Origin of the sequence: Heliorestis acidaminivorans, from assembly GCF_008933955.1 — a bacterium.
Taxonomy (GTDB): Bacteria; Bacillota; Desulfitobacteriia; order Heliobacteriales; family Heliobacteriaceae; genus Heliorestis; species Heliorestis acidaminivorans.
Genome location: NZ_WBXO01000002.1, coordinates 288,358 through 346,028 on the forward strand (window position 1 = coordinate 288,358; position 57,671 = coordinate 346,028).

A 57,671-nucleotide genomic window follows, 5' to 3' on the forward strand; every position below is an offset into this window, starting at 1 on the left:
CTTCTGCGTTCATGGGAATCTTGATGACAATGTTGCGGTGTATGGCGGCAAGTTCCCGTGCTTCCTGAATCATGCCTTCAGCTTGGAGACTAATCACTTCGGCTGAGATAGGACCATCTACGATAGAGGTGATTTCCTCTACTACTTGGCGAAAGTTCCGGCCTTCTTTGGCGATTAGGGAAGGGTTGGTTGTTACTCCACTGATTACACCTAAGGCGTTGGCTTCTCTAACCTCGTTAATATTGGCGCTATCTAAAAAGAGTTTCATCTCTTACTGCCACCATAGCACCTCAGTTGGGGTTCTGTCTGAGGGTATGGCGACACTGCCCTCCTTTTGGCTCTGAATCGCTCACAAATCTTCTGCCTCTGTGGGTTTCCTAACTATTAAGCTTGGTTAGAAGATCCGAAGAGGCGGATCTTTTCACGGATGACTTCGCTCATTCTTTCTTTGGCAGGGCCTAAGATTTTGCGAGGGTCAATCTCGTTAGGCTTAGCGTTGATTACATCTCTTACACCTTCTGTGAAGGCTTCACGGAGGTTGGTGTCGATATTTACTTTGCGGACGCCGATCTCGATGGCGCGACGGATGTCTTCGTCAGGTACTCCTGAAGAGCCGTGCAAGACAAGTGGTACATCGACAAGTTTTTCGATTTGGCTAAGGCGTTCAAAGTCTAGTTCAGGACGTCCTTTGTATTGACCGTGTGCTGTTCCGATGGCTACAGCAAGGGCATCGACGCCTGTCTTTTCAACGAAGTAGCGAGCTTCCTCTGGGTCTGTGAAGAGGGCGTCTTTTTCATCTACGTGAATGTCATCTTCTGTGCCGCCGATTTTGCCTAGTTCTGCTTCTACAGAAACACCAACGGCGCGGGCTACGGAGAGAACTCGGTTAGTCAAGGCAATATTATCTTCTAAGGCATGCTTAGAGCCGTCAATCATGACAGAAGTAAAGCCACTGCTAATACATTGGACACATTGTTCAAAGCTCGTACCATGATCGAGGTGCAGAGCTACAGGAACGGAAGCTTTATCACCAGCTAAGCGCGCTAGCGCTACGATGTAATCAAGTCCGGCATACTTGATAGCACCCTGGGAAGCTTGAATGATGACGGGAGCTTTTTCTGCTTCGGCGGCCATGATGATAGCTTGGACAATCTCCATATTATTGCAATTAAAGGCACCTACGGCATACTTTCCTTCTTCTGCTTTGGCCATTAGTTCGGCCAGTGTAACCATTGGCATACTTTTAATTCCTCCTTAGTTTTATAGTGCCCCTTACGGGGATTGTTCTTTGTGAGTTAGTATTTGTAGTTTCTTCTATTTTACTTCAATGATTCCAACATATTCCTAGTCAGCGGGCCATAATAAAACCGCAGGCCATCTTGTGATGAGGTCCACCCGCGGTTTGGGTACACTTTTATGTGGATTTTTTGCTTCTACGTCTTCTCGTTCCTCGGTTGTTGCGGGGGTGCGAAAGAGAAGGTCCTTCTATTTGTACTTCTTTTACTCTCTTGATCATTTGTAGGTCATGGTCTGATTCGGCATAGCAGACGTGGTTGTTACTACAAACTTCACAGCGCAGTTCTACTCGATCGGGGTAAATGTCTACGTTGATCTGGTGACTGCTACAAGTGCAATAGAGTTTGCCATTCTCTGCGATAGTATGTAGGTATTCTAAGATGCCGTACATAACTTCAGGGTTCTCAAAATATTCGACGACACCTAAGTTTTCCGCCATTTCTCGCAAAGATTTGTCTTGTCTCATAATAGCTTCTTTCACTTTGTCTCGAGGGCCAACGAAGCCTATCTCAACAAGATTCTCTTCGCAATGTAGCACTGACAGTTGCTGTGACCATAACTTCTCTCGTAAGTACCAGAAAAGGTGTTGGCTTTCGCACATGATGCAATGGGCTTGTAGGTAAAAGCGCTTGCGGTCCTTAGTTCCCACCGTCATTAGTTTTGCTCCGCAGGTGCAGTTAATCTGCTGAGTCCTTTGTTTAGCAAAAGTAAACAGGGAAATCCCGTGAAAATCGATGGCTCCACAAGTCTGACAGCGCAAAGCGACGATGGTCATAGTGGACACGATCATGTGGATAACCCCCTTTCCTTACCCCTTTATTTCAACGTTCCAGTGCAAAATCCTGCTTTTGTAAACAAGTTGGTGAATCTTTTCGCTATCTTTAGAAAATAAGCTTAAGGAATAGAAAGAAGACCTACCATTTCTATGGTAGGTCTTCTCTAGGGCAGATCTTTTTGTTGTTACGAGGTTATAAAAGACCTGGCAGACTGCCTATGGCAGGGATGGTTAAGATGATCAAGATGACCAAGGTGATGATTATAAAAAGCATAAAGATAAAAGGAGCAAAAAAGGTCAGGACAGAGCGTGTTGTGGAAAGTTGTACTGATTGTTTGATAGCAAAAACTTGTAAGACTACTGTCCATAGGGAGATAGCTAGGAGGCCAAGCCACTCTAAGGTGTTGCCACCAGGTAGAATTTCGGCGATAAGGCGCAGGGGTGATGTGAAAATGGTAGGTAAAGAAGCTAGGCCAAGGGTAACTAGTAAGCCTTTGGCATTGCCTTTGCCACCAAGGAGTTCACCGATGAGATTGTAAATTCCAGCCATGAGCAACCACATGACCAGGCCAAAAAAAGCGCTGATTAAGGCAAAGACGGTCGCAAAAGCGCCAGCTAGGGCTACAGGTACGCCTTGTTGCTCTAAGGACGCCATATCACCAGGTCCCATGCTCAAATTGACGACGAGGGAAATTATAGTGCTGATAATGATGACAGCAAAGGCTAGGCCTAGTGGTTTTTCTCTTGAGGCGATGGCAAAAGCTTTGTTCGGTTCTGCTAGGACGTTATATATGTAGTCCCAGCTGGTCCACTTTGGTTCTGGCTTCGGTGCTTCGAATTGTGGTGTTTCTAGTTGTGGTTCTTCTGGTCCAACTGGAGTAGGGTTAGAAGAAGATTGATTTTCTTCTTCTGGCTTTCGGGGATCATCTACTGTGGGAGGTTTTTTTTCGTCCATGCTTTCCTCCTTCAGTCTTTAGGAAACTTTTTTCAACCATTTGCAAGATGCTGGCTTTTTAGCGAATCAGGGGTTCTGTAGTTTCCAATGTACGCAGGTAGCGGGCTAAATCCTCCATGGAAAGGTTTCCATTTCCAGAAAGACCACCTAAGGTAGATTGAAAAAGCATCCCCCAGGGGCTGACGCGTCCATATTCTCGAACATTGGGGCTATCAATACCAGCTAGGTCTGCGGCAATTTCTACAGCATCGTAAAAGTTGCCTAGCTCATCGACGAGGCCTACTTGCTGGGCTTGACGGCCTGTGAAAATACGTCCGTCAGCAAGTTTTCTAACTTCTTCTTCCGGAAGGTTTCTGCCTTCAGCGACGACATAGACAAATTGCTCGTAAATATCGTCTACCATTTCTTGTAGAAGTTGTCTCTCTTCTACTGTTCTTTCTCGACTAGGAGAAGTGATGTCTTTGTGAGGTCCGCTTTTGATTGTTTCGGAACGATAGCCGATTTTGTCATAGAGCTCTTCGAGGTTAACGAGATCGATGATTACACCGATTGAGCCTGTTGTGGTAGCTGGATTGGCTACAATTTTGTCTGTTCGAGCGGCTATCCAGTAGCCACCGGATGCGGCCGTATCTCCCATAGATGTTACGACAACTTTGCCTTTTTGGCGTAAGCGGTCTACTTCTTGGGCAATTTCTTGGGAAGCCGCCGCTGTTCCGCCTGGTGAGTTGATGCGCAATACGACTGCTTTAACAGTTGGATCTTCACTAATCTGGCGTAATGTATCGATGATTCTAGGACCACCTGTAGCTAAGATTCCTCCTGAACCACCAGAGCCAGAAATGAGGCCTTCGATGCGTACGACTACAACGTCGTTACTGCCACCGCCACGAGTAGCTGGTCCTTCTTGACGAGCACCTCGCTCGGGTCCCAAGCCTAGTGCGAGGGCTAGGATGGAAAAAAGGACTACCCCGATGATGGCGATGACGATTGGCTTTTTGTTACTTGTCATTTTTTGGGGGTTGAGGCCTCCTTTCGTCGTCCTTGACTTTGGTTAAGATGCCTTTAGTTATTTTGTGTTAGCTAATCTTTGCCGGGACAGTGTGAAGCCAGTTCCTACGAACGGACTGTTCCCACGCCGTTACCGCCAGCAAAGCTGGCGACGGCTGAGGTTGTTTTCTAGTTGGTAGCAACTTGTTTCTGTTTCTGTTTTTCTTCTTCTGTAGATTTATATACTCTTGGTAGGGTGGCGTTGATGATTGTTCTTCTTGCTGGGAGGTCTACGATGTCGCCTATTTTGACGTTGGGGATGTCGGTTATGTCTACCATGGTGAATTGCATGGCTACTTTGCCTACGACGGGGGCTTTTTTGCCGTGGATGTGGGCTACTCGGGCGTTGTTTCCTACTCTGAAGTAGGCGGCTGTTGCTTTGAGTAGGACTTTGGTGAGATCCCAGACGCCTACTGGTACTGATACTGGTTCGGTCTGGAAGCCGTCAACGTAGCCTACAGGGAGTAGGGCTATTTTGATGGGGCGCTTGGCGATAAAGGCTCTTCCGTAGCCCACACCGTGTCCTGCGGGGAGGTCGGCTAGGTGGGCTACTTTGGTTTTGAAGGACCAGACTTCTTTTAGCTTTATGTCTTCTTTAGTTCTGACGCCTGGGTTTTGTCCGTATAGCAATGTTCCTGCCCGTACGGCGTCAAAATGGTATTGGGGGTAGGCTAGTGTAGCGGCAGAGTTGGCGACGTGTTTGATAGGTACGTTGACGCCTTCATCTTCGATGTAGTGCATGGCTTCTCTAAAAGCGGCTACTTGGTGATGGACAAAGGTGCGATTTCCTGTGGCCGCTGTTGCGAGGTGTGTAAAAGCTCCTTCTAAATATATCTCAGGATGGGCCAAAATAGCCTCGATCATGGCTGTGACTTGTGAGGGAAATAAGCCCGTTCTTCCCAAACCTGTTTCGATTTTGACATGAATGGGATATTTTTGATAGCCCTGTTGGCGAACTTTTGCGGCAAGTGCTTGTAGGTTTTCTATGGTGGAAATGGTTGGTGTTAGTTCATGCTGAAGGAGAATTTCCATGTCACCTGGGGCTGTGGGCCCCATAACTAAAATGGGAGCTTCTATGCCCTCTTGACGCAGTTCTACGCCTTCATGAACGTGCGTTACGGCTAGTCGATCGATGCCGTTTTTTACAAGGCATTGGGCAATTTTAACACTGCCACAGCCGTAAGCGTTGGCTTTAACGACGCCGAAGATTATTTTGTTGCCTGCTAGTTTGCGCACTGTTCTGGCGTTGTGGGCTAGGGCGTCGAGGTCGATTTCTACCCATGTCGAGGTCATTGTTGATCACTGTCCTCTAGTTACTTTATAACGAGACAGTGTGAAGCCAGTTCCTACGAAGGGACTGTTCCCACTGTCTAGAGAATTTTTTTTACCGTCTGACGATGGAGAGTATCTTGCGAATCGTATTCTGATATAGTGGTTCGGCGAAGTTCCAGAAGTGGTAGAAGAAGGGTTGGTAGACGCGGTCGTATTCGCCTATGAAGCCTACGTGGTCGCCGCTGAAGCCTTTTTTGAAGCGCACGAGGCCGTAGAGATGGTGACTTTCGTCTACTTCGTGCCCGGGGACGCCGCGGAAGTCGTAGAGGGTACAACCTTGTGATTTGGCCCAGCAGATCATTTTCCATTGGATGAGGTAGTTAGGCATGACGTTGCGGTGTTCGTTAGAGGAAGCGCCGTAGATGTACCAGGCTTTGTCGCCCATGATGAAGGCTAAAGTTCCGGCGATGACTTTTCCTTCGTAGCGGGCGATGAATAGTTTAGCTTGTCCAGCTGGCACGAGGCTGTCCCAGATTTGTTCGAAGTATTCGTAGGAGCGAATGAGGAATTTGTCGCGAGTAGCTGTTACTTTGAGGACGTCGTAGAAGATAGGTAACATGTCACGACCACAGTTTTCTTCAATGGTAACACCTTTGCGTTCTGATAGTCTTATGTTGTACCGTGTTTTCGAGTGAAAACGGGCAAAAATTTTATCTAGATCGTCGGATATGTCAAGGCGAAAAACATAGCGTGGTTGAACGCCTTCAAAGCCTTCACCCTTGTCGAGGGACCGAAAGTGACGGCTTTGGAGGAATTTTTTCCAAGCTTCATTTTCATCTGGAATGTCGGGGTCGATTTTTAAGAAGATGGCGTCTTCTCTTTTGGCTAGATCTTCAATAGCTTTCAAGAGATGGTCTGCCGCCGCTGGTTGGGCTGGATCGATGACTGGGCCTCTCGGAGCGTAGAAAATATGCTTACCTAAGCCGGGGATGCGCCGTTTGAGGATGGAGGCGGCGGCTACTGCCTGTCCTTGATCTTCTACGAGCAATCGGTGAGGTTGCCAACCTGTTTTGGCTTTCACGTCTCCCCATTCCCAGCTTTGTAATACGTGGCCTTTGGGATGAGTGGACATGAAGCGATTAAATTTTTCTTTGTCTTGAATGGTCAGTTCGTAGGCCTGCAAGGCTACTCCTGCCTTTCTTTTATTATTTGTTATATTTTTACATTAACCATAAGAGGCCTTTTCGAAACCTTTATTTGTTCAGGCTATCGAAAAAGGCCTCTTTGCTTAGTCTTTCGTAATCCGCTCTACTGTAGCGCCGATAAAGTCTCTGAAGAGTGGATGAGGTCTGTTAGGACGAGACTTGAATTCGGGGTGGAATTGTGAGGCTACGAACCAGGGGTGGTCTTTGAGTTCGATAATTTCTACGAGGCGACCGTCGGGAGAAGTGCCGGAGATAATCAGGCCTGCTTCTTCCATGGCTTCTCTGTAGTGGTTGTTAAATTCGTAGCGATGGCGGTGTCTTTCGTAGATAACTTCTTCCTGATAAGCATCCCAGGTCTTGTTGTTCCGTCCAATGCGGCAAGCCCAGAGACCTAAGCGCATGGTACCGCCTTTTTCTTCTACGTCTTTTTGTTCTGGTAAGAGATCGATGACAGGTTTTTTTGTTTTTTCACAGAATTCGCTGGAGTGAGCGTCTTCCCAACCTAGTACGTTGCGGGCATATTCGATAACGGAAAGTTGCATGCCTAAGCAAATGCCTAGTAAGGGGATTTTGTTTTCTCTAGCATAGCGAATAGCGTTGATTTTTCCTTCGATACCGCGATCGCCAAAGCCACCAGGGATGAGAACAGCGTCTACGTCAGCGAGGAAGTCTTCGGCGGGAGCGCCTTCTAAGTCAGCTGAGTAGATCCATTTGATTTTGATGGCTGCGTCGTGGTAGAGGCCTGCGTGGCGCAATGATTCGGCGACGCTCATGTAAGCGTCTGGCAAGGAGACGTATTTGCCGACGAGACCAATGGTGATCTGATGTTTGGGGTTTTTGATTTTGTGCACTAGGTCTTCCCAGTCTTTCAAGTCTGGCTCTTGGCATTCTAGACCCAGTCTTTCGATGACGATGTCGTCAAGGCCTTCTTCTTTCAAATGTAGAGGCACTTCATAGATGGAGTCAGCATCAACTAGTTGGATAACTGCATCAGGTTCGATGTCACAGAAAAGTGCTAGCTTTTCTTCTACTTCTCTAGGGAAGGATTTCTCGGTACGGCAAACGATGACGTCCGGTTGAATGCCTATACTGCGAAGTTCTTTGACGGAGTGTTGGGTTGGCTTTGTTTTCAGTTCGCCTGCTGCACTGATGTATGGTACTAAGGTGACGTGGATGTAGATAACTCTATTTCTGCCTATGTCTGATTTGATCTGGCGGATGGCTTCGAGAAAGGGTAGGGATTCAATGTCGCCTACGGTGCCGCCCACTTCTGTAATGACGACGTCAGGATTGTTTTCTCTAGCCATACGGAAGACCCGTTCTTTGATTTCGTTGGTGATATGAGGAATAACTTGTACGGTGCCACCGAGGTATTCACCTTTCCGCTCTTTAGAGATGACGGACCAATAAATTTTGCCGGTCGTTACGTTGGCCGCCTTGGAAAGGTTGATGTCTACAAAGCGCTCGTAGTGACCTAAGTCGAGGTCCGTCTCGGCGCCGTCGTCAGTTACGAAGACTTCACCATGCTGGTATGGGCTCATGGTGCCAGGATCAATGTTGATGTAGGGGTCAAATTTTTGGATGGCTACTTTGAGGCCACGACTTTTCAACAATCGACCCAGGGAGGCGGCTGTGATTCCTTTGCCGAGAGATGATACGACGCCACCTGTGACGAAGATAAATTTTGTTTGATGCATTTCCATATGCCCTGCTTTCTTTACATACTGCATTTATTCTACCGAAAGTCGCTAAAAGGATCAAGAAAAAGCGAGCCTAATCGGCCCGCTCTAGTCTTCTTCGCGATTTCTCGAGTAATAACTGTCTTTTTCTCCGTACTCGTCATCGTCTCCGCCGTCACTATCATCATAATCTACCGATTTATTTAGTAAAGATATTGTCGGTATTTTTCTGACTGCTGTAGCAGGAGCCCAGTTTCTTAGTCCCCAGAGTCCATCTCCGAGGTAGACAAAGCGCATATCCAGATTCATCTGGGTGTAAAGCCTGGCCATGGCTTTGATGTCTGTGGGGTTTTCATAACCCTTTCTTTTCAGAACTTCTGCTATAAGATCGCGAAAGTGTAGAGCTTCACCTTTCTCTCGCAATACTTGAACAATTTGTTCTGCTTCGGAAAATCTCCGGCCAAAATCTTGATGTTCCATCAATTCGGCCACCAATCCAACACTCCCTCATTCTTCATGAAACAGAATATACTACATTCTTTCCGGCGCTGTCAAACCCATCCAGTTTAGCACGTTTCTTAAGACGATGCGTGAGTCGTCAACGAGTAGTAGTCGAGCTCGGCGCAGTTCTTCTTCGTCGTTGATCACACGACAGTTGGTGTAGAAACTGTGGAATAAGGAAGCTAGGTCTTGTGCATAGCGCGCCATACGATGGGGTTCCATCGCTGTAGCGGCTCGAGCCACTTCGTCTGGTAAGTCTACTATTTTACGCAACAAGGCCAGCTCTGCAGGATGAGTTAGTAGGTTGTACTTAGGTGCTTGTTCTGTTTTCGTTTCCGGTACTTTGTATCCGGCTTCTTGGGCTGTCCGCAAGATGGAGCAGATACGGGCATGGGCATACTGTACGTAATAGACAGGGTTCTCGGCTGACTGACTTTTGGCTAAGTCAAGGTCAAAGTCAAGGTGTGAGTCAGCACTGCGCATGACAAAGAAAAATCTTGCGGCGTCTTTGCCTACTTCTTCAACAAGTTCATCTAATGTTATATACTGTCCTGTACGCTTGGACATGCGTACAATTTCTCCACCTTTTAGCAAGCGAACTAGTTGCATTAAAATGATGTCCAATTTGTCTTGGTCATACCCTAAAGCTTTGACAGCATTTTTCATGCGCGATACGTGTCCGTGATGGTCCGCTCCCCAGATGTTGATGACCCAGTCAAATTGACGGTCAAATTTGTTTTTGTGGTAGGCTATGTCAGCGGCAAAGTAAGTTGGTATACCATTGGAGCGAACGAGTACTTCGTCTTTTTCTTCGCCTACGGCTGTAGCTTTAAACCAAAGAGCTCCTTCATTTTCATAAATATAACCATTTTGACGCAATTGTTCCAGCGTTTTTTCAATAGCTCCTTCGTCATGGAGGCTTTGTTCAGAAAACCAGATGTCGTATTGAACACCAAAGTTCTCAAGGCTTGTAGCAATACCTTTTAGTTTTTCTTGTAAGGCGTACTTAACGAGCAGTTCTCGGCGCAGTTCTCGATCCATTTGTAAGTATTTGTCGCCATCTTTTTCGATGAGGCGAGCCATGGTGTCGATGACGTCTTGTCCGTGGTAGCCTTCTTCAGGAAATAGAACTTCTTGCCCTAGGAGTTCTAGATAGCGGGCTTCTAGTGATTTGGCGAAGTTTTCGATTTGGTTGCCTGCATCGTTAATGTAAAACTCTTTTGTTACTTCATAGCCTGCCATGTTAAGCAGGTTAGCTAAGGTATCTCCTAGTGCAGCACCACGGGCGTTACCCATGTGAAGTAAGCCTGTGGGGTTAGCGCTGACGAATTCTACTTGTACTTTTTTACCTGCGCCAATGTCGGAGGCGCCGTATTTGGCGTCTTGTTCTTGTACTGCTGGCAATACCTCATAAAGCCAGCTATGGTCTAAGGTAAAGTTAATAAAGCCAGGCCCTGCTACTTGCAGGTCTTGGATAAGGCTTCCTTTGTCAAAGTGTTGGACAATTTTTTCTGCTACCATGCGGGGGTTCATACGCGCTGATTTGGCCATGATCATGGCGATATTAGTGGCAAAGTCACCATGTTGCTTTTCTCTTGGTACTTCTAAGTTTATGGGCGTCGGTATGTTTTCAAAGTTGAGGTCTCCTGCTTTTTGCGCTTTGTGCAGGGCCTCTTCAATAGATTTCTGGAGCTGTTTTCTTATTTTTTCAACGAAGTTCACCTTATTTTCGCGCCTCCTTCACCGTGATCTGTAAGGTTAAGGTGTTGTCACTTATTTTTCTCTGATCTACTTGTAGTTCATAAGCAAGGTCAATGATGCCGCCCTCGTCGCTAATGGAAACTTGTACTTTTGAGGGAATGACGGTGAGGTTCATGGAGCCATAGGGAGTAACGTAAAGGCTGGCATTAGGAACTTGTTCTTCAAAAGTTTGTTTGAGATCTTGTGTTCCCATGCGGTTAAGAGTCACTAGGTGAGGCTCTGCTTTTACCGTTGTAGTCGTGCCTTCCATGCCTGTGATTTCTGTTTCCTTATAGACGATGTAGTAGGAGCCATCTCTAATAAAAAAAGTTCCTGGCGTAAGTAGTTCAATGCGGTCTATTTCACCAAATTCGTTTTTTTGTGTGCCTAGCACGGAGACGAGCACCGATTTCTTCATTCTTCTGGCCTCTTTCTGTGGTTCTGTTACCATTCGTTAGAAGAGCTGTTTTTCCTGCCTCCGCTGGCTCGTTCTCGTAGTTCTTCTATATCTAGGACTACGATCTCATGACGATCTACTTGTAGAATTCCTGCCCTTTCGAATTCGGCAAGGACTCGTGAGACTGTTTCTCGTGATGTGCCTACGAATTGAGCCATTTCTTGTCTTGTAATGTTAAAGTCTATGCGAATACCCCTATCTTCCTTGACGCCATAATCTCTAGTCATTTTGAAAAGGTGAGCCGCTACGCGACCAAAAGTGTCTAGGAGAGCTAAGTTTTTCATATGGCGATAAGCTTTGCGCAAGCGCAAGGAACTTTCTTGCAAGCATGCCATGGTGACAGAAGCGTGGTTTATGACGATTTCATTGAAGTCTTTGATCGTTAAGAAGGCCGCTCGCACTTCTTCCATTGTTTCTGCTGTGTAAGGACAAGGTCCTCCGTCAAAAGCAACGATTTCCCCTAAGATTTCACCTTCGCGGACGACGGCGACGACTTTTTCTTGACCGTCTGGGTTCATTTTGGATAGTTTAACTTTACCTTTGATGATGAAGTAGATACCGTCTAAAGGCTCTCCTTCGTGCATCAGTTGACTTCTTCTCTTGTAGGTTCTTTCTCCGAACTTTGTAGCTATTTCTTTCAGTTTATCGTCAGGCAGGTCTGCTAATATTTTAATGGTTTTGAGAAAAATCCAGTTTTTTTCCACTTCAACGCTCCTTTTTTTGAAAGCTGTGGGCGCTTGTAGTATGCCACAATTTCCAGTATAGCAAGCTTTTTCATTGGTTTTAAAGCCAGCGCAGGCCTTTGGGGTAGTGGTTTTTCAGTTGCCCTTGCACGGCTTTGCCCCAGCCTAAAGGGTAGTTATCGACGGTGACGAGGTGCCATCCTTGTTGGTTAGCATCGATAAGCAAGCTTTCACCTTTTAGGTAGCGATAGATTTCTTCGCTTTGGGAAGAAAAGTTGATCTTCTTCTGGCATCCTTCGGCTGTTAAAGATAAAGCGAAGGCGTGGGCAGGCTCAAAGCGATCTCTTTTGATAGTGCCTAAGTGCCAGCCTAGACGGAGAAACTTTATCCCTTCTAGACGCTTTTGTAAACTTTTCAAGTCTTCGTGATCATGAGCATGAGCAGGTAGAGCATGATCTTTTTGATGAACTTCTTCTCGACAAATAGACTCTTTGCTACTGAGAACTTTTTCGACCTTTTCTTGAGGCCAGCCGTAAAGTTGTTCGCCTAATAAGGTCGCTTCGACAGGCACTGTATAGCCTAATGTAGCTATGCAAAATTCATCAAAAAAAGTAAGGGCTTCTGCTGTTGCCCGCTCCGATGCTTTTATTGCCTCTTTTTCTTCTTTCTTTTCTTTGGTTTTTCCTGTTTTTTTGCCTTTTTTCTCTTTTGTGCGAACCATTGTTGCAGTTTTGCTTTCTGCTATGGTGAAGCTATCTTCTTGGCAGTTACTATCTTTTCGGTGATAATCGAAATCTTTACCATTGTGAGACTTATCAATTTGGCACTCTTCTTCTCCTTTTGCTTTTTTTTGCAAAAGGGCGATGAAGTGTCCTTCGCCTTCGATTTCATGAGGCCACAGTCGCAGGGTACTGCTTGCTAGGCCTGCTTTCTTTTCAGTTAGAAAAAAAGCGGGACTACTAATGCTTTTACTTTCAAAGTCCTCGTGGTGGGCTAAGAAGCTTTCAATTTGCTCTTCGTTTTCTCTTCTGGAAAAAGTACATGTAGAGTAGACAATGATGCCGCCTGGTCGCAACATTAAGGCGGCTTGATGGAGGATATCTTTTTGCATAATAGCACATTGTTCTACCTTTTCTTCTGTCCAATCTTCTAGTGCTTCAGGTAGTTTTCGGAACATACCTTCTCCTGAACAAGGAGCGTCGATAACGATTTTGTCGAAAAAAGCAGGGAAGGCTTTTGTCAGTTTTTCGGGATTTTCGTTAGTAATAATGCAGTTGCGAGCACCCCAACGTTCGAGGTTTTCTGCAAGAATGCGGACTCGCTTGTTGTTGATTTCGTTGGCCACGAGGAGGCCTTGATTAGCCAGGTAGCCGGCAATGTGGGTAGATTTGCCGCCTGGGGCGGCGCAGAGGTCGAGGATGCGTTCACCAGGCTTAGGGGCTAAGACTTCTACAACCGTCATGGCGCTGGGCTCTTGTATGTAGTAGAGTCCGGCGGCGTGATAGGGGTGTTTTCCTGGTCTGTCTTGGCGACTGTAGTAATAGCCTGTAGGACACCAAGGGACGGGACGTAGTTGGAAAGGAAGGTGGGCAAGAAAGGAGGAGGTACTGTTGGAAGGCTTGAATTCATTAGATTTTTGCGATTCTAGGTAGTTTTTTAGTTCTGTAATTTTAAGAGGGTTAAGGCGCAGGCCTTGTGCAGGGGTGGTCTCAAAGCTTTGCAAAAAGGCCTGATAGTCTTGAGGGCTCAGTTGTTCTTGCATGCGTTTCTCAAAAGAGGTAGGAAGCTCTGTGACCTGTGGTCTTTGCTCAAAGGGCATTGAATTCATCCTTTATCAGACTTTTAGGCATGATTAGTCACTGCTGTTCTTAATATTTAGTTGCGCTACGAGTACATTTTTGTCATTGTATATAATTTTACCTTTTATGCCAAGTTACAACGATGAAAAAAGAAAAAAGCAGACCTTTTGGTTATTAGTCTGCTTATAACTATATTAACAATGTTTACACTTCTCTTTAATCTCTCTGTTCTCTGTGCTTATCCTATGGACTCTTATTACAAGCCTAAGGCTGTTCTGCGCTCTTCAATGATTGCATTGAGCTTAGCTCCCGCTGATTCGATATTGCCTTCCACGATTACATAACCGCCGGTTAGGCTTTTTAGGTCTTCTGTCAGTACTTTCGTAACGGTGTCGCTTCCGGTGATGAAGGGAGGCGAGGCTAGGTGTAGCGGTAAGCCTAGAGCTAGGCCGAAAGCACCATCGGCTAGGGCTTGTTCTTCCAGCCATTGAGGTGCTGATAGGACAAGCGGTAGTTGTGGTATGTCTATGTTCAGTGCTTCGGCTAGTTCAAGGGCGATCATTTCTAAGCGTCCAATTGCCAGACAGGGGCCGAAGTTCAAAACTGGCGGAATGCCTAGGCTTTCGCAAACTTCTCGTAGGTTAGCACCTGCTTTGGCGGCGGCAGAAGGTGACATGAGGCCTACGTTTTCTAAGCCACCGCTAGAGCAACCAGCTGATAAAACGAGGATGTCATTTTTGATTAGTTCTTCCGTCAAGCCTACGGTGAAGACGTCGTGGCCTAAGTTAGTTACGTTGGAGCATCCCACGACGGCCGCAAGGCCTTTTATTTTGCCAGCGGCAATTAGTTCAATAAGTGGTTGCCAACTGTTGCCGAGGAATTGACGTAATGATTTTTCGCTCAGACCAGTGACAACGTCGTCATAGCCATGATCTTTGGGGATGTCGATAGTGATCTGGCTTCTTCTTTCTTTATAGCTTTTTATGGCCTGTTCCATAATGTATTCTGATATAGTGGCCGCTTTTTCCATGGTAAAAGGGTTGTGAATTGCGTTAGCTGTTTTGGCTACATCGTCTAAGCAGATTTGCTTGACTTTGTATTTTTCGACTAGTGGTTCTAGGCCTGGTACGGTGCAGTTAAATTCAGATAAGAGCAGGTCAATTGCTCCAGTGGTGATGAGAGGTTCGCTGGTAAAGTTGTTGCCTGTATGACCAGCAAAGACTTCCTTACAGTGCTCACCCCGTACTTGTAAGTCTTGACCGACACAGGTAGAGCCAATGATTTTAAAACCTTGGGCGCCTACTTCTTGCGCTTGGGTAAGAGCTTCGGGAGAAGTAAGCCTATCTTGTAAGTCGGCCAGCATGCTGTGCTGGTGACCTGTGATCATGATGTTGATGTAGTTTTCGTCTACTACTTTAAAGCCTACGGAAGCTTGACGAATTACTGGTTCGCCCATGATGACGTCGTTAACTAAGTTGGTCAGGGTAAGGCCGTAAAGTCCTGTGGAAATGCCTAGGCTTAAGGCATGTAAAAGCATATCAATAGGATCACTGTTTAAGTTAGTTGATGTCTTGACAATAGCGTCAAAAACTTCCGCTTTAGCGCCGCCAGGAACTATGTTGAGTTCTTGCCATTTGTCGTAACGTTGGGGATGAGCTAAGGGGGCGACAAGTTCCATTTTTTCTTCTCTTGCTTTGTAAAGGTCAGCTAGAATTTTTTGTCCTACTTGGACTGCTATTTGATGGTTTGTTGTTTTTTCCGAGATATTTAGGTTTAACAGAGCGGCAAGCTCATGGAGTTTGCTAGCTCCTCGGAGTGTCTTTTCTTGTTCTCCCAGGGTGATTAAATTTTTGGCGGTTTTTTCAATAATATGGATATAACAAGCAGAACCCGCGGCCACAGAGCGCAGAAAGTTTCTGGCAACTATGGTGTCCGCAGTAGCTCCACAAACACCACGAGGTGAAGCTTTCGTAATTTTACAAGGTCCGTTAGAGCAGAGCTTACAACATACTCCTTGTAGACCATAGCTACATTTTGCTTTTTGTGCTTCTACTCTGTGAAAAGATGTTTCTTCTCCTTTAGTGGCAATGTATTGTTCTAGTTTTTGATCAGCCGATTTGCAGATTGTCATAAGTCTTCTTTCTCCTTTTTATCTTTTCTGAAACTGTACCTTTTTGGTATACTTTTAGGCCTAGCAAAAGGAGAACAATTGTTGTTCTCCTTAATTAAGATGCTTAAAAGCTAATTTCTTCTGTGTTGCCTTAGTTCTTCTGGCTTAACTTTATTTCTTCTTCTGTAAATCTTCAAAATTTACTTTTTCTAAATCATTGAGCAGACTTTCTTGAATTTTAGCAAGAGCTAAGTGGACCTGACAGTGCGTTCCTTCTGTGACTAAGTTGCAATAGGCAATGTCACAAAGGCAGTTGTTGACGTAAATAGGGCCTTCAATTGCTTCGATGACATCCTTTAATGAAATCTGTTGAGGTATGCGGTTGAGAGCATAGCCACCGTTAATTCCTCGATAAGAACGAATCAGTCCAGCTTGTTGTAGTTTTCTAAGCAGTTTTAAGGCAAAGCGAAGAGGTATGGCTTGCTTTTCGGCAATTTTTTTTGCTTCTATGATTTGCCCGTAGCCTTCTTCGGTTAGAAAAGCGATTACCCTCAGCGCATAATCTGCTTCTTGCGTGATTCTCATAAAAGTGCCTCGCAACTTAAAATAGTTCGTGGTAAAAGTATACTCAAATGGTGTAGTTTTATTTTACCCTTTTTGCTCTTACTGTCAAGGTTTTTTTAAGTGAAATTTGCTCGTCAATGCTACTACTTCCTGAGCAAGGCGATTCAAGGTATGGACTGATGTGGAAACATTCTGGGCAAGGGAAAGCTGTTCTTCTGTGATAGCCGCTACTTCCTGAGTGCTAGCTAGGGAGTCCTCGGCAATATAAGCTGTATCACGGACTGCGTTAGCTACTTCTTGCGATCTTGTAGCGATTTGCTCTGCCATTTTTTGAATTCCGCTGATTTGATTATTCATTTCTTCAATGGCCTGGGCGATGGTTACAAAATTGTTGCCCGCATTGTTGACTACTTCTAATCCAGCTTGAGCTTCTTGGGCGACTTTTTCCATAGCTTCGACGGAATGGTTAGTTTCTTTCTGTACTTCTCCGATTAAGTCGACAATCTGATCGGCCGATTGCCTCGATTGTTCTGCTAATTTCTTGACTTCATTAGCTACTACTGCAAAGCCTTTGCCGTGTTCTCCTGCTCGGGCCGCTTCTATGGCGGCGTTCAGGGCTAGTAGGTTGGTCTGTTCCGCAATGTTGGTAATTACCTGTACGATTTTCTCTATTTCTTGAGAACGACCTTGTAGTACTTTCGTTACGGTACGAGATTGGTTGACGGATTTGATGATGGAATCCATTTGTCGTTCTGCAGTTTCAATGATTTCTGTGCCTTTTTGGGCTGTTTGTCTTGTTTCTGCCGATGAATTGGTAACAGTCTTTGTTGTCTTTACGATATGGTCGACGTCTCTGGCCATGAATTCCATTGTTCTTACGCTTTCTTGGGCTGTTCCTGCCATCTTTTCCGCACCACTGGCTAGATCGTTGCTACTAGTGGTGACTTGATTGGCGCTATCGACTGTTTTTTCACTTGTTAGCGCAAGTTCTTGGGAAGCACTGTTGAGCTGTTCTGCCGTTTTGCTGATGCCTTGAATCATTGCTGTTAAGTCTTGCACCATTTGTTGAAAAACAGTAGCAAGAGCGCCGATTTCATCTTTTCTAGTTGTATCAAAATTTCTGCTTAACTGGCCTCTTCGTAACTGTTCTACTTCATGGCTAAGTTTTTTCAAGGGGTTGACGAGGTAACGAGCAAAAAGAATGATCATAAGGAGGCTTATAAGTAAGATGGCGGCAATCGTGATGACCATCTTAGTTTTAGCAGTATTAAACATTTGAAATATATGATCTACTTTTTGATCTGAACCAAGAATAGCTGTAACTTCGCCTTTTTCATTTTTTAAAGGATAGTAAAAAGAAACAAGTGTACCGTAATCATCGGTAACAGTTACTTCTGTTTGTTTTTCACCGCTTTCAAAAACTTTGACCATCAGCGGAAACTCATCGATGTTCTCTTCTACGTAGCCGATTTCAGAGGCTGAGTCGTCATCTAATGGTAAGCCATCAACGATGTAGTAATATTCGTATCCACCTGGTACTGCTTTTCTCGTCAATGTGTATAGATACTCAGCGCCTGCAGATTCTCTGATCTCATTCAGTAGGCTTCGAAGTTCTTTGTACTCTTCTGTTTCACTCATTGCTGTCATTACTTTTTGGTGCTTCTGTTGGTCTATTTTTTGGATCGCATATTCACCTGTGCTTTTGGCTTGTTCTGTAACGATATCTAGAACGAGGTTGGAAAAGCTTTGATATAGTAGGGTCGATAATAGTAGGCTTGATATTAAAATAAAGGCCGAGAACAGGAGCACAATTCTGGTCTGTAAACTTTTCACTTACCGAGCCTCCTTTGTTTTGATAAGACACAAGAAAAAAGGTTGCCATTTTTATGTAGCTCTTACTTGGAAATGGTGTTGTATTTATATCATATCATGGTGAATCTGCTTAAGAATATCTTTTTTCTATTTTGTTGGTTTATTTTTTATTTTTTTACAGAAAGTAAAAAAGGCCGCTATGTCTTGTTCATAGCGACCTTTGCTTATCAAACTTTTCTTATAAAGAACCTTTTAATTTAGCCAGTGCTTCGGCTAAGGCATTATTGATTGGCTCTTGAGCTTCTTTTTTCTGTTTTTGTAGGTATTTTGATACATCTTGCTTGGAAACTTTGCTGGGGTCTTTTTTTCTTCTTTCCTGGAAGACTGCTAGTTTTTCTCTATAGCCGCATTTGCAGTAGAAGATCTGACTTTCCCCTTGGCCGCGCAATTCTAGTTTCTTCTTGCATTCAGGACAGCGGGCATTTGTTGTTTTGGCTATATTTTTTCTTTGACCACATTCTCGATCCTGACAGACGAGGAGTTGTCCTTTTTTGCTGTTAACTTGAAGCATTTTTTTGCCACATTGGGGACATTTTTCACCTGTCAGGTTATCATGCTTGAAGCTTTTTTCGCTTTTTTTGATTTCTTCTACTACAGCCTGAGCGTACTTTTTCATTTCGTTAACGAAGACACCTTTGGGTAAGGTACCTTTGGCAATTGCGCTCAGCTTTTGCTCCCATTGAGCTGTAAGAGCTGGTGATTGAAGATCGCTAGGAACTAGTTCGAGGAGTTGACGACCTTTGGAGGTGATGTGAATGTCTTTACCTTTTTTCTCGAGGAGAAAGCTGTTGAAGAGTTTTTCGATAATATCAGCACGAGTAGCAACGGTACCGAGTCCGCCTGTTTCACCTAGTGTTTTGACTAGGTCAGCTTTTTCTCCCTTCATGTAAGGCACAGGGTTCTCCATGGCTGTGAGTAGTGTTCCCTCATTAAAATAGGCTGGTGGTCTAGTTTCTCCTGTTTTTTGGTTAAGGTGGCTGATGGTGAGACTTTGTTGTGCTTGTAATTCTGGTAAGTTTTGATCTGTTAAGTTGGCTTCTTTGTCTCGCTCTTCTTCGTCATCCTCTTGGTCATTAAAGTGATCGTAAACTTCTTTCCAGCCTCTTTGGAGTATTCTTTTGCCTCTGGCGATGAATCTTTCATCTCCGATTTGTGCGGTCATGGTGATTTGTTCGTATTCAAAAGGCCTATAGAAGACTGCTAGAAAGCGTTTTACTACTAGGTCGTAGATTTTGCGTTCTTTATCTGTCAGTTTGTTTAGAAAGACTGTTTCTTCCGTAGGGATGATAGCATGATGATCGGATACTTTGCTGTCATCTACGAAAGCTTTGCTTACTTGTAGGGGTTTTCTTAAGATCTGGGCCGCTTTGGCGGCGTATGGGCCGTGACTAGACGCTTTGATTCTTTCTTTTAAGGTATCTACCATGTCGCTAGAAATGTAACGGGAGTCTGTACGTGGATAGGTAAGAATTTTGTGTTGTTCGTAAAGCTTTTGCAAGATAGAGAGTGTTTCTTTGGCTGAGTAAGCGAAAAGTTTGTTGGCATCTCGTTGCAATTCTGTTAGGTCATAAAGGGCTGGGGCGTAGCTTTTTTTCGCTTTTTTGCTCACTTCGATGACTTTACCTGTCTGGCCTTGTAGTTTACGTAAGATTTGGTCACTGCGATTTTTATCGAAGCTTTTAAGGTCTTTAGTTTTTTGGTCTTGCCAGTGCAGTTTTAGTTGGAGATTCTGGGTATTATGGTTTTGTCCCTGCTGTAGGGGTTGTAAATTCGAAGTTCTTTCTGTTACTTGAGCTGTTGCTAAGATAGTGTAGTAAGTTTGTGGTTGAAAATTTTTGATCTCTTCTTCTCGTTTGGCAATGATGGCTAAGGTAGGCGTTTGCACGCGGCCACAGGAAAGTTGAGCATTGAATTTGCAGGTTAAGGCTCTAGTGGCATTGATGCCGACAAGCCAGTCTGCTTCTGAACGCGCCACGGCAGAGGCGTAAAGGTTTTCGTACTCTTTACCATTTTTTAGTTTTTGAAAGCCTTCCCGGATGGCTTTGTCGGTGACGGAAGAAATCCAGAGGCGCTTAAGTGGTTTTTTTACATTTGCTTTTTCTAAGATCCAGCGTCCAACTAGTTCTCCTTCACGGCCTGCATCGGTGGCTAAGATGATTTCTTTTACATCTTGTCGTTGTAGTAGTTCTTTGACTGTTCGAAATTGACCACTGCTTTCTTTGATGACTACTAGCTTGAGTTGCTGTGGTAGGAGCGGGAGATCTTCAATGCGCCAAGATTTATATTTTTCGTCATAGCTTTCAGGGTCCGCTAGTGTGACGAGGTGACCTAAGGCCCAGGTTACGATGTAGCGATCGCTTTCAAAGTATCCTTTCCTTTTGCCGTTACATTGGAGAAGGCGGGCTAAGTCTTTTCCTACAGAAGGCTTCTCCGCTAAGACAAGAGTTTTGCTCATGCTTTGATCCTTTCAAGGTTTATTGTACTCGCTTTGCTTGTATTTCTTTTTGATAATATTTTGCACCTTTATTGGTTTTTCTGCACCTTTCTTTTGAATCCTGCTCTTTTTTTAAATCATCGAAAGTCTGTTGACATTCTTTGAATGGTTATGTTAAGATGTTATATTTGCTATTGCGCTCAACTTATGTTATATTAGTAACATACACTTGAGGAGGTGTGGCTTCATGTTTCTCGTAGGTGATAAGGTTATGTATCCTATGCATGGAGCCGGTGTGATCGAGGCAATTGAGGAAAAAGAGATTCTTGGCAATAAGCAGTATTATTATGTCGTTACGATTGGCAACATGCAAGTGATGTTTCCGCAGGGCTCGAAGGTAGCTATCAGACCGGTCGTCGATGCCAATATGGTTGAAGACGTTCTGATGACTACTTTTCAAGAGGAGGATTCTATCGCATCGCTCAGCCCTTCACAGCGCTATCGCACTAACATGAACAAAATGAAAAGTGGCGATATATATGAAGGGGCGCAGGTGATTCGTGATCTAGCTCGTATGGGCTCAAAGCGTTCCCTGACGACGAGTGATAAGTCTATGTTTGACAATGCGCGGCAAATTTTTATTAGTGAGCTGGCATTGGTCAAAGGCATTGACGAAGATGAAGCTTCGGGCCTATTGGAAGAAGCTCTTCAAAGCCTCACCTAATGCAAGGTATTAATGTTTGCTATTTCTTATGGAAAAAGCCCATCTCAATTTTTGTTGAGATGGGCTTTTTTCTGTCTTAATAGTCACAGTGGGGATTGGGAGAAGTGTAAAAGGGGTACTTGTAGTCTACTGTTCCATCAGCTTTATAGAAAGTCCATGAGCATACTCGTCGGCCATTATGGTGGTAGCCTTCTACACTTAAGTTACCATTGGGGTACCAGGCACGATAGAGACCATCTTGGCTACCATCTTTCATAGTACTTTCTTCTCGACTGCCATCGGCATGCCATTGATAAAAGATATCGTCGATCTGGCCATTTTCATTATGAGACCTTTGGGTCCATTTTTCTCCATTTTCAAACCATTGTGTCCAAGTTCCTGTACGCTGGCCTTCATTCCAAAATTCTTCTGTAGAAAGAGTGCCATTTTCGTACCATCTCTGTAAGGTGCCATGCATTTTACCATTTTTATAGCTCCACTCGGAGCTTTTCTTACCATCTTCCTGATCATACCAGCGCGTCCAGGTGCCACAACGTTCTCCTAGGTTAAAGTAGCCTGTTTCCCAATTTGCTCCAGACATACTAATCGATCGAGAGGCTAATCCATGTAGAATCGCTTCTCCTTCTGGTGACTTCCATCTTAGACCGCTATCATAGCTATAGCCCCTATTGATTAACTCTTCTTCACTTACTAGGATAGGACAGCGCCAGTTGCCACTGACTTCTAAGATTACTTTTATGGAGTCTTCTGCTAGTAAAATGTTGTGCTCATTGTAGATTTTCACGGTGGGACTGTAGATTCCTAGTTCTTTGTAAGTGTGATTTACCTTTGAGTTTCCTTCTGTTACTTCATTAAAGAGTTCTGTGCCATCATCAAAATCCCATTCGAAGCGGTATTCTCCTTCTGGTGTAGCGTGGGCTTCAAAGGTGTGTTCAGCTTCTGTAGCCCCTTCCGCTAAAGCATAGGTGATGATTCTTGGTGGTAAAATGGAGACGCTTTTTTCTCCTGTTTTTACTATTACTCGGGCAGTTTTATGCATGATGGGACTATTGTCTTCTTGGTTGATAAGGTTTACTGAGAAGGTATATTCTGCTTCTTCTTGGCCAGTTATTTCGTCTTGTGGGCTCATCTTGTACTGGTAGGTGATTCTTGCAGAGGCATTTCCGTTTTGTACTGTACTTATTTCTTCACCGGTGCTGTCTTCCCTTTCTGTTCCTGCATTCCATGAAAAAGCGACTTGTTGCACCGATTCAGGTAGATTGGTTGCTTCTACGTTGAAAGTATATTCTTTTCCTTCCTCAGCATCGAGAATTTCAGCAGGGTTGATGGTTAGATCAACGTTAGCATCGCGTATTGTTATGGTCACGCTATCTTGACTAGTGCCACCGTTACTTGTTAAGACGTATAAGCTATCTCCAGGTGACAAACTGACCATAGCCGCTTCACTGCTCTTGTAGAGCGATTGCAAAGGAAGTGGTTTTCCTGGTAGGCGTTCGTTGTTGTTCAAAACGAAAAGATCTACGAATAGGTGCGCTCCTAAGTCTTTATTTATTTTTACTTCTAGGCTACGTGCTCCTGCTGTACTATCAATGTCAGCTTGCACAATCCAAAGCTTAGCTGTGTTGTCTGGTGAAAGGCTTGCGTTATGAGTTAATACTTTGCTATCAAGAGTCATCTTCTCTTCTGTTCCCATTGTATTAGGTGCTTTCGTTACGGAGCTATCTGCACTAAAGAAAGTATAACGGGCAAAGTTTCTATATAGTTCGCTTAAGGTAGCACCGGCGTTGGTACTTAAGTAGTACTTAATATTGTCGTAGACGAGGGTACGTTCTGCTACATGATCCCAGAGAGCTTTGAAGTTGACGCCTTCTTTTTGTACTAGATAATCAATAAATTGTGCCACTTGGTATTTGTGTTGATCTCCAATGTCAGGGTTGTAATAGAGGGGGTGGTTAAAGAATTTTTCATCGATTTCTGCAAATCTTCTCGTACCTATGATGCCACCGGCGGCATAGTCAGCTGTTGCTTCTACCCACCAGCGCCGAGCACCTAAGCCATAGACGTTGAAGTATTGGTTTTGAATAGCATGGAAGTATTCGTGAGCCGCTTCGTGTTTTAGATCGATTTTGCCGTGCGGTGCTACTTGAATATTACTGAGATAGATATAGCCTGTCAGAGGACTATATTCACTTTCTAAGAAATTACCTAAGAAGACAAGAATTCTACCTCCTGCTAAGGTTGATTTGGTCATAAAGCCAGGCTCTTTGAAGCCCATTGATGTTACATAGACATTGTGTGCTTCTGTTAAGGCTTTTAGGACGTCTTGAGCCATTGCTTCTTGATCAGCCCAGCAGGGACAGAAAGTGTTGTTATTATTGTTGTAAATTACGCGAAATTGGGCATTTTCATGGCGGCCCAGTCCTTCTTTTTGCACGCTTACTGCTACGGGAGAAAGGTTTTTCGTATAGAAGGTTAATTTTTGCTCTTCTTCATTCACTCCGATAGGTACTTGGTGCCATTGTTGAAGCTTTTCATCCCAGTGTAGACCACTTAATACTTCTTGAGGATGCCAGCCTTCCGGTATTACGGAGGGATCGTAAGGTATGGTTAGAGCAATAGGGTCTGTAAATTCACTTAAGGCCCCAATGGTTACGTCGTAGAGGGCTATTGGTTCACCTAGGGCGCTGGGAATTGGTGAGGGCGCTTTTTCTAAAGGGGCAATGGTAACTTCTTCTGTGCCTTCCAGTAACCCAGCTGGTATGGTGACGGTGAGAGTTCCATGAGAAATTGATTGTGCTTCTTCAGAAGCTGATACACTTTGAGTTAAGGCTTTTTCTGTAGCTTTAGCTTCTTCTGTGACTTTATCTTCTTGCTTTGGTTCTGTTGGAGTTAATTCTGTTGTACTAGGGGTCGAACTACCGCTCCCTGTTACAGATCCTCCACCGCTGAGGCCTCCACTTTTTCCGGCTCTATCAGCTTCTTCGGTAAGGTTTTCCTGGCCCTCGCTAACTTTTCCCTTGCTTTCTTCATTTATCTCTTTTGTACTGCTAGTAGAAGAGTCCTTTTGTTGCTCTATAATTGCTTTAGCTTTATCTATAATCACTGAAGTTTCAGCGCGACTTATCGGTTTTAAGGGAGCAAAAGTTCCATCAGGGTAGCCTTGCATTAGTTCTATTTCTGTTACTGATGCTATAGCATCTAAGGCCCAGTTGCTGATTATTTCTTGGTCTGCGAATAAAGGAAGTGTAGTAGATTCTATTATTACAGAATGGCTTCCTTTACACCTTACAGGCAGGGTTAAGTCTTTCTATTATCCTCTTTATTCTGATCTTACTTTCCCTACCACGCTCTTTATCGTGCCAAAGGCTTTAGCTATTACGGGCATGACATCAGATAATCCTAGCCATAATCGTTACAGCGCCTTACATACTGATTTGTTTACGGTAGAGCAATGTACCTGGATATTTAAGCATATGCAAGCAAAGTGCCGCCCTCTTGTGGAGCTAACAGCTGTTCACGAAGCTATGGAACTCTTCGATTTAGTTGATTCTAAGCAGTTTCATCGCAATGATGCTTACTTTTATGTTAAGTTACCTCTATTGTTAGCTTCTTCCGAAGCTATTTTGCAAGAAGTTCTCTCTGCTAATAAGGCTGATAAGTTAACTGTCGAAAAATGTCTCCAGTATCATCAACGTATGACCGCTCTTTTATATAACGACTGCACAAATAGACAGTTTTATCATCTAGAAGAATTGAAAAACCTTGCTAGCCTTGAATATAGAATTGATCCTCTCTTATCGGCATTACTAGGTATGCCTATTGAAGTTACTAAAAAGCACTTTATGCAAAGTATTCAAGTTATGAGCAGACGAATTAAGGAGAATGCTCATTGGGAGATTGCCCTAATCTCCTGCCATGAGATTGCTACTTCTATGCCTGTGCAGTTATGGGTGGAAAAAAATAATTCTGTCCTCGCCTGGTCGAGCGATGATACTTTTCCTTATGCCGCTTCTGCCCTTGAGCCTACTGTGGTTAATGCTTTTTATCACATCTACGATAGAATGTGGCATACTGTACCGAAGGTTTTTCGTGATCGTAATTGGGTCCTAGCGGAGTTAGAGAAGTTATAAAGCAGACAGTTAGCTCAGACCCTATCAATACCTGCCAAGTCAAAATAGACATTTCTAGCTCTAAAAGGGGCAGGGTTGGAATAGAGCAATTTGAATTTATCGAAATCGCTGATTCTTTTAGAGTGATAATAGGGTTTGCTAAAGCTTAGTTTCTCCTCTCTGAGCCAAGCAGGCACTTCGAAGCCTTGAATTTGCAAATAATAGTCGATTAAAGCGGAGGCTATAGTTAAATAGCTTAATTCTTTATCGTCACATAAGTTAATATCCATAGGTTCCCAAAGGCTATCGATAAAAGTGCTATCTTTTGTTTTTAATAATTCTAAAAGTTGATTTAAACTTGTGTCTACATCAGGGTAGTCATATAACTTTTGTAAGTACTTATTTCCAATCATAGCCGAGGTCCTCTCCTAAGTATTGAATAAACCTAATTTGCCGCTCCCCCAAGAGTCTTAGGGATATGTAATTTGAAACAACAGCTAAAAGCTTTTCTTTTGTACTTATCCCTAAATCCTTACACAAAATAGCGGCATCAACAAAATCTTTAGCTGGTTCTGGCCTAGCGGCGAGTATTTTCATGGCTAGAAGTTGTTCCGTTTTTGGTTTTAATATTTTTAGATTGGAAAAGACTTTGAAGGTTTCTTTATCTTCTTTTAAAATATATTGCAATGGTCCTTTGATGTCTTCATTAATCCATCCATCAGGAAGGTTGAAAGTGAATTTTGTAAGCTCTAATATATGATCTAATAGTTTATGATTACTTTCGTTAAATACACAATCTATATCTTTCGTTGCAGGTCTATTATCATAAACCATTGTCATGATCGAGCCACCGTAAATTGTTATTTCTAGCTGTAATTGATTTTCTTTTAACCGTTCATTTAGGTAATTGAATATATCTAAAAGTATCTCTTTGTCCATCAAACCATTATCTCTTAACTTTTCCATATAACCCCTCCCGTGTTTATATTGTACCACATTCTCTATATTTTCTTACTTTTTGATTTCCTATCTTCTTTATTGAGCAGTTTAGCGGATAATTCTTTTTTAGTTCAAAAAACCTCAGCTCCTATATGGAAGTTGAGGTTTTTTGGCTTTTCTGATTAAGCTTATCGCTAAGAAGAGACTAAGCTGGCTAGGCTAGCACCTTTGGCAAAAAATCGTTCAATTTTTCTCTCTACAGTAGGATCAGGAATCAAGGGCGGTGCATGATGCGGTTTAATGCGCACATCGATAATTAGATTATCACAGCCCCAGTGTTTGTATTGATAAGAGCTGTTCAGACCATAAATGTCGTGAGAAGGGTTACTCCGCGTAAAGGTAACCCAGAGAAAGTTGCTCATAGATTGACTGAGGAAGTTACTATCGTCACATAAAATTATCATGGGGCAATTAGACAAGGTCCCTCTGCTAGGCAAAGTTCTCATCATCTGCTCTAGTTCTTCACTAGCTTTTTGGTACGATGAAAAAACTGGGCCTTCCAGCGCAACTACCCCAGGCATGACCAAGCGAGGATTGTTGTAGCCATAGTCACCTAATTTTTTCAACCCTTCTGGCACTTCTCTACATAGTTCTCTTTTCTTATCGCCATAGGCGGCAAAGATAACTTTGCTTCCTCTGTTTAGGCCTGTTCCTGAGTAGTCAAGAGTGTCAATCGTAGTATTCGTTTGAAAGTGTATATCTCGCTGTAGATCAATTCTTTCTAAGATATAAGACAAAAATTCTACTTCCTTGTGAGTACTTAAAGGTTGCTCATCTTCTGCTGTAATAAATAGATATTTGGCTAAGCTTAGTTGTCCCGTTCCTAAGATGCGATTAGCTATAGTTAATAGTTCTGCTGGTTCTTTAACTTGCTGGTAAGGCGTGTAACGTTCACTGCCAATAGCAAAAAGCAAAGGATGAACGCCAGCGGCATCTACGGCATGGACTTCTTTGACACCTGGTATTTCTTGTTTGATAGCATCACCAGTTAATTCATGAATGAGAGCACCAAAAGAGGTATCTTCCTGTGGTGGGCGACCAACAACGGTAAAAGGCCAGATAGCATTATCTTTGGCATAGACCTTGTGGACTTTCATAACGGGAAATTCATGAGTTAGACTGTAATAACCTAGATGATCGCCAAAAGGGCCTTCTGGCTTCGTTTCTCCTGGGTATATATCGCCGGTAATTACAAAGTCAGCATCATGACTAATGCAATAGCCATCAACATAGCTGTACCGGAAGCGCCGTCCTGCAAACATTCCTGCAAAAGTCATTTCACTTAAGCCTTCAGGTAAGGGCATTACTGCTGAGATAGTATGAGCTGGTGGGCCACCGACGAAAATACTAACTTTTAAGGGCTTACCTTGCTTACTTGCTTTAGCTTGGTGTACGCCAATACCTCGATGAATTTGATAATGAAGTCCAATTTCTTTGTTCAGTTCATAGTCATTCCCGTTTAATTGTACTCGGTACATGCCCAGATTAGCATTCATGATGCCTGGCTTATCGGGGTCTTCACTGTAGACTTGAGGCAAAGTAATAAAAGCACCCCCATCATCAGGCCAATGATGAATGAGGGGAAGATCGGCAATGTTTATTTCTCGAAAAGATGGGGGCAAAGAAGATTTTTGCATAGGTAAAGCTTTAGAGGCCGCTAAGCCTGTTTGTACATGGCTAAAAGGGTTTTTCAAGGCTTTAAAAGGATCATTTTTTAGAGCTATTATTTTTTGTGTTGAATCCCAAGTTTTGCGGAACATATATTTACTTCTCTCAACTGTCCCGAAAAGGTTAGAAAGTGCGCGGTATTGAGAGCCTTTTACATTTTCAAAAAGTAAGGCTGGTCCACCAGATTCGTATACTTTTAGATGGATCGCCGCCATTTCTAGATAGGGGTCTACTTCTTCGTGAATTCGAATTAACTGTCCTTGTTTTTCTAGATCTAGGATAGCTTCTTCTAAGTTTTTATACATTCTACTACTCCTAATTCTTAGACCTTGTTAACTTCTATTATTTATTTGCGTTATTATAATACATCTAGGAATTTACTTCCACTAATTCAGATAGGCTTGCTGTTGAAGATCTTATGAAAACTAATAAGAAACTTTCTGCTCCTTCTCGGGGTGTAAGTGGTAAAATGTAACTATCCTCAAAAAAGAAAGCTGGTGACCCTATGCAGAATAAACACCGAAAACGGCTCAAGAAGACCTATCAAATCTTTGCCTTTGTCCTCTTAGGAAGCTTTGTGCTCTTCTTATCTGCTTGTGCCCCACTATCTGCTAATAAAGACTTAACTTCTCCAGCAATATCTGGTACTACCGTTTCTCAAAAAGGCGACTTTGTTTCTACCAATCAAGAACCTTACGTCCCCCCTACAGCAAAAGTGACCATCACTGCTACCGGCGATTTAATTATGCACAACACCTTAATCTTCTCTGGTCGACAAAGTAATGGGACCTATCAGTTTGATCATTTCTTCAAGGAAGTAGAACCTCTTATTTCTTTAGGCGACTATGGGATCACCAATCTAGAAGGTACTTTGGCAGGAGAGAGTGCCGGTGGCTATACGGGATATCCTCTCTTTAATGCACCAGACACCTTAGCAGATGCTATAAAAAGTGCTGGTTTTGACATGGTTACAACTGCCAATAATCACATTCTTGACCGCGGTTATCAAGGCGCACTGCGAACGAAAAGGGTTCTAGAAAGTGCCGGTCTTGACACGGTGGGTATCAGTGAAACCCCTGAAGAACGAGAGATGCACTTCATTAGAGAGTTTAACGGAGTTAAGGTGGGCTTTCTCGCTTATACATATAGCACCAATGGAATTCCCCTACCTAAAGATCGTCCAGAATTTATCGCTTTTGTTGAAAAGGAGCGCATTATCAGTGACGTCCAGAAACTGAGACCTTTATGCGATCTTCTTGTGGTACTCCTGCACTGGGGCACTGAATACAGTCCAGAGCCATCACAGGGGCAGAGAAAGTTGGCCCAAGAGATCTTTTCCAGCGGGGCAGATATGATCTTAGGTGGACACCCTCATGTAATTCAACCCATGGAAGTAATGCAAATCGACGGAAAAGATAAGTTTATCATCTACTCCATGGGCAATTTCCTTGCCGATCAACGAGGCTTAGAACGCAATAGTGGTATAGTCTTAACTACCAGTTGGGAAAAGAACTTTGATACAAAGGAATTGCGCTTGTTGGAAGTTAACTATGTGCCGACTTATTCTCATCGGTACTATGAACATCAGCGCATGCATTTGCGAGTCGTGCCTATAGAAGAGACGATGGAAAAAATAAAAAACAAGGAAGAGCCTTTCTTAACGCAAAAGGACTTGCCCACTCTCCAGACTGTCTTGGACGATACGCGCCGACGACTAGGGCCGGAGTATAAAGCTGAAGCAGGTAGGGACTTGTAATAGGCGATTGAAATAAATTAAAAAAATATCACACCTATTTATGATAGGGCTCGCCTCGATTAATCCGAAAAGCCCGATAGATCTGTTCCACCAAAATCAACTTCATCAACTGATGAGGAAATGTCATCTTAGAAAAAGAAAGCTTCTTATTAGCTCTTTGCATTACTTTATCACTTAAGCCATTAGAGCCTCCAATAACAAAAGCAAGTTGGCTCTGACCATAAGTGGCTAAACGGTCCATCTCTTTGGCTAATTCTTCTGATGACCAGCTTACACCGTCTATCGCTAGAGCTATAACATAATGATCTGCTTTTATCTGCTGAAGAATCCGCTCGCCTTCTTTTTCTTTTACTTGTTCTATTTCTTTGGCACTCATGCTGTCTGGTGCTTCTTCATCGCTTACTTCTATGTGTGTTAATCTACAATAAACCGAAAGTCGTTTGCTGAATTCTTCAATGCCTAGCTTTAGATACTTTTCTTTAATTTTGCCGACAGAGATAATCTGAATTTGCATAAGATTTTTATTTACTCCTTTTTCCATAGAAGTGAACAGTCAAAAAAAGGCCTCGGGATTAATTTTCCCGAAGCCTTCTTCTTTTTGTACTATAGGTCAAGCAATTCTTGCTCAGCAACAAAGCCAATAACAGTCCATTTGGGAGCTCCCATAATGCCTGTAGCTTCATCAATACGAGCTAGCACCATAACGTAACGCTCTTCCGTTTCTGCATTTTGCACTATAACACGGGAGGCATCGGCCATGTCAGCATAAGGAATATGACTTGAACCGTGGTTGCCGAAAAGAGTAACGCTTAAAACTTCCCAAGAGCCACCTTGTCCTGCTAGCACACTAACAGTTTCTTCTGTCATTTGAGCCAATAGATCAGGGTTGCCTTTCCAAGGTCCTTGTAGAGCATGATTATGACCAAACTTGAGACTAGTCAGAAAAGAGCGCGCTACCTGAGATACACGAGAAGAAGTAGAACTATCAATAAAGGAAGAATCGCCAACTACTTTCCAGCCTGCTTCTGTTTTTACGAGATCCCAGACGTGAGCACCTTGCATCTGACGGCTTTCAAACAAAGTAAGGTATTCGAAGATTACGTGTGCTTGATGACCTTTTACATCAATAGCATAAGGCATTAGATAAATCTCAGGATTTTCTTCCAATCCTTCTGCTTGTAACATTTCTAAAACAATGGGAAAGTGCAGAATCTCTTCTTGCAAAGCATTGGCTGTGCCGTAAGAGCCAAAAGCAGTTGCTAACAAGGCTGGCTCTTCTTCTACTAGCGCAGTAAAGCGAGTGTCCAGTGCTTTTTCCACAGCGGCGAGGACTTCTTTTTGCGCAGTTGTCTGAGGTTCTACTACTTTCATATCCATGAGATAAGGCTGTCCTTGGTAAGCAACGACGGGCCCGAAGGCAAAGGTAGCAAATAGCGTTAGAATTATTAGAAAAGGAATCCATCCCCAAGGATGAGGACTTTTCTTTTCTGTTTTGGTGTCATGATTGGCTTGTCCCATTTTCTTATGAAGCCCCCTTTAAATTTTCCCCTCATCACGTAACTTAGCGAGCTGGCAGTTCTCCTAGTGTAATTGATACAGCAGACTCTTCATTGTTACGGATATAAGTTACCGTAATCGTATCGCCTACTCGATGCCTGAAAAGTTCTCGTTGCAGATCGGCCATACTGCGAACTTGCTGGTCGCCAAGCGCAATGATGATGTCATTGTCCTGCATGCCAGCTTGGTGAGCCGCACCGCCTGGTATGGGACGGACGACTACACCGTAATCTACAGGCAGATTATACTGTCGTGCCAGCCATTTGTCTACATTCATAATCAAAGTTACTTGCAAAGCAGGCCTTGTAACTTTACCCTGATTCTGTAGATCTTGTATGATATGTTGCACCTGATTAGAAGGAATGGCAAAGCCCATACCTTCAAAGCCTGGTATGGCAATTTTAATGGAGTTAATACCAATTACTTCACCGAGAGCATTAAACAAAGCACCACCGGAATTGCCTGGATTGATAGCCGCATCGGTCTGTATTAAGTTAAAAGCGTATCCCTCTGGCGTATTCAGTTGTCGATTAAGCCCTGAGACGATGCCTGATGTTACAGAACCAGCAAATTCTCGACCACCTGGGTTGCCTATGGCAATAGCTAGTTCTCCTACAGAGACACGATCAGAATCGCCAAAAGAAGCGACAGGCAGGTTATCTAGATCGATTTTTAGGACGGCTAGGTCGGTAAGGCGGTCTGAGCCTATTAAAGTAGCACTAGCTGAACGACCGTCGGCTAATGTGACAATAATTTCTGTTGCATCAGCAACGACATGGTGGTTTGTAACAATAAAACCAGCTTGATCATAGATAACACCGGAGCCATTGCCTACTTCTTCAACTCGTTGATTCCAAAAGACGCCTCGAACAGGCGCTCGATTAGCGATACCAACGACAGCAGGGCCTACTTGACGGGCTACTTCTACAATACGCTGACTGTCACTATTATGCTTTGCTAAGCTCAGATCTGGTGCAGGCAAAGCAATGCCTCCTTGCGGTGGCTGTCCTGCTTCAGGATCAGGTCGATCTGTTAATCCGAAAAAAAATAAAGAAAAGTAGCCGCCAAGAATAGCAGATAGTAATGCAACAAGAAAGTATGAAAGCAGGCCCGGTTGACGCTTTTTGCGGTAAACTTCCTGTTCCTCAAAGTGACCCACAAAAGGCTCCCCCTTTTTCCAATAATATGTATGTTGAAAATTGGCCTAAAGATAGATATTCAACACCATTATTATATTTCCTCCCATGGGTGTATTTCATACCTTGGTGCAATGGACAGCCTCAGGTCTGACTCTTTTTCTTTTTCTTCTTCGCTAGAAAAGAGACAACCCTGTTCTGCCTGACTTCTTGCTTTATTAACACTGTAACCTTGCTGTTGCAAAATAGTTTTTACTGTGTCTAGAGCGAGGGCTGGATGATTATTTTCAGCACTAAGATGGGCTAGCATGATTTGCTTAGTACCACCATCGCAAAGCTTAGCTAAAACTTGCCCTGCTTCTTCATTAGATAGATGGCCTTCTTTGCTAGCGACTCGCCTTTTTAAGCTAGCTGGATAAGGTCCTTCCATCAACATTTTCCGATCGTGGTTAGACTCAAAAATCAAGGCTTCACATCCTAGAAGCTTTCGCCCCATAGCGCGTGTTACATAACCCACATCGGTAGCAATACCAAGACGGCTTTTGCCATCATCAAAAGTAAGACCTATGGGTTCACAAGCATCATGGGGTGTCGGAAAGATTTCCATGTCTAGATCCTGAAAAGCAACTTTTTCGTCTACTTTTACAGTACAGATCTGGCTTTCTTCTACCTTTCCTATGACTTTCTTCATGCCTTTCCAAGTGCCTTCGGTAGCGTATACTTTGTAACCATAACGACGAGCTAACACACCGACGCCTCGGACATGATCGGTATGCTCATGAGTCACTACTAGGGCGTCAATTTCAGAGGGATCGACACCTAGATCGCAAAGACCTTTTTCGATTTTTTTGCCGCTTAAGCCGGCGTCTACAAGAATCCGACTTGCTTTGTTCTCTACATAAGTGGCGTTGCCGCTCGAACCGCTAGCTAAGGTGGTGTATCGCATCGTTCCTCCGCAGGCAATACAAGTCAATAGTATAGTCTTTACCATCTAGATGAATGGGCTGTTTAATTTGCTCAATCTGCCAGCTATCACGAAAAGCTTGCAGAAACTCTTGTGCGCCTTGTCGTCCTGGGTCGGTAAGTAAGAGTTGACCTGCTGGTGAAAGATGTTGGTCAATCACTTTTTGGAGTGCTCTATGCACTTCTGGTTCATAGAGAATATCAGAACCAATAATCAGAGAAAAAGTCCCTAAGGGAGGAAAGCTACGCCAGTCTGCTTGAATTTGTGTCGTTTCTACACCATTTTGGCGACTGTTTTCAGCGGCTAATTGCAAAGCCGCAGGAATAAAGTCACTTTGCGTTACTTTAGCTCCCTTGAGAGCCCCAACAATACCAGCTAAGCCAAGGCCACAGCCTAATTCTAAAATTTTTTGTTGAGGCAGATCAAGCTTTTCAGCTTGCCAGAGGTAGGAAGCCAGAGCTAAAGCAGATGGCCAGAGCTCTGCCCAAAAAGGCAAATCGTCAACTTCCTGAGCTTGATCGATTAGGGCTTCTACGTTAGCAATACGGGTCATCTGAACTGTAGGACCACCTGGTATGGTGATCTTCTCTTGCAGACACTGCAATGATGTCACTACTTTCTTTAGTTACGAATCTTCTATCCTAGTCAGGCTCGACGAATCTTAGCACCTAATGCAGTCAGTTTTTCTTCTAGCTTTTCATAGCCTCTATCAATATGATAGGCACAACAAACTTCCGTTTCCCCTTCTGCTGTCATACCTGCAATAAGCAAAGCGGCACCGGCACGTAGGTCTGAGGCTTTAACCTGAGCGCTCGAAAGACAAGGTACGCCATCAATGATAGCTGTGCGTCCTTCAATTTTGATTTGTGCGCCCATACGTTGCAATTCATCAACAACGCGCAGACGATTTTCATAAACATTTTCTACAATCATGCTTGTACCTGGTACGATAGTCAAAAGAGCCATTACCTGAGACTGCATATCGGTAGGAAAGCCTGGATAAGGTAGGGTCTTTACATCAACAGCCTTAAAATCTCCACTGCCATCGACAAATATGGCATCGTCTTTTTCTTCTACCTCTACACCGATTTCGCGTAGCTTAGCCGTAACACCGTGCAAGTGTGTTGGAATCACATTTTCTACTAGAACTTTACCTTTCGTGGCCGCCGCCGCAATCATATAAGTACCTGCTTCTACACGGTCAGGAATAATGCCATAGCGCGTACCTGTAAGAGCTTCTACACCTTCAATACGGATTAGATCTGTACCAGCTCCGCGAATTTTACCGCCCATGGAGTTGATAAAGTTAGCTAAATCAACAATTTCAGGCTCTTTAGCACAGTTTTCAATCAGGGTCTGGCCACGAGCTAACGATGCGGCCAGCATAATATTTTTGGTTGCTCCTACAGAGGGGAAGTCCAGATAAATTTTAGCGCCTCGAAGCCTTTTGCTACCTTGAGCACCGCCACAGATGTAGCCATGTTCAATAGCAAGACTAGCTCCCATAGCTGATAATCCTTTAATATGTAAATCCATGGGACGCGTCCCAATATTATCGCCGCCAGGCAAGGCCACTTCTGCCCAACCGAAACGACTGACTAGTGCACCTAGCAAGAGGTTAGAAGCTCGTAGCTTTTTAGCTAGTTTGTATGGTGTTTTGCATGCGATTGTATCAGGTACAACGAGGCGAACAGCACCAGGACCTATCCATTCTCCTTGCCCGCCCATTTCTATGCAAATATCAAGCATTACGTTGACATCGGTGATCTCGGGAATGTTTTCTAATATAATTTCTCCGCGACTCATAAAAGAAGCCGCCAGTAAAGCCAGCGCCGCATTTTTTGCTCCACTGATGGATACAGACCCTTCTAAGGGCGTACCCCCTTGAACGATAAGTTTACCCAAAGAACATCGTTCCCCTTTCTTGTGTTACCAGGAGCTTGGCCATTGCAAAAAATAAACCCAAAGCATTTATATTTCTCTTACTCTCTTACGATTCCTGCCATGGTAAGAAAAAAGGACTGCCCTTATTGAAAAAGAGCAGTCTGACTTTCGGCTGAATAAGCTTTTTCCTGTACTTTTCCCGTAAATTCTGACCAGGTCCAGCCTGTGGCCCGATAGATAGCTTCTTCTATTTTATGCCCTTTGGCTAAGTCATGGTAGATCTCAGCCATGGCACCAGCTTTTTCTGCTTCGATGGTATCAAAAGCGAGGAGAGATTGACGGTAAGCTAATTTCTGGTCTGGTAAATTATCAAAAAGGCGGTCCATCTCTTCCCAGGGGTATAGTCGATGTGACCAACCTGGAGCAGGGTCTTGCAGTGTGTAGCCTGTAAAAGCTCTCTCCATGTCTTGGGCTACACCTTCTGTAAACCAGCGCTGAACATTGCCTCTTGTTCGATAATCTAGAATAAGATGAGCTAGTTCATGAGCCATAGGGCCTATGATAACAGAATTATCACTTGCACCCCCATTACTGCTACTGCTCCAATTCTGTGGCGACAGTAGGCGAACAACGCCAGCGTAGTAGACACCTAGAGCCGCTTCATCATTCCAGCCAAAAACTTGGTTAAAGGAATCTCGATCTTTGTAGATTAGGACGAGTGGTTTATTTTGCGGTTGATAATTCATTACTTTGGTTAATTCTTCATAGATAGACTCTGTCTGTTGTAATAACAAAGTTGCTTCTTCTACAGAGCTACTTTTGTAACGTAAGTTTACGCTTTCACCTTCTAAGTGATACCAACTATCTGTTTCTTTGCTTGCTTGATGCAATTTGTATTGACGGTAAAGAGTATAACTTTTCTGTTGCACCTGCGTAATCGTTGTAGAGAGAGAAAAGCCTGCTCTTAAATCAACTTGTTGACGCCAGAAGAGCATCAGCAATATTAGGGCCATGGTAACAGCAAAGAGCCAGAAGAAAAGATTAACTTTTTCCCCCATCTGCTTCTCCTCTTTTCCAAAAACTAATTATCCTTCCCCGGAAGCTATCCCATTATAGCAGGAGCAGGCCTTTTTATGGCTAGTAAATGGCTGGATTGAATGCAAAAAAAGACCAGCAAAGGCCTTTCACCTTTGCTGGTCTTTAACTTATTCAAGAAATTGAACTTCTTCTTTTATGCTATTCCGTTACTTCGGCAGATTGCGCTCCCTCAAACTGACCTTCTTCAATTTCTAAGTCAAAGAGGCCCGTTAGATCAGGTTGTTGCATTCCTGCTGGTGCGCCTGGAGGAGCACTAGCAATAGCAGATTCGGCGTAAGCTACTAATTCTTTGAGAAAATCTGATTGTTCTTTCGTTGTATTAAGTGTCAAAGCTCTAGCCCAGTTGTCTCTGGCGCTTTCATAATCCTGTCGCACTTCAATAAGAAAGATTCCGTAGTTCAAGGGACCAATAACATGCTTAGGGTCTTTTTCTATAGCAATTTGGAAGTTTTCCTCAGCTACGTCATGAAGTCCGCCATAAAAAGCAGAGGTAGCCATATCAACACGAACGTCCGTATTGCTCTCGTCAAATTCTAGAGCTTTCTGATAAGCTTCTACAGCTTGTCGATAAAAAGCTTCGCCTGCTTCAATGTCACCGCCAAGGGTCTTAAAGCGGCCCATATCGTAGCGGTTGTTGCCTAGGGTAATCCAACCTTGGTGATAAGAAGGGTCGCGCTCGACTTCTTCTTCCATGAGTTGAATATCTTGTAGCAATCTTTCTTCATATGCTTCAGGGTTAGTTGTGGGGTCTGCTCCAATGGGTAGAGAAAAAAGAGTAAAAGCGAGGGTACTGCCAAGCAGTCCAATGGAGAGGATGATAGCCGTGACCGTTACGAAAGTACGATTTTTGTTGAACACCTTTTTCATCCTTTCTATGATCAGTCCATCAGTTAATGGATTGTTTTGTTCTTCTTTAGAGATAGCATAAATGTAATTATATCACAAATGATTATTCCTGATAAGATAAATATTTTTCCACTGCCATAGCCGCAATAGCTCCATCACCGACAGCTGTTGCTACTTGCCGCAAAGGAGTGTTCCTTACATCACCACAAGCAAAGACGCCACTTATGTTAGTTGCTAAGTTACTATTAGTTGTAATATATCCATCTACCGATAGTTCAATAGCGCCACCAAGAAAGTCTAGAGATGGTGCATGACCAATATAGACAAATAGTCCATCGCAAGGGTAGCATCCTTTTTCACCTGTTTTTACGTTTTTGATCAGCACTTTCTCAACTTGCTGATCGCCTGCAATTTCTTCAATGACGCTATCCCAAATAAACTGTATTTTGGGGTTTGCTTTCGCTCGTTCTTGCAGAATTTTACTTGCCCTTAGTCGATCGCGACGATGGATAATCGTAACTTGGGAAGCAAACTTAGTAAGATATATTGCTTCTTCAACGGCGGAGTCTCCACCACCGACTACAACAACTTTCCGATCTTTGAAAAAAGCTCCGTCACAAGTGGCGCAATAAGAAAGGCCACGACCATGAAAAGTCTCTTCTCCTTTTACACCTAAAGGTTTGGAGCGAGCTCCTGTAGCAATAATAACAGAACGTGCAAAGTAGCTGTTATTGGCCATTGTTGTTAAAACTTTCATAGGTCCTTGCAATTTAGCTTGCACAACTTCTTCTGTAATCAATGTGGCTCCAAAGTGCAGAGCTTGTGTTAAAAAGCGGATCATTAGATCAGGCCCCGAGACTGCTTTATCAAATCCGGGGTAGTTTTCCAGTAGTTCTGTTGTTGCCGCTTGCCCACCTGGAGTTTGCCCTTCAAAAAGCGCTGTTTTGAGTCCTGAGCGAGCACTATAGAGTGCGGCCGTCAAGCCTGCAGGTCCTGAGCCAACAATGATAACATCATAAATATTTTTTTGCTCTTGCAGTAACCAGGCGGCATATTCTTTTTTCATACAGCGGTTCATGACTACTGTTAAGCCAGCTTGCTCTGCAAGAGCAACTGCTGACTCGCTAATAACGCCTTCTTGAAGCCATAAGAGATGAACTTTTCGGGCTATTGCTTGTTGAGCAATAGGTAATACTTCTTCAGAACGACGAAAAATGTCTACCACATCAATTTTTATTTCTGGTGGAATAGCTTGTAGCTCGGGATATGCTTTCTCTCCAAAAAGCTCTTTTAATGCAGGATTTACTGGAATAACTCTATAACCTTGGGCTCTTAGATATTTTGCTACCTGGTAACTAGGACGCTCTTTTTTGTCCGATAAGCCTACCATGGCAATAGTCTGCAGAGCTGGAAAGTTAACCATTCTCTCACTCCTATCATTACCATCTCATAACTTGAGCAACCTGTTAACATTCTGATCCGGTTTACTCTCTTTATACGATATAAGTATATATAGATAGAAAATAAGGCGATATATCTTCAGGTACTCCTAAGAAGATATATCGCCACGTTGTTTAATATAATATGTTTGATGCTTTAATTTAGAAACGCTCGTGGGTTCTGAGCTGTTCCATTACGAAGAACTTCAAAATGAAGATGTGGTCCATTGGAGCGACCTGTAGAACCACCTCGTCCAATAACAGCACCACGGCTGACACTTTGTCCTACAGATACGTTAATTTGGGATAGATGGGCATAACGAGTCTGTAGTCCATTACCATGATCGACGGTAATTATGTTGCCGTAACCACCATTCCAGCCGGCAAATACAACTACGCCGTCACCTGCTGAATAAATAGGGTCTCCTGTGTTCAGATCGATATCCATACCTGTGTGGAACTCACGGCCTCTATTGCCAAAGCCTGAAGTAATTCGACGACCTTGAGTAGGCCATGAGAGAGTGCCATTTCCACCACCATTATAGCTTGCAGTGCTACCACGGGAAGCTACTTGTACGGCCTGGTTGCCCCTAACTTCAACGCGAGTTACTGGTTCTTGTATGACTTTCTCTTCAATCAAGTTGTTTTCAAGTTGTAAGTCATTAGCCTTGCTGACGATATATGTAGCGAGTTTTGTACCTCTTTGCCCTTCTTGCTGGACTTTTACGTTGCCTGCACGAAGGCTGTTATCTCTTTTTACTTCCGTCTGAAAGGGTATTGCTTCTTCCGCCTGTACCTTAAAGGTAGTAAGGACAGTCAAATAATATGTAGGTTTATTAAGGAAAATCTCATCACCAATTTTGAGTTGATCTTCGTTGTTAAGATGGCTATTAGCTGAGCGTAGTTCCATCCAGTTCATGCCGTGTTTGTTGGCAATGGTCCAAAGGTTGTCACCATCTTCTACAACGTAACGAAGCTTTTCGTCTTTACCTTCCGTGAGTAAGCTAAGTGCTTCCTCATAAGGTATGATCTCTTCTGGGGCCACTTCTACTTCTTCGTAAGCTACAGGTTCTTTCAATCGTACATCTAATACTTCCGTTCCTTGTGGAGCTTGCATGTAGGAGAAATAGTATTTAGCTTGCTTGATTAGCTTATCTGCTTCTTCTGTAGAAGCAACAACAAAGAGCGGCTCTCCATTGACAATGACTTGACAAGCCTGTTGAGTCACTTCTTGTTGATTAGAAGCGGCTACTTTCCCAGGGCCTGAAAGGGATGAATCTCCAATTGAAAACGCAAAAAAACTGCCTACTAAAGCAAGACTAGCGACAGCAACTCCCACTTTTAAAGCCAGTTTGTTATCTTTTACCTTCGCTATAGACGACTTGATTTCCAAAGCTTTTTGTTTTAGAGCATTTAAGTCAAACATTGCTCTTTCTTGATCTCTGGACATTCGCGCCCCCCTCCCAACCTTTCTCACAGAAGGTTGTGAACTTTTTGCTTTTTACTCGGGAAACCTTTGTCATTATAGCATGGCAAGAATATCCGGGTAAACACAAAAAGTTCCCTTTTTGGGCGTTTTTTTTTAGAAAAAGGAAGATTTTTTTTACACTTTGATAATAAATACCATTCTTTGGTATTTATTTACTTTATTCATTATTGTTTTTTCTTTCCTTGGTAGGCAGAGATGATTCGTTTTCTTAACGAATCATCTCTGCCCGTGGTACTTTTTTTATTTCACAAAAATTTTGATGATAAGCTATGCTTTGTCCTAAGTCAGTTGCTAAAGCTTTTGTTAATTTATTAATTCCCCCACCTTCTCGATGAGGTAAGCCTTGGTAAACAACAGCGAGGCCTTCCGGCACTTTCTCATCCACACGAAGGGAAAAAAGGTGGTTGCCTTGGTCTGTTTCCACAAGAATGTCGTCACCGGGACGTAAATCTGCAGTTCTAGCTTCTTCAGGCGACAACCAAAGATCATTGTTGTTGCTCTCGTCCATTTCCTTGTCTTCAAACCATAACTGCGAGTTGTGGCGACCCTGGCAATGAAGTGTGAGCAGTTGATATTGTTTTTTCTTACTTTTTCCTTTGACCATCTGACATGCTTGTACAAGTCTTAAGATATCTTGCTCTGGTAGCAGTCTAGCTTTGCCTGACGGTGTGGAAAATTTTCGATCTTGATAAGGCCGGATTTGCCTGTAGGGGTTAAGAGCTGGTGCTTTTTTTAGAGCCTCTAGGTTCAGTCCGCTTTGTATGGCAACTTGCTTAAACCAGTCTTCCGGCCCTTGAGCCCAAAAGGCTTGATCTTGCTGAAGTGCCGAAGCCTTGCTCTGCAAGCGCTGTGCTAACTCTTGCCAGATGCTGTACTCTGCACGGACCTGCCCTCGCGGCTTTACAATTGCACTCTGGTAATGAACATAGTCATTCCAGGGGCTATAGTACAAGTCGTCAGCTTCAAAAGATGTAGCTGCCGGTAAGACTAGATCGGCGCTACTAGCTGTATCAGTCAAGTAAAAGTCAATAACTACTTTGAAGGGAACGCTATGCCAGGCTTCCAAAAAGCTGTTGCTATCGGCTAACTGATTAACTGGATTAGCTCCTGCCACAATAGCAACCTCTAGAGGTACGGAAGCTTCTTCTGCTTTATTCTTTTGATTTCTCAGCAAAATCTCACTAGCTAAGTTAGCACCATGAACATAGTGGGCTAAGTCTGCTGTTCCTTCTCCTGTAAGCTCTCTACCCATGAAGCCTGCTTGCTCCGTGGCCAAGTGGACTCCACCACCAGGTAAGCCGATTTGACCGGTAAGCATAGCTAGACTATGCATGGCTCGTACTGTATGGCCACTATGTTGATATTTTTGTAATCCTGCACCAACAATGATAGCTGACGTACGGCCAGAACGAGCATAGCGCCGCGCTAATTCGTATATTGTTTTACTTTCTATGCCTACAGTAGATGCCACTTTTTCCGGTGTTAGTTCAGCTATCGCTCCTACATAAGCTTCAAAGCCTTCTACATGCTGGGCTATAAATTCACTGTCCCACCAACGTTCAGCTAAAATAACTTGAGCCATGCTTAGAGCTAATAAGCCATCTGTCCCAGGTCGAATAGCTATATGTTGATCAATTATTTCCTGAGAGGCTGGCAAAAGGGGATCTATGGCAATTATTTGTGCACCTTTTTCTTTGGCCTCCATTAGGTAAGGCAAGAGATGAATGTTGGTGTTGGCTACTTGACGGCCCCAGATAATGATGGTGCGAGAGCGCACGAGATCGGCCCAAGCTGGTGATTGTGAAGAGCCAAAATCTTCTTTCTGGGCACTTATGCCTACACTATACGCAGAGTTATCACTAAGCCTAGTGACAGCACCTAAAGCGTTGAAAAAACGTCTATCTAGCTTCTTAAGCAGTCCTGTAGAAGCATAGTTAGGTATGTGGAGAATAGAAGCAGGTCCGCTTTTGACTAGAGCTTTATCAAGGCTTTCAGCCAAAATTGCCATAGCTTCTTCCCAGCTACATTTCTGCCAACGGCCTTCTTTTTTTAGCAAAGGACTTGTGATGCGATCGATGCTGTTGTGACGTTCGAGAAGCTTTTCTGCCCGCGAGCAGAGAAAGCCTTTCGTAACCATATGTTCTGCATTACCTTCAAGGGCGCTAATCTGGCCATTTTCAAGATGAACCTGAAAAGAACAAAGGTCATAGCATCGAAGAGGACAAGCTGAAAGCACTTTTTGCTGGCCTTCTTTGTTACTTGCTTGCATAGAACTCACTTACCGAAGGACCTCCTTTGCTTACATTGTAGATAAGCACTATTGAGCCTCTGCCTCCATAAGTACTTTAGCGTAAAGGGCCCACTTTAAGCGAATACGGGCTAATTCACAGCCAATTTTTGAAGGAATGCGCAGATCGCCGCTTTCTGCTTCATTGTTAGCGTGACAGCCGCCGGAACAGAGAAAACGGGCCCAGCAACTAGGGCAACCTTGTTTGTGATAGATATGAGCATCAGCAAAAACTCGGCAAACTTCTTGACTCTGGCCTTCTATTGTTCCGCTGACGTGACCTAGTTTGAACTTTTCTTGACCTACAAACTGGTGACAAGGATAAAGATCTCCCTTAGGGTCTACTGCCATATACTCAAAGCCGGCACCACAACCTGATAGCCTTTTGGCCAGACAAGGTCCTTCAGCTAAATCTAGTTGAAAGTGAAAAAAGTTTAATTCTTCACCTTTTTGCTTGCGCCGGTGAATCTCTTCAGCAAGAATGCGATACTGTTCATCAATTTGCGGCAAATCTTCCATAGTTAAGGCATAACCATCTTGTGGCGAGGCAACAACAGGTTCTACAGAAAGATGGACAAAACCGAGATCATGAATGTGTAAAGCATCGGCAGCAAAATCAGGGTTATGACGAGTATAAGTGCCGCGCACATAGTAGTCCTGGTTCTGCCTCGATTGGGCAAATTTTTGCAGGTTCTCTACAACTTCTTCGTAAGAACCTTGCCCATCAATATAAGGACGCATTGCATCGTGAACGTTAGGACGACCGTCTAAGGAAAGTACAACCGATAATCCTTCTTCGTTTAAGAAGCGAGTTGTTTCATCGTCTAGCAAAAGGCCGTTTGTCGTAAGAGTTAGCTTGAGCACTTTCTCTTCTTCTGCCGCCCTCTTCTTAGCATAGGCTACTAAATCTTTGACAACAGCAAAGTTCAACAGAGGCTCTCCGCCAAAAAAGTCGATTTCTATATGCCTTCTTCCCTGAGAGTGACGAAGCAAAAACTCAATCGCTTCTTGTCCCGTTTCTAAAGACATCAGGCTACGATCGCCACCAAAAGGTCCTGTCCCAGCAAAGCAGTAAGTACAGCGCAAATTGCAATCGTGGGCTATATGCATGCAGAGTGCCTTCACTATGGGCTTATAGGCTTCTGATACAATTTCTTCTTCCGTATCTATTCTTTCTACTTTGGCTAGCTCACTGCCTTGATAGCTATACCTTCTAGCTAGGTCGTCTTTAGTAAAGAGCAGACCTGCTTTTTTTAATTCTCCTAGTTCAGCAAAAATTTCTTCAATAAGCTCTGAAGAGAGCTGGTATTCGCAAAGCAGTTGAGATGTTGCCGCATTAACATCTCCTCGATTATCAATCAGTGCTTCTACGATCTGTTGAGCTGGCCGATCTAAGCGATGAAGCGAGTTAGAGTTAACGTCATAGACAAAAGCAAGATCACCACAAGCAAAAGTAAGGATATGAGCTGTAAAGTCATAGCCTTGCAAATCTGTCCACCAGTAGCGATTAGCTGAGGCGTCACTTTTCATTGTTGTCATATTTAATCGTCCCTTTTGTTAGTATGTTCCAAATTATAGCAATTATAAACAAGTACCCCCTATCCGTCTTTGTTGCGAATAGGGGGCCTACCGACTCTATGTTCGCGCTATGCCTTCTGGCATACCTGGTTGCCTACGGTACAAGATGTTTTGCAGGCTGATTGGCAGGAAGTTTGACACTCACCACAGCCGCCTGTCTCAACAGTTTGTTGTAAGGAACCCTTCTGTATTGTGAAAATATGCTTGCCCATCAAAAAATCCCCCCTTGCTCCTAGGACTGCCAAAAAATCTAACCATTATTATAGCATTTCCATGCAAAAGGGTAAATAGCTCCAGACCTACTTACTTTCTTTCACCTCTAGGGGCGTAGCTGGCTCATTTGCTAAGCCTTTGTTGCGACGATAGTAGACTAGAAAAGCGGCGAGAGCTATAAAGATGATGGCAAGCACCTGGGCTAGGCGAAATTCACCAATCATTTCAGAGTCCATACGCAAGCCTTCAATCCAAAAGCGCCCTAAAGAGTATAATGCCAGGTAAGCAAAAAAGACTTCACCTCGTCGCACCTGACGATGGCGACGTAAGTAGAGAAGCAAGCCAAATACGCCAAAATTCCAAATCGATTCATACAAAAAAGTAGGATGACGCATCTCGCCAGCAATCATCATCGCCCAAGGCAGATCGGTAGGATAACCATAAGCTTCCTGATTCACAAAATTACCCCAACGACCAATAGCTTGACCAATGATCAGGGACGGAGCGGCAATATCTGCAATTTGAAAAAAAGAATAACCATGCTTACGAGTGTAGTACCAGCCAAAAATAAAAGCAGTAATCAAAGCGCCATAAATGGCCAACCCACCATGCCAGATAAAGAAAGCTTGCCGTGGATCATTAGCGTAGTACTGCCAGTTGAAAACAACATAATAAAGCCTTGCACCAATAAGTGCTAATGGCGTGCCAAAGAGCACAAGGTTGTAGAGAAAATCAGGATCAAGCCCTTGCCTAATCATCTCACGATGAGCTAAGTAAGTACCAATTAACAATGCGCTACTGATGATAATGCCATACCAGTGCACAGAGATAGGACCTATATGAAAAGCAATCGGATCGGGCACTGCGGTAGCCTCCTTATTGCTAATTCTTATTGTTGACTTTTGTTGTTACTTCTACATTCCATGGTGTCCATTTTATCCCAAAGCATACCTTTTTCAGGGGCTTCTGTCAAATCTGTTTCTGGCCGTCGCCAACTTGTTGGCGGTAACGGCGTAGCACAAGTCCAGAGCGGAGGGAATTATAGACACCCTTCCCCCAGCATAGAGTACCTTTTGAGCACAAAAAAAGAACCCGCCCCCAGCTAAAACTGGAAACAGGCCCTTTTGTAAGTTAATTAATGGCGGAGCTGACGGGATTCGAACCCGCGGTCTCCTGCGTGACAGGCAGGCATGTTAGGCCTCTACACCACAGCTCCAAAGTATGGTGGGCGATGACAGGATCGAACTGCCGACCCCCTGCTTGTAAGGCAGGTGCTCTCCCAGCTGAGCTAATCGCCCAAATAAAGTGGTGACCCGTAGGGGATTCGAACCCCTGTTACCGCCGTGAAAGGGCGGTGTCTTAGACCACTTGACCAACGGGCCATAAATGGTGATCCATGCTGGACTCGAACCAGCGACACCCTGATTAAAAGTCAGGTGCTCTACCAGCTGAGCTAATGGATCGATTACTTGGTAGGCACAATTTTGATTTCTTTGCATGTCCTGAGCGCCTGACAAGTACAAAGTATACAGAATAACTAAGCAGGTGTCAACAACTTTTTTTATAAATTCTATACTTTTACGCTTCTGTTCTATTTAGGCGGCTTCCAATCTCGTGCCATACTTTTTCCCGGTATTTTTGCCAGAGGTGACAAGTGCGCTTACCGGGACGACCGTTGCCCACAGGTCGACCATCAATGTACCCTACGGGAAGAAGTTCACTGCCTGAATTGGTGAAGAAAATTTCTTCAGCACTATAAAGATGGCTAATAGTGTAGAAGCCCTCTTGGAAGTCAAAGCCTAAATCTTTGGCCACTTCTATAACCGTATCACGTGTGATGCCTGGTAAAATACCGACGCCTAGCGAAGGAGTATAAACTGTCTTGTTGGCAATCCAAAAAATATTGCTCACTGTTCCCTCAGCAATAAAACCTTGCTCATTAAGCAAGATGCCTTCTTCAGCTCCTACGGCGCGAGCCGCCATGATGGCCATAATGTTCGGCAGGTAGTTCAAGCTCTTAAGAGCTGGATCTAGGGAGGCTGGCGAAGGTTTACGAATGGGTACGATAGCAGAACGAATACCTACAGGTCGCTCTGAAGGAGGCAGAGCTCGTACTGGCCGGGCAATAATGACCACGTTAGGTTTAAAGCAGAGCTCGGGGTCAAGGCCAGGTGGTCCTTCACCACGAGTTACCGTAATTCGAACGTAAGCTTCAGTCAGGCTATTTATGGTCACCGTCTTTTCGATAGCTTCGGCTAGTTGGGGCATCGTGTAGGGGAATTCTTCAAGATTAAAGCCTAAGCAGGCTAGACCACCATATAGCCTCTGTAGGTGCGAAGTTAAAGCAAAGACACGACTATTGTAAGCTCTCATTGTTTCAAAAAGTCCATCGCCGTAAAGAAAACCATGATCGTAAATGCTTACCCTTGCTTCTAGAGCAGGCTTATATAAGCCGTTATGAAAGACGATTCCTTCCGGCTTGAAGGCTTCTTTGAGTGACACTTGCTTTTAGCCTCCTTCTCATGCTGTCATTGTTACTCTCCTATAACTATCCTTCTGTCTCAGCAATCTCTACAGCTCTGAGCAAGGCTTCTGCTTTGCGAAGCGATTCTTTGTATTCCCTCTCAGGAATAGAATCTGCCACAATGCCAGCACCGGCCTGCACGTAGGCCCGGCCTTCCTTGAAGAGCAAAGTTCGGATGACAATGTTTAACTCCATAGTACCATCAAAACCTATGAAACCGATAGAGCCTGTGTAAAAAGAGCGCTTTGTCGGTTCTAATTCTTCAATAATCTCCATAGAACGAATTTTGGGAGCTCCTGTAATTGTGCCACCAGGAAAAACAGCTGGGATAAGGTCAAAAGCATCCTGATGAGGTTGCAAAGTGCCGCGGACGTTAGAAACAAGATGCATAACATGGGAGTAGTATTCAATTACCTTAAACTGATCTACTTCTACAGTGCCGTATTGACAGATGCGCCCTAGATCATTTCGTTCAAGATCGACGAGCATTACATGCTCAGCCGATTCTTTTTCGTTGTACAAAAGCTCATCAGCCATAGCTCTGTCTTCTTCTGCTGTTTGGCCTCTCTTGCGAGTACCTGCTATGGGACGAGTCTCTGCTATACCCGCTTGTAGCTTTACCAGCAGTTCTGGTGATGAACTGACCATTTGCCAGTCTCCAAAATCTAAGTAACAGCTATAAGGAGAAGGATTAAGTTCGCGCAAAATCTGGTAAACCGTCCAAGCTTCTGCTGTCACAGTTGTTGCTAGACGAACAGAAAGATTGGCCTGGAAAATATCGCCTGCTTTGATATAGTTCTGACAAATTTTTACCATTTCTGAAAAACGCTCTGCTGTGATGTTAGGTTGAACAGAAATGGTCTCTTCATAAGCTTTTTTCTTATCTTGCCATTTTCCTTCTATTTTCGGCCTGATATCTTTAATTTGCTCAGCCCGTTCATAGAGCCGTTGCACCGTTTCTTCATATGTTTCTGTAGGCCATTGTAGGGCAAGTAGAATTAGCTGATCTTCTAGATGGTCAAAAATGATGGCTTCATCGACCCAGTAAAAGAGCATATCTGGTAAAGCAAGATCATCTAGAGTTTCATCAGGAAGGCGCTCAAAATGGCGACCCATATCGTAAGCTAGACCACCGACAAGGCCTCCAGTAAATTTAGGACTTCCTGACCAAGCATAGACTGGTCTCTGGCTATATTCTTGGCGTAGCCTTTCCATGGGATTAGCAACTTCTTCGACTACTTCTCCAGGCGCTGTACCAAAAGGTAAAGATGGACGAGGTGCAAGGCTATTCTTTCCCTCTTTTTCGCGGATCGATATCTGAAAACCTTTAGAACGAAATTCTTTGTATGGATCTAAGGCCAGAAGAGAATAACGACCGGACTCTTTGTTTTGCCTACTACTTTCTAGCAAGAGGCCGATAGTTCCAGTAGGACAAAAGTGAGCATAAGTAGCTGGAACTGTTAATTGCTCAGGTCTGTCTATGGTTAATGTAATCGGTATCCCTTTAGTGGAATGAGCTTGGCGCATACTTTGGAATTCTGAAAGCTTAGGATATAGAAATCTGCTTTGTTCTGTCATAACTTAGACAATTCACCTGCTCTCGCTGGCCTAAAGTTGCGATAATAAAGTAAGGAGCACCCTGTTAATTAGCAGGATGCTCATGCAAAAATCCTAGGCAAACAAAGGTTCTACAATAATAGTCTGTTCACGGTCTGGGCCAACAGCTAGGATGGAAGCGGGACATTCACAAAGCTCTTCTAAACGCTTAATGTATTGACGAGCTTTTTCTGGTAATTCCTCTACAGTGCGGCAAGCTGTAGTGTCTGTCATCCAGCCATCTACTTCTTCATAAACAGGTTCGCACTGTGCCAGCTTAGATAAGCTATCAGGGAACTCTTTGATTAGTTTTCCATTATAGCGATAGCCGACGCAAATTTTGATCTTAGGCAACTGATCTAGTACGTCAAGCTTAGTAATGGCAATAGATGATAGTCCACTTACACGGACAGAGTAGCGTAAGATGACAGCATCAAACCAACCACAGCGACGAGCCCGTCCTGTAGTAGTGCCAAATTCATGACCTGCCTTACGAATGGTATCACCAATCTCGTCGTGCAGTTCCGTTGGGAAAGGTCCTTCTCCTACCCTTGTTGTGTAAGCTTTAACAACGCCAAGTACTTTGTCAATAGAGGTAGGGCCTACGCCGGCACCAATACAAGCGGCTCCAGCAATGGGATGAGAAGAAGTAACATAAGGATAAGTACCATGATCGATATCGAGTAAAGTGCCCTGAGCACCTTCAAAAAGAATATTCTTTCCTTCTCTACGATATTCGTCTAAAAGCAGTGAAGTATCGGCTACATAAGGACGAAGTCTTTCTGCATAAGCTTGGAATTCAGTAAATAGTTCTTCCACGTCAAAGCCTTCAGAGTCAAAGACTCGATCAAGTAGATGATTCTTCTCCTCTAAGTTCCGCTCTAACTTAGCTCTAAATTCTGCTGCATCAAGTAGATCGACAAGTCTAATGCCTACACGAGCCGCTTTGTCCATGTAAGCAGGACCAATACCTCGACGAGTTGTACCAATTTTGTTAGCGCCACGGCGCTCTTCTTCTACTTGGTCAAGACGAATATGGTAAGGCATGATCAAGTGAGCTCTACCTGAAATGCGCAGATTAGCTGTGGAGATACCTAAATCTTCTAGGTAGTCAAGTTCTTTGATCAAAACAGCTGGATCTACAACGACGCCATTACCAATGACACAGAGTTTATCTCCATAAAGAATTCCTGATGGAATTAGATGAAGCTTGTACTCTTTTCCCGATACAACAACAGTATGGCCGGCGTTATTACCACCTTGATAACGTACAACAACATCTGCTTTTTGGGCTAAGTAATCTGTAATTTTTCCTTTTCCTTCGTCGCCCCACTGAGCACCGACTAAAATAACCGATGACATGTAGCATTACACCCCCGACGTATTCATTTTCTAATGGTCTATCAATTTTTTTATAAAAATCGCCAAGACGCAAAAAGTCGTCAGCGTTTTCTAGTTACATTATGCCCCATACACAAAAATAGCCTTGCCCTGGGGCAAGACCGGCCCTTTCCATTCTACAAAGGCAAGACTACAAAGTCAACGGCAGAACTGGAAATATGCACTATTCTAGCTTCATTATCGGTAATCCCGATTGACAAACTTGGTATATTCTTTCAAAAAGCCCAGTTCCACTGAGCCAACGGGACCATTTCTATGCTTAGCAATAATAATCTCAGCTATTCCTTTTTTCTCCGTATCAGGAAAGTAATAGTCTTCTCGGTAGATAAACATAACCATATCAGCATCTTGCTCCAAAGCACCTGATTCACGTAGATGGCTTAAGTTAGGTTTTTTATCAGGTGTTTGTTCTACGGAACGAGAAAGCTGTGAAAGCGCAACTACAGGTACGTTCAGCTCTCTAGCTAGTGCTTTTAGAGACCGTGATATTTCTGAGATTTCTTGCTGACGGTTTTCACTTCTTCGTTTGCCACCACTGCCCTGCATTAACTGCAGGTAGTCGATAATGATTAAGCCTAGATTTTTATCTTGCTTTAAGCGCCGACACTTAGCACGCATCTCCATAACGGTAATACCTGCTGTGTCGTCTATGTAAATAGGAGCAGAAGATAAAGGTGTCATGGCATTAGTTAAGCTATCCCAATCTTGATCAGTTAAAACGCCGTTACGCAAGCGTTGTTGGTCAATAAGAGCTTCTGAAGATAACATCCTCTGTACAAGCTGTTCTCGAGACATCTCTAAACTAAAAAGAGCTACCGAGGTTTTATTACGAACAGCGGCATTTTGAGCAATGTTAAGACAAAAAGCTGTCTTACCCATGGCCGGTCGAGCGGCCACAATTATAAGATCGGAGGGCTGAAGCCCTGATGTAATGCGATCGAGCTCTCGAAAAAAAGTAGCTACCCCTGTTACATCAGCTTTGCGGTTGTAGAGAGTCTCAATATTATCGAGAGTTTGTACGAGGACTTCACGAATAGGCACCATGCCATCATTACTTTGACGCTGAGCAATTTCTAGAAAAGCTTGTTCTGCCGAATTGATGAGCTCATCAATTTCTTCGACCCCTTCATAGCCTTTCTGGGTAATTGTCGTAGCCGCTTTGATGACTTGGCGCAGAAGTGACTTTTCTATAACAATTTGAGCGTAATGTTCTACGTTAGCCGCTGTAGGGACAACGTTCCCGAGTTCAATTATGTAAGGAATACTGCCTACACGTTCAAGTTGACCAGTCTGGCGCAATTCTTCAGTTACCGTCACCAGATCGACAGCTTCCCCGCGCTGTGACAGCGATATTAAAGTAGAAAAAAGCAACCGGTGTGCTTCTTTGTAAAAGTCTTCAGGCTTCAAGATTTCCATAGCTTTATAAACAGCATCGCCATCTAAAAGCATAGAGCCTAAAACTGATTGTTCCGCTTCAATATTCTGCGGTGGTAGACGATCGAATATTGTACTCATAGTTTCCTCCGTCCCCAAGAAAAAGACAGCAAACCCGGGCAAAAAGGCCCGGGATTGAGTTGCTTTATTTTTCTATTGTGCATGGTCTTGTCGCTAGAGTCAACTAGGAAGCGGCCGCTTCTTGCACCTTCTTCCGATCGACAATTAGTTCTAGTGCTTCTTCAATTGTATCAACAGCCACAATCTCGATGCCTTTAAGTCCAGAAGGGATGTCTTTGCTATTTTCTTTAGGAATAATCACACGGCGAATACCAGCTTGACGAGCGCCATAAATTTTCTCGAAAATACCTCCGACGGCTTTTAGTTTGCCTCGTAAGGAAATTTCTCCAGTAACAGCAACGTCTTGCCAGAGAGGTACTTCTTCTACAGCTGAGTAAAGAGCCAAAAAGATAGCTAGTCCTGCTGAAGGACCGTCAATATTGGCGCCGCCAATGACATTGACGTGTAGATCATGATCGTCAAGTTCTTTTCCTGTTAGATGGCGAAAGACAGAGGATGCATTAAAGACAGAGTCTTTGGCCATAGAACCTGCCGTGTCGTTAAAGCGAATAGATCCCTTCTCATTTTCGACTGGAAAAGCCACTGCTTCCAGTTCAATGAGCGAGCCTACAAAGCCTGTAACGCCAAGACCAAAAACACGTCCCCGTTCACTTTTGGCTTCTCCCCGCTGGATCACGTAAGGGCTTAAACGTGCTGTTCTTAACACTTCTAATAAGTCTTCTTCGGCTATATGAATGGACGAGCTATCTTCGCCACTCTCTTTTTGATAGAGCGTTAAGCTGTAAGTATCAGCTAGTAAGTTAACAGCTTTGCGTCCTTCGATGGTATACTCGGCAATTCGCTCTGGTACAACAGGATCCATAGTAACACCAAGCTTCTCACCAGCATTGTATATGATCTCTTGGATATCAGTAGGTGTCAGAGGCTCAAAAAAGATTTCGGCGCAACGAGATCGTAAGGCTGGATTGATTTCAGAAGGATCTCGCGTTGTAGCACCAACAAGAATAAAGTCTGCTGGTGCTCCTGTTTCAAAGATTTTTTTGATCCACTGCGGTATGTTCGTATCAGAAGGATCGTAGTAGGCTGAATCGAAGAAAACTCTTTTGTCTTCTAGTACTTTAAGCAGTTTGTTAAGGAGCATACTGTCCATCTCACCGATCTCATCGATGAAAAGAATGCCGCCGTGTGCGTCGGTGACTAGGCCTAGTTTAGGTTCTGGAATGCCTGTGTCAGCAAGATCTTTGCGTGCACCTTGGTAGATGGGATCATGAACTGAGCCCAGTAAAGGATTAGTCACTTCTCTGGGATCCCAGCGTAAGGTAGTGCCGTCAATCTCGACAAAAGGGGCTTTCTCGGTAAAAGGTACAATTTTGCGTTCTTTAGCCGCTGTAAAAGCAAGGCGGGCCGCTGTCGTTTTTCCTACGCCAGGCGGTCCGTAGCAGATGATATGCTGTGGGTAGGGCGAAGCTAATTTTGATAAAAGGGCGCGGATAGCTCGTTCTTGACCTACGATTTCCTCAAGCTTCTGAGGTCGTAAAACTTCCATAGCTGAACGAGTTAGGCCTATGTGCTCCATCTTTTCAAGTAAAGCCAGCCTTTTGAAAGTCTGTGCCGTCTCGGGGCCGCTGTTTTCTTTAAGTACTTGTAACTTGATTTCTCGTAGATATTCTTCGTGACGCTCCTGCATCTTCTCTACGACAAGCTTTTCTAGCTTTTCTTCTATGGAACGGCGAGCCACAATGGTGGCCATTTCTTCTTCTACTTGCGCTAAAAGAGCTGGTATTTCTTTTTTGCTCGGTACTTCTTGCGATTCTGTTCGCCCTAGCACTAGAGCTTGCAGAGCCAGCACTCGCTCTTCTAGTCGTTCTGAGCGCATATAGGGAAGTATCTCTAGCTTTGTCGCTTTGAGTACGATTTTGTCTGCACCGTATAAGTCAGAAAGCATCTCAAAAAGAGCATCTACTTGTCTTAACAAGTACTCGTCGTCTTTCTTACCTTGATTGAGACTCGATATTCCTGCTTTGCTCAGTTTCTCCATGAATTTTTTCATATAATTGCTCCGTTACCTCTTTCCGTCAGGTCGAACCTATCTCAGGCTCAACGATCCCCCTTATTGTGGTCGATCGCTCCCTATAAAGAAAGCTCTTTGATAATTATTCGGAGACAACTTCAACTTTTAGTTCCTCTGCAACGGCAGGGTGAATTTTAACGTTGATGGTGTAAAGCCCCAGTGCTTTGATGGGCTGTTTCAGTTCTAATTTTCGCTTGTCAATTTTGATGCGCTTGTCTTTTTCAAGAATTTCGGCAATCTCTTTATTCGTTACAGCACCAAAGAGTCGACCGCCTTCACCAGATTTAGCTTTAATCTTAACGGTAATTCCTTTGAGCTTCTGGCCCAGATCTTTTGCGGCTTGAAGTTCCTGCTCTTTGCGCTTTTCTTCGTTAGCCTTCTGCCTTTCAAGATTGTTCATATTACCTTTGTTTGCTTCAACAGCTAAGCCTCGGGAGATTAGAAAGTTACGGCCGTAACCTTCTTTGACTTCTAGAACGTCCCCTTTTTTGCCTAATTTCTTAACGTCTTCTAATAAAATTACTTTCATCTTCTATAGGCCTCCTTATAATGTTTCAGTAATCATAGGACGAGAATTACTCTTCTTGATGTTCACCAAGATATTCTTCAATAGCTACAATGAGCTTTTCTTTGGCTTCTTCTGGTGTTATATCAGGTAGTTGAGCGCCAGCAATGGTTAGGTGACCTCCGCCACCGAGGTGCTCCATAATGGCATGTACGTTAATTTCGTTGTGAGAACGAGCAGAGATAGCAGTGCCTTTTCCATCAGTACGAAGGACAAAGGAGGCTTTGATGCCTGCTACTTCGAGCAAGGCATCAGCGGCTTGAGCGGAAATTACAGCTGAACGAGCTGTTTGTTCTTTCTGTACTGAAATAGCTATAGTTTCAAAGTAGACTTCAGCACTTTTTACTATGGCCGCTCGGCGTACAACTGTATCAAGGGGATCTCGCAAGATAGATTGTACTAATTGAGGATCAGCACCGCTTCGACGTAGATAAGAAGCGGCTTCAAAAGTTCTCGCACCAGTCATAAAAGCAAAATTCTTCGTATCCACGGTAATGCCTGCTAACATAGCAGATGAGACGAGACGGCCCAGTTCGATTTCTTCGTCAAGGTATTGAATCAATTCGGCCACAAGCTCACAAGTAGAAGAAGCATAAGCTTCCACATAAAGCAAATTGTTAGGCTCAATCGATTCAGTGCCTCGTCGATGATGATCGATAACGGCTATTTTTTCAACTTTTTTCAAAATGCTTTGCACAGGCAATAAAGATGGCTTGTGAGTGTCGACTACAATAAGTAACGTTCCTTCCCCAGCTGAAGCAAGAGCTTCTTCTGCTGTGACAAGCTGACGGGCAAGGACATCGTTCTTTTTGATAAAGTGCAGTAAGTTTTCGAGGGCACCGCCTCGACTATCTAAGTGTACAGTCACAGGCTTGCCCATGACTGTAACAGCTCGAGCTAAGCCGAGGGCTGAACCAGCAGCATCAAGATCGGCATTTTCGTGGCCCATTACAATGACGTTTTCTGCATTGTAGATCAAGTTTTTCAGTGAGCGAGCTACTACGCGTACGCGAACCCTCGTTCTCTTCTCCACAGCTTCTGTATTACCACCGTAGAAGTGTACTTTTTCCACACTTTTTACAACGACTTGATCGCCACCTCGTCCAAGAGCTAGGTCCACGGCGTTACGAGCTAGCCTTCCTAAGTCGACCATGGACTCTTCAGCAGAACCAATGCCTATGCTAAGGGTAATGGGAATCTTGTTCTCTAACTGAATGGTGCGAATGCGATCGAGAATTTCAAAGTTATGGGCCTGACAGTGACGAAGGCTCGAGCCTGTCATTAGTAAAATATAGCGATCTTCGGCAAATTTGCGCAAGAATACATCCATGCTTAAAGCCCATTCACCGAGGATTTTATCAATTTCCGCTAGAACTGCCGACTTATCTTCTTCTTCTAAAGGCAGTATAGCTTCAGCAAAGTTGTCAATGAGGCAAATTCCAATGACAGGACCTTCTTCACGAGCTACCCTTTGATCAAGATCGGTAACGTCGTCAAAAGTTAAGATACGCTCTTCTTTACGAGGACCGGAGTAGAGGGACACTTTCATCAAGCGCTCTCCTATCACCAGGCGCGATGATAGCAGTTCACTAAAGCGAGAGCTTTTCTTAAAGTGTAGTTCTGGTAAGTAAGCGCGAATCTTGCCTTGCAGGACCTGCCCTTCTCGCTCGAGTAGCCTAGCAAACTCATGATTGTGCCAAAGCAAATAGCCACCAGCATCAATATTAGCCAATCCTATAGGCAGGTTTGTTAACAGCTCAAAGTGCGCTAACTCGATTTTGCTTTCCATCTCTTTGATTTTTTTCTGGAGATGTCTTTCGTTGCGGTAAAGCTGGTCAAGAAAAGCTAGCCCTGCTAAAGCAAGTACAAATACGCCTATGCCAGCCGCCCCTACGTGCCAGTAGGCTAGCACTGTAATGATCAAGGCGACTAGCAAAATGGTAGAAAAACCAAGAACCCAAATGAGCAGGCGATTCTTTTTAAACACAACAGATCACCTTCTCTCTTGCTAGTTCTTCGAGTCCATATATTTGTCAAAGCTGTCCCGATAGTCAAAGAGTAAATCAAATACAGCCAAAGTAGCCAGAAAAATCATCATACCTTTGAAAAACATTAAGGTAAAGAAAGTTAAAAAGACCCAGATAAAAGGCGCAGAAGGAATCCGCTCTAAGATGTAAAAAAGCAATGACAGGCCAAGAATTAAAAGGACGGGATAGATTACATAAAGAATGTTCAGACCGAGCAGATAGAGCCAATCTATATCCCAGTAATCGCCTGCTAATAAGGTGGCTAGTGCTGTAATGACTACCCAGACAAAGTGCCAAGGCAAACGCCACTCTTTAAAAGACGATAGGGCTGGAGCTGGCAAAGTTAATTTACGGATAACCCAGCGCGCTAAAAGCAAATTCATCAAGGCCACGAAAGAGCTGTAAATGATCAAGATACTAGGAAGCATGTTTTTGACGAGCCTTAGAAAGTCTGTAAATAGTTCACGCATCACTTCTTCAGTGATGCCTTGTTGTTCATATTGTTCTATAAGGCCCGAGGTACGATAAAATTCGATTACTTCCTCCACAGAAAGAGCTACTTGTGCCTCTAGATCAGCTAGACTGAAGCCTGTTAAGTAGACACCAGCGAGGACAAAAAGAGCTGTCGTCAAAATAGAAACTGCCATTCCCAGTAAAGCCGTCCGAAAGGTCGTCCAAAGGTGACGGAAGGCGTATCCATAGGCTATTGCTAGGACCCCATAGAGCAAAAAGATCATTAAAGCAGGCATTGGTCCTAAGAAAACTGCAATAAGTGCTGTGGACAAGCTTAAGGTGTAAATAGCGGCATTCCAATCATGGCGCACTACTACGACGACGATAGGGACGGTCCAGAAAAGACTTATCAAAGGCGAGATAGGTAAAAAGATAATTCCGAGAATAGCTAATAGGGCTGTTACTATTGCTAATAAGGTACTTTCTACAATTGTACGTGTTGGCATTTCTTCACCTCTTTAGAAACCTATTCGAGAAAAAGTTCAATATTTCCTTTCTCGCGACAGGTTTAGCAAAAAAGGGAGCACTTCTGCTCCCCCCTCTACGGAGTTAACTATCCTTATTTTTCCACGACATTGCTAAAATAATCTTACTCTATTCTATACCTTTTTTACCTTTTTGCACAAGTAGAAAAGTCCCTGCTAGGTATTAAAGCCCAGCAGGGACTTTTCTGGTTACTTCTTTATATTTACTTCTTTTAGTTTCTCTTATAGTTACCTCTACCTTTTTTTCTTAGCTGTTACTCAAGACAGAAGGTAGTTAGCTCTAGAAGGGTAGATCGTCGTCTTTGTTGTCGTCATGATCGGGGAAGGATATTTCACTACCGAAGGAGTCAGGAAAATCATTATTATGAGTAGGCCCTGGGTTGAGCGGTGGCGGTGCTGAAGGTTGGAAGGGTTTGTTCTGATAAGGCGGTGCCTGGTGTGGTGCTTGTCCACCTTGGAAAGAAGAACCGCCTGGGCCTCCAGGATAGCTTGGATTAGCTGGATAAGGGGGTTGGCCTCCTCCGTAAGCTTGCCTTCCATAGCCCCCTGGCATAGCATTTTGTTGCCCTTGGTTTTCCCCTCTCTCGAGAAAGCGCACTGTCTCGGCTACTACTTCAGCCATCGATCTTTTCTGACCACTTTGCTGGTCTGTCCAACTGTTAATTTGAATACGACCATCAATAGCTACTAGACGCCCTTTATGTAGGTACTGTGAACAAGAGATAGCTTGTTGATCCCAAACAACGATTCTAATCCAATCAGTAATCTTCTCAGCACCAGATTGTCGCTGAGCCTGACTTTGTGGTCGATCAATAGCAATGTTAAAGGTACAAACAGG

The 57,671-nt window shown here is 43.8% G+C and carries 47 protein-coding genes, 4 tRNA genes and 1 pseudogene (2 of these 52 only partly in view); 3 read left to right on the forward strand and 49 right to left on the reverse strand.

Annotated elements, in window-relative coordinates; all coding sequences use genetic code 11:
• The 17 genes from fsa to F9B85_RS04290 form a co-directional block, all read right to left on the reverse strand.
• Positions 1–268: the start of a fructose-6-phosphate aldolase gene (gene fsa / locus F9B85_RS04205; protein WP_151618841.1), read on the reverse strand. It extends 380 nt beyond the left edge of the window; 268 of the gene's 648 nt are visible here — the first part of the coding sequence; its start codon is at positions 266–268; the stop codon falls past the left edge of the window.
• A gap of 116 nt (positions 269–384) precedes the next feature.
• On the reverse strand, positions 385–1,239 hold the full coding sequence (locus tag F9B85_RS04210; protein WP_151618843.1) for a class II fructose-1,6-bisphosphate aldolase: 855 nt from the start codon (positions 1,237–1,239) through the stop codon (positions 385–387).
• 175 nt (positions 1,240–1,414) lie between these two features.
• A complete protein-coding gene (locus F9B85_RS04215; protein ID WP_151618845.1) occupies positions 1,415–2,086 on the reverse strand; it encodes a hypothetical protein in 672 nt (223 codons plus the stop codon).
• A 178-nt stretch (positions 2,087–2,264) separates the two neighbouring features.
• Positions 2,265–3,026: a Yip1 family protein gene (locus F9B85_RS04220; protein WP_151618847.1), complete on the reverse strand. Its 762-nt coding sequence runs from the start codon at positions 3,024–3,026 to the stop codon at positions 2,265–2,267.
• Positions 3,027–3,084: 58 nt separating this feature from the next.
• Complete coding sequence (gene sppA, locus F9B85_RS04225) at positions 3,085–4,035, reverse strand: signal peptide peptidase SppA (RefSeq protein WP_151618849.1); 951 nt, start codon at positions 4,033–4,035, stop codon at positions 3,085–3,087.
• Positions 4,036–4,202: 167 nt separating this feature from the next.
• A complete protein-coding gene (gene alr, locus F9B85_RS04230) occupies positions 4,203–5,366 on the reverse strand; it encodes an alanine racemase (protein WP_151618851.1) in 1,164 nt (387 codons plus the stop codon).
• 91 nt (positions 5,367–5,457) lie between these two features.
• Positions 5,458–6,528, reverse strand: a complete 1,071-nt coding sequence (locus tag F9B85_RS04235) for a lipid II:glycine glycyltransferase FemX (protein ID WP_151618853.1) — start codon at positions 6,526–6,528, stop codon at positions 5,458–5,460.
• A 105-nt stretch (positions 6,529–6,633) separates the two neighbouring features.
• Positions 6,634–8,247 (reverse strand): CTP synthase, encoded by a 1,614-nt coding sequence (locus F9B85_RS04240; protein ID WP_151618855.1) that lies wholly within the window; start codon positions 8,245–8,247, stop codon positions 6,634–6,636.
• 90 nt (positions 8,248–8,337) lie between these two features.
• Positions 8,338–8,721 carry a DNA-directed RNA polymerase subunit delta gene (gene rpoE, locus F9B85_RS04245; protein WP_151618857.1) on the reverse strand — a complete coding sequence of 128 codons (384 nt, stop codon included), beginning with the start codon at positions 8,719–8,721 and terminating at the stop codon, positions 8,338–8,340.
• A 39-nt stretch (positions 8,722–8,760) separates the two neighbouring features.
• Entirely contained in the window at positions 8,761–10,452 is a 1,692-nt protein-coding gene (gene argS / locus F9B85_RS04250) for an arginine--tRNA ligase (RefSeq protein ID WP_151618859.1), read from the reverse strand.
• 1 nt (position 10,453) lies between these two features.
• On the reverse strand, positions 10,454–10,888 hold the full coding sequence (locus F9B85_RS04255) for a YwiB family protein (RefSeq protein WP_151618861.1): 435 nt from the start codon (positions 10,886–10,888) through the stop codon (positions 10,454–10,456).
• Between the two features lie 26 nt (positions 10,889–10,914).
• Positions 10,915–11,631: a Crp/Fnr family transcriptional regulator gene (locus F9B85_RS04260; protein ID WP_151618863.1), complete on the reverse strand. Its 717-nt coding sequence runs from the start codon at positions 11,629–11,631 to the stop codon at positions 10,915–10,917.
• Positions 11,632–11,710: 79 nt separating this feature from the next.
• Positions 11,711–13,429, reverse strand: coding sequence for an RsmB/NOP family class I SAM-dependent RNA methyltransferase (locus F9B85_RS14730; RefSeq protein ID WP_243138059.1), 1,719 nt, complete (start codon positions 13,427–13,429; stop codon positions 11,711–11,713).
• Between the two features lie 236 nt (positions 13,430–13,665).
• Positions 13,666–15,540 (reverse strand): anaerobic carbon-monoxide dehydrogenase catalytic subunit, encoded by a 1,875-nt coding sequence (cooS, locus tag F9B85_RS04275; protein ID WP_151618865.1) that lies wholly within the window; start codon positions 15,538–15,540, stop codon positions 13,666–13,668.
• Between the two features lie 150 nt (positions 15,541–15,690).
• Positions 15,691–16,104: an RrF2 family transcriptional regulator gene (locus tag F9B85_RS04280; RefSeq protein ID WP_151618867.1), complete on the reverse strand. Its 414-nt coding sequence runs from the start codon at positions 16,102–16,104 to the stop codon at positions 15,691–15,693.
• 84 nt (positions 16,105–16,188) lie between these two features.
• Entirely contained in the window at positions 16,189–17,916 is a 1,728-nt protein-coding gene (locus F9B85_RS04285) for a methyl-accepting chemotaxis protein (RefSeq protein ID WP_151618869.1), read from the reverse strand.
• Between the two features lie 217 nt (positions 17,917–18,133).
• A complete protein-coding gene (locus tag F9B85_RS04290) occupies positions 18,134–20,410 on the reverse strand; it encodes a DNA topoisomerase III (protein WP_151618871.1) in 2,277 nt (758 codons plus the stop codon).
• Between the two features lie 226 nt (positions 20,411–20,636).
• Here F9B85_RS04290 and F9B85_RS04295 point away from each other — a divergent pair, with 226 nt between their 5' ends.
• A complete protein-coding gene (locus tag F9B85_RS04295; RefSeq protein WP_151618873.1) occupies positions 20,637–21,113 on the forward strand; it encodes a CarD family transcriptional regulator in 477 nt (158 codons plus the stop codon).
• Positions 21,114–21,189: 76 nt separating this feature from the next.
• Here F9B85_RS04295 and F9B85_RS04300 read toward each other — a convergent pair whose 3' ends face one another.
• Both F9B85_RS04300 and F9B85_RS15020 read right to left on the reverse strand, forming a co-directional pair.
• Positions 21,190–24,279, reverse strand: coding sequence for an S-layer homology domain-containing protein (locus tag F9B85_RS04300; protein ID WP_243138060.1), 3,090 nt, complete (start codon positions 24,277–24,279; stop codon positions 21,190–21,192).
• Positions 24,280–24,333, reverse strand: a pseudogene (locus F9B85_RS15020) (hypothetical protein); the annotation flags it as partial.
• On the opposite strand from F9B85_RS15020, the gene F9B85_RS04305 reads away from it, so the two are divergent.
• Entirely contained in the window at positions 24,323–25,243 is a 921-nt protein-coding gene (locus tag F9B85_RS04305) for a hypothetical protein (protein WP_151618877.1), read from the forward strand. The pseudogene F9B85_RS15020 and the gene F9B85_RS04305 sit on opposite strands and share 11 nt — an antisense overlap.
• Before the next feature lie 14 nt (positions 25,244–25,257).
• On the opposite strand, the gene F9B85_RS04310 is transcribed toward F9B85_RS04305, so the two are convergent.
• From F9B85_RS04310 to F9B85_RS04320, 3 genes are all read right to left on the reverse strand, one after another.
• Entirely contained in the window at positions 25,258–25,635 is a 378-nt protein-coding gene (locus F9B85_RS04310; RefSeq protein WP_151618879.1) for a hypothetical protein, read from the reverse strand.
• The gene (locus F9B85_RS04315; RefSeq protein ID WP_151618881.1) at positions 25,622–26,188 is read right to left on the reverse strand and encodes a DUF6036 family nucleotidyltransferase; all 567 of its coding nucleotides are present in this window, start codon (positions 26,186–26,188) and stop codon (positions 25,622–25,624) included. The genes F9B85_RS04310 and F9B85_RS04315 overlap by 14 nt, the downstream gene beginning before the upstream one ends.
• Positions 26,189–26,355: 167 nt before the next feature.
• On the reverse strand, positions 26,356–28,194 hold the full coding sequence (locus F9B85_RS04320; protein WP_151618883.1) for a UbiD family decarboxylase: 1,839 nt from the start codon (positions 28,192–28,194) through the stop codon (positions 26,356–26,358).
• A 200-nt stretch (positions 28,195–28,394) separates the two neighbouring features.
• On the opposite strand from F9B85_RS04320, the gene F9B85_RS04325 reads away from it, so the two are divergent.
• Positions 28,395–29,645 carry a CapA family protein gene (locus F9B85_RS04325; protein WP_151618885.1) on the forward strand — a complete coding sequence of 417 codons (1,251 nt, stop codon included), beginning with the start codon at positions 28,395–28,397 and terminating at the stop codon, positions 29,643–29,645.
• 34 nt (positions 29,646–29,679) lie between these two features.
• On the opposite strand, the gene rlmH is transcribed toward F9B85_RS04325, so the two are convergent.
• From rlmH to F9B85_RS04460, 27 genes are all read right to left on the reverse strand, one after another.
• Positions 29,680–30,159 carry a 23S rRNA (pseudouridine(1915)-N(3))-methyltransferase RlmH gene (rlmH, locus tag F9B85_RS04330; protein WP_151618887.1) on the reverse strand — a complete coding sequence of 160 codons (480 nt, stop codon included), beginning with the start codon at positions 30,157–30,159 and terminating at the stop codon, positions 29,680–29,682.
• Between the two features lie 89 nt (positions 30,160–30,248).
• Complete coding sequence (locus tag F9B85_RS04335) at positions 30,249–31,163, reverse strand: hypothetical protein (RefSeq protein WP_151618889.1); 915 nt, start codon at positions 31,161–31,163, stop codon at positions 30,249–30,251.
• 43 nt (positions 31,164–31,206) lie between these two features.
• Positions 31,207–32,361, reverse strand: a complete 1,155-nt coding sequence (locus F9B85_RS04340; protein WP_151618891.1) for a S1C family serine protease — start codon at positions 32,359–32,361, stop codon at positions 31,207–31,209.
• 71 nt (positions 32,362–32,432) lie between these two features.
• On the reverse strand, positions 32,433–33,284 hold the full coding sequence (locus tag F9B85_RS04345; RefSeq protein ID WP_170270163.1) for an MBL fold metallo-hydrolase: 852 nt from the start codon (positions 33,282–33,284) through the stop codon (positions 32,433–32,435).
• The gene (locus F9B85_RS04350) at positions 33,262–33,906 is read right to left on the reverse strand and encodes a class I SAM-dependent methyltransferase (RefSeq protein WP_151618895.1); all 645 of its coding nucleotides are present in this window, start codon (positions 33,904–33,906) and stop codon (positions 33,262–33,264) included. Before F9B85_RS04350 ends, F9B85_RS04345 begins: the two co-directional genes overlap by 23 nt.
• 41 nt (positions 33,907–33,947) lie before the next feature.
• Complete coding sequence (gene murA / locus F9B85_RS04355; protein ID WP_151618897.1) at positions 33,948–35,207, reverse strand: UDP-N-acetylglucosamine 1-carboxyvinyltransferase; 1,260 nt, start codon at positions 35,205–35,207, stop codon at positions 33,948–33,950.
• A gap of 122 nt (positions 35,208–35,329) precedes the next feature.
• On the reverse strand, positions 35,330–36,244 hold the full coding sequence (locus tag F9B85_RS04360) for a hypothetical protein (protein ID WP_151618899.1): 915 nt from the start codon (positions 36,242–36,244) through the stop codon (positions 35,330–35,332).
• Positions 36,245–36,422: 178 nt separating this feature from the next.
• Positions 36,423–37,142 (reverse strand): tetratricopeptide repeat protein, encoded by a 720-nt coding sequence (locus F9B85_RS04365; RefSeq protein ID WP_151618901.1) that lies wholly within the window; start codon positions 37,140–37,142, stop codon positions 36,423–36,425.
• Between the two features lie 91 nt (positions 37,143–37,233).
• A complete protein-coding gene (gene trxB / locus F9B85_RS04370) occupies positions 37,234–38,553 on the reverse strand; it encodes a thioredoxin-disulfide reductase (RefSeq protein WP_207707031.1) in 1,320 nt (439 codons plus the stop codon).
• Positions 38,554–38,726: 173 nt separating this feature from the next.
• Positions 38,727–40,019 (reverse strand): M23 family metallopeptidase, encoded by a 1,293-nt coding sequence (locus F9B85_RS04375; RefSeq protein ID WP_151618903.1) that lies wholly within the window; start codon positions 40,017–40,019, stop codon positions 38,727–38,729.
• A gap of 247 nt (positions 40,020–40,266) precedes the next feature.
• Entirely contained in the window at positions 40,267–42,327 is a 2,061-nt protein-coding gene (locus F9B85_RS04380) for a molybdopterin-containing oxidoreductase family protein (RefSeq protein WP_243138077.1), read from the reverse strand.
• A gap of 48 nt (positions 42,328–42,375) precedes the next feature.
• Positions 42,376–43,884 carry a thioether cross-link-forming SCIFF peptide maturase gene (gene scfB, locus F9B85_RS04385; protein WP_243138061.1) on the reverse strand — a complete coding sequence of 503 codons (1,509 nt, stop codon included), beginning with the start codon at positions 43,882–43,884 and terminating at the stop codon, positions 42,376–42,378.
• A 107-nt stretch (positions 43,885–43,991) separates the two neighbouring features.
• The gene (scfA, locus tag F9B85_RS04390) at positions 43,992–44,135 is read right to left on the reverse strand and encodes a six-cysteine ranthipeptide SCIFF (protein ID WP_151618907.1); all 144 of its coding nucleotides are present in this window, start codon (positions 44,133–44,135) and stop codon (positions 43,992–43,994) included.
• An 87-nt stretch (positions 44,136–44,222) separates the two neighbouring features.
• A complete protein-coding gene (gene lgt, locus F9B85_RS04395) occupies positions 44,223–44,999 on the reverse strand; it encodes a prolipoprotein diacylglyceryl transferase (RefSeq protein ID WP_151618909.1) in 777 nt (258 codons plus the stop codon).
• Positions 45,000–45,275: 276 nt separating this feature from the next.
• Positions 45,276–45,352, reverse strand: a tRNA-Asp gene (locus F9B85_RS04400).
• 6 nt (positions 45,353–45,358) lie between these two features.
• Positions 45,359–45,434 (reverse strand) — tRNA-Val (locus F9B85_RS04405).
• Positions 45,435–45,442: 8 nt separating this feature from the next.
• A tRNA-Glu gene (locus F9B85_RS04410) sits at positions 45,443–45,518 on the reverse strand.
• A 5-nt stretch (positions 45,519–45,523) separates the two neighbouring features.
• Positions 45,524–45,599, reverse strand: a tRNA-Lys gene (locus F9B85_RS04415).
• 115 nt (positions 45,600–45,714) lie between these two features.
• Positions 45,715–46,638 (reverse strand): aminotransferase class IV, encoded by a 924-nt coding sequence (locus tag F9B85_RS04420; RefSeq protein ID WP_151618911.1) that lies wholly within the window; start codon positions 46,636–46,638, stop codon positions 45,715–45,717.
• Positions 46,639–46,684: 46 nt separating this feature from the next.
• Positions 46,685–48,238 (reverse strand): anthranilate synthase component I family protein, encoded by a 1,554-nt coding sequence (locus tag F9B85_RS04425; protein ID WP_151618914.1) that lies wholly within the window; start codon positions 48,236–48,238, stop codon positions 46,685–46,687.
• 93 nt (positions 48,239–48,331) lie between these two features.
• On the reverse strand, positions 48,332–49,618 hold the full coding sequence (locus F9B85_RS04430; protein ID WP_151618916.1) for an adenylosuccinate synthase: 1,287 nt from the start codon (positions 49,616–49,618) through the stop codon (positions 48,332–48,334).
• 216 nt (positions 49,619–49,834) lie between these two features.
• Complete coding sequence (dnaB, locus tag F9B85_RS04435) at positions 49,835–51,172, reverse strand: replicative DNA helicase (protein ID WP_207707032.1); 1,338 nt, start codon at positions 51,170–51,172, stop codon at positions 49,835–49,837.
• Between the two features lie 103 nt (positions 51,173–51,275).
• Positions 51,276–53,222 carry a Lon family ATP-dependent protease gene (gene lonC, locus F9B85_RS04440; protein ID WP_151618918.1) on the reverse strand — a complete coding sequence of 649 codons (1,947 nt, stop codon included), beginning with the start codon at positions 53,220–53,222 and terminating at the stop codon, positions 51,276–51,278.
• Positions 53,223–53,325: 103 nt separating this feature from the next.
• Positions 53,326–53,772, reverse strand: a complete 447-nt coding sequence (gene rplI, locus F9B85_RS04445; protein WP_151618920.1) for a 50S ribosomal protein L9 — start codon at positions 53,770–53,772, stop codon at positions 53,326–53,328.
• 46 nt (positions 53,773–53,818) lie between these two features.
• Positions 53,819–55,795, reverse strand: coding sequence for a DHH family phosphoesterase (locus F9B85_RS04450; RefSeq protein WP_151618922.1), 1,977 nt, complete (start codon positions 55,793–55,795; stop codon positions 53,819–53,821).
• A 21-nt stretch (positions 55,796–55,816) separates the two neighbouring features.
• Positions 55,817–56,794, reverse strand: a complete 978-nt coding sequence (locus tag F9B85_RS04455) for a YybS family protein (RefSeq protein WP_151618924.1) — start codon at positions 56,792–56,794, stop codon at positions 55,817–55,819.
• 319 nt (positions 56,795–57,113) lie between these two features.
• Positions 57,114–57,671 carry the 3' portion of a single-stranded DNA-binding protein gene (locus F9B85_RS04460; protein ID WP_151618926.1) on the reverse strand. Its footprint extends 72 nt past the window's final position, so only the last 558 of its 630 coding nucleotides appear in the window; its start codon lies beyond the right edge, outside the window; its stop codon occupies positions 57,114–57,116.

Excerpts from the sequence above, each read along its gene's own strand:
- F9B85_RS04210 (WP_151618843.1), bottom strand. The coding sequence starts at position 1,239 with ATGCCAATGGTTACACTGGCCGAACTAATGGCCAAAGCAGAAGAAGGA.
- F9B85_RS04215 (WP_151618845.1), bottom strand. The coding sequence starts at position 2,086 with ATGATCGTGTCCACTATGACCATCGTCGCTTTGCGCTGTCAGACTTGT.
- F9B85_RS04220 (WP_151618847.1), bottom strand. The coding sequence starts at position 3,026 with ATGGACGAAAAAAAACCTCCCACAGTAGATGATCCCCGAAAGCCAGAA.
- sppA (WP_151618849.1), bottom strand. The coding sequence starts at position 4,035 with ATGACAAGTAACAAAAAGCCAATCGTCATCGCCATCATCGGGGTAGTC.
- alr (WP_151618851.1), bottom strand. The coding sequence starts at position 5,366 with ATGACCTCGACATGGGTAGAAATCGACCTCGACGCCCTAGCCCACAAC.
- F9B85_RS04240 (WP_151618855.1), bottom strand. The coding sequence starts at position 8,247 with ATGCATCAAACAAAATTTATCTTCGTCACAGGTGGCGTCGTATCATCT.
- F9B85_RS04255 (WP_151618861.1), bottom strand. The coding sequence starts at position 10,888 with ATGAAGAAATCGGTGCTCGTCTCCGTGCTAGGCACACAAAAAAACGAA.
- F9B85_RS14730 (WP_243138059.1), bottom strand. The coding sequence starts at position 13,429 with ATGCCCTTTGAGCAAAGACCACAGGTCACAGAGCTTCCTACCTCTTTT.
- cooS (WP_151618865.1), bottom strand. The coding sequence starts at position 15,540 with ATGACAATCTGCAAATCGGCTGATCAAAAACTAGAACAATACATTGCC.
- F9B85_RS04280 (WP_151618867.1), bottom strand. The coding sequence starts at position 16,104 with ATGAGAATCACGCAAGAAGCAGATTATGCGCTGAGGGTAATCGCTTTT.
- F9B85_RS04290 (WP_151618871.1), bottom strand. The coding sequence starts at position 20,410 with ATGAGCAAAACTCTTGTCTTAGCGGAGAAGCCTTCTGTAGGAAAAGAC.
- F9B85_RS04295 (WP_151618873.1), top strand. The coding sequence starts at position 20,637 with ATGTTTCTCGTAGGTGATAAGGTTATGTATCCTATGCATGGAGCCGGT.
- F9B85_RS04300 (WP_243138060.1), bottom strand. The coding sequence starts at position 24,279 with ATGCAAGGCTACCCTGATGGAACTTTTGCTCCCTTAAAACCGATAAGT.
- F9B85_RS04310 (WP_151618879.1), bottom strand. The coding sequence starts at position 25,635 with ATGATTGGAAATAAGTACTTACAAAAGTTATATGACTACCCTGATGTA.
- F9B85_RS04315 (WP_151618881.1), bottom strand. The coding sequence starts at position 26,188 with ATGGAAAAGTTAAGAGATAATGGTTTGATGGACAAAGAGATACTTTTA.
- F9B85_RS04320 (WP_151618883.1), bottom strand. The coding sequence starts at position 28,194 with ATGTATAAAAACTTAGAAGAAGCTATCCTAGATCTAGAAAAACAAGGA.
- F9B85_RS04325 (WP_151618885.1), top strand. The coding sequence starts at position 28,395 with ATGCAGAATAAACACCGAAAACGGCTCAAGAAGACCTATCAAATCTTT.
- rlmH (WP_151618887.1), bottom strand. The coding sequence starts at position 30,159 with ATGCAAATTCAGATTATCTCTGTCGGCAAAATTAAAGAAAAGTATCTA.
- F9B85_RS04335 (WP_151618889.1), bottom strand. The coding sequence starts at position 31,163 with ATGGGACAAGCCAATCATGACACCAAAACAGAAAAGAAAAGTCCTCAT.
- F9B85_RS04345 (WP_170270163.1), bottom strand. The coding sequence starts at position 33,284 with ATGCGATACACCACCTTAGCTAGCGGTTCGAGCGGCAACGCCACTTAT.
- F9B85_RS04360 (WP_151618899.1), bottom strand. The coding sequence starts at position 36,244 with ATGGGGGAAAAAGTTAATCTTTTCTTCTGGCTCTTTGCTGTTACCATG.
- trxB (WP_207707031.1), bottom strand. The coding sequence starts at position 38,553 with ATGGTTAACTTTCCAGCTCTGCAGACTATTGCCATGGTAGGCTTATCG.
- F9B85_RS04375 (WP_151618903.1), bottom strand. The coding sequence starts at position 40,019 with ATGTCCAGAGATCAAGAAAGAGCAATGTTTGACTTAAATGCTCTAAAA.
- F9B85_RS04380 (WP_243138077.1), bottom strand. The coding sequence starts at position 42,327 with ATGCAAGCAAGTAACAAAGAAGGCCAGCAAAAAGTGCTTTCAGCTTGT.
- scfB (WP_243138061.1), bottom strand. The coding sequence starts at position 43,884 with ATGACAACAATGAAAAGTGACGCCTCAGCTAATCGCTACTGGTGGACA.
- scfA (WP_151618907.1), bottom strand. The coding sequence starts at position 44,135 with ATGGGCAAGCATATTTTCACAATACAGAAGGGTTCCTTACAACAAACT.
- F9B85_RS04425 (WP_151618914.1), bottom strand. The coding sequence starts at position 48,238 with ATGACAGAACAAAGCAGATTTCTATATCCTAAGCTTTCAGAATTCCAA.
- F9B85_RS04430 (WP_151618916.1), bottom strand. The coding sequence starts at position 49,618 with ATGTCATCGGTTATTTTAGTCGGTGCTCAGTGGGGCGACGAAGGAAAA.
- dnaB (WP_207707032.1), bottom strand. The coding sequence starts at position 51,172 with ATGAGTACAATATTCGATCGTCTACCACCGCAGAATATTGAAGCGGAA.
- lonC (WP_151618918.1), bottom strand. The coding sequence starts at position 53,222 with ATGAAAAAATTCATGGAGAAACTGAGCAAAGCAGGAATATCGAGTCTC.
- rplI (WP_151618920.1), bottom strand. The coding sequence starts at position 53,772 with ATGAAAGTAATTTTATTAGAAGACGTTAAGAAATTAGGCAAAAAAGGG.
- F9B85_RS04455 (WP_151618924.1), bottom strand. The coding sequence starts at position 56,794 with ATGCCAACACGTACAATTGTAGAAAGTACCTTATTAGCAATAGTAACA.